The following is a 57671-nucleotide window of genomic DNA, read 5'->3' on the forward strand; positions in this document are numbered from 1 at the left end:
TGCGGGTATGCGGCAGGGCGAGCTTGTTGAAGAGCACGGTCTGCAGCTGTTTGACGGAGGCGAGGTTGAGGGGTTCTTCGCCGTCGTCAGTTTCGACGGTGTCGCCGATGATGGCGCGTGCGGCGTCCTGTGACTGGGCAGCACGTGCCGAGAAGGTGTCGTGCAGTTCGGTCAGGAGTGCGTCAGAGACGGCGATGCCTGCCTGTTCCATGTCTGCGAGGACGTAGAGCAACGGCAGTTCGATTTCTTCGTAGACTTTCAGCTGGCCGTGCTCTTCCATTTCGAAGTGCAGCAGGCGCGCGAGTTCGTGGATGATGCGGCTGATTTGCGTGAAGTAGCGCAGGTTTTCGACGGGTTCGGCTTCGCCAGGCAGGCTGAAGAGGGAGGGTGCTGCCTCTTCTTCGGGCTGGAAGACGAGCTGCGCGTAGGGGTCCTTGGGGATCCAGAGGTAGCGTTCGGCGAGGTCTTCCATGCGTTCGGAGAAGAGCTTACGGGTTGCGGTGGGGATGAAGCCGCACATATAGGAGGACAGTGCGGGGTCTTCGACGGCGCCGGCGAGTTCGTAGCCGTAGGCGCGCAGGAGTTTGCGCTGGTTTTTGAGGTCCATGACGATTTTGCGGGCTGCTTCGTCGGAGAGCCAGGCGGCGAGGGCGGCGTCGAGTTCCGGGTCGATGGTGCGGGTGTCGATCCAGAGGCTGATGCTCTTGCTGGTGAGGAGCATGCCGAGCAGTTCGGGGTTTTCTTCGGCGGCGCGGATCTTGGTTTTGGTGACCTTGACGGCGGGTGCATCGCCGATGGCGGGGCGCGCTACGGGCAGGCTGGTGACCGGGTAGAGGGTCACGGCACCTTCGAGGCGTTCGGGTACGGCAATGGGCGCGCCCTGTTCGTCACTACCGTAGTTTTCTTCGGCTGCGGCGGCGCAGAAGGCGCGGAATGCCGCTGCGTCTGCGTTTTTGGTGGGTGCGCTGGTAGCAATGGGTGCGTAGACGGGGCCTGTGGGTGCCTTCTTGGTTGCACCCTCCTCCCCTGCTTCTGCGGCTGAACTTGTGGAGCCTGCGGCGCGCACGATGGGGCCGAGGGTGTCGGCTGCACGCTTGCGGATGGTGCGGAACTCTACTTCGTCGAAGAAGGTGTTGAGTGCATCCAGGTCGGGGGTGAATGCGGCGTCTTCGAGAGTGACGTTCAGGTCAAGGTCCTTGACAAGCTGGTTGAGACGGCGGTTGCGCACCACGTTGTCGATGTTTTCGCGTAGCGCCTCTCCCTTTTTGCCGCCAATTTTGTCGCTGTTTTCAATGATGGCATCGAGGGAACCGTATTCGCTGAGCCACTTGGCGGCGAAGCCGGGGCCCACGCCGGGCACGCCGGGCAGGTTGTCCGCCTGTTCGCCGGTGAGGGCGGCAAGGTCGGGGTACATGTGCGGGGGCACCTTGGTTTTCTTTTCGACGGCGGCGGGGTCCATGCGCTGAATACCTTTGGAGGGGCCGGTGGTGACCGGGTAGAGCAGGGTGACGTCGTCGGTGACAAGCTGGAAGATGTCGCGGTCGCCGGAGAGGATGAGGACCTGGTAGCCGGCTTCGGTGCCGCGGCAGGTGAGGGTTGCGACGATGTCGTCGGCTTCGTAGTTTTCGTAGGTGAGCGCGGGGATATTGAGCGCGCCAAGCATCTTTTTGATGAGGTCGATCTGGCCGTTGAAGGCTTCAGGGATGGCGTTGCGACCGCCCTTGTATTCGCCGTATTCGGCGGTGCGGAAGGTGCCGCCGGGCAGGTCGAAGGCTACGGCGATGTGGCTGGGCTGGTTGTCTTTGATGATGCTCAGCAGGGTGGAGAGGAAGGCGTGGACGGCTTCGGTGTGTTGGCCGTCGCTGCGCACGAAGATGTGCTGTCCGGTCTTTTCGGCCATGGTGTAGATACCGAAGAAGGAGCGTAGGGCGAGGGAGTGTCCGTCAATGAGCAGGAGGGTTTTGTTCTCTGTAGTCACCCCTCTAGTGTATCGAGTCTGAGTTTTCTCGGTGGCTAACTTCGTGACAGAGGGTTTCGTGATGGCTGGTTTTGTGATGGCGTCTGGTCAGTGTTGTGGGGGGGTGCCCGCGCCGTATTGGGTGCCGGTGCTGTGCCATATAGCGGAATAATGGGGTGTGTGGAAAGAGTTTTACCTCATATATAGGTACCGGTGGGGTGTGTTTGGTGAGTTTTCTTCCCAAAGATTGTGCCCCAAGCCACTGTGTAAGGTGGATAATAATACAGTTTCCGGATAATATATAACCTTATTATCGCCTCCAGCGTAGGAAACCCCCACACCCCGTGTATTCATAGGCAGAACTCTACCCAGAATTCACCGACAGGATTCACCGGACTGTGAGGGCGCCTCCCGCACTTAACACAACGAACCCTCATTGAGGAAACTATGAAGGTACTCAAAAAACTCCCCCTCCTCGCGTGGATTATTATCGCCATCGCATCGGGCGTGCTGATTGGCATGCTGACCCCCGGAATGATTAGCGGCATCAATGACGCCACCGGCGCAGCCATCCCCACTGACCTCATTGTGCAGATCTTCGTCTCCTTCTCCACCGTATTCAGCGCTTTCCTGAGCTTCGCGATTCCGCTGATTATTATCGGCTTCATCGTGCCCGGCATTGGTTCCCTCGCTCAGGGCGCCGGTAAGATGCTCGGTATCACCGTGGGTCTGGCGTACATCTCCAGCATTCTTGCTGGCTTCCTGGCACTGGCCTGCGCACTGCTGCTCTACCCCATCATTCTGCAGGGTCAGCAGCTGGCATCATTCGACAACCCGGAGAACGCACTGTCCAAGGGTTACATCTCCATCGAGCTAACCCCGATTATGGGGGTACTCAGCGCGCTGATTCTCTCCTTCATCCTGGGTCTGGGCATTACCGCGCTGAAGACCCGTGCGATGCTGAACCTCTTCGAGGACTTCCAGGTCATCGTTGAAAAGATGCTCGGCTACGTAATTATCCCCCTGCTGCCGGTGCACATTGTGGGCGTGTTCGCGAACATGACCCTCGCCGGTCAGGTAGCGAAGATTCTCTCGGTCTTCGGCCTCGTCTTTGTCATGGTGATTATCCTGCACTGGGTCACCCTGGCCCTGCAGTATTCGGTGGCTGGTGCAATTTCCCGCCGTAACCCCATCCAGATGCTCAAGACCATGCTCCCGGCATACTTCACCGCAATCGGTACCCAGTCTTCGGCTGCAACTATCCCGGTGACCGTGCGTTCAGCTAAGAAGGCTGGCATCTCTCCCCGCGTAGTGGACTTCGCTATCCCGCTGTGCGCAACCATCCACCTTTCCGGATCTATGATTACCATTACCTCCTGCTCGGTGGCAGTGCTGTTCATGACCGGTCAGCACCCTGATTTTGGTAGCCTGATCCCCATGATTCTGGTGCTTGGCGTGATGATGGTGGCCGCTCCCGGCGTTCCCGGCGGTGGCGTGATGACCGCAATCGGTCTGCTGCAGTCCATGCTTGGCTTTGACACCTCCATGATTGCTCTGATGATTGCCCTATACCTGGCTCAGGACTCCTTCGGTACCGCAACCAACGTGACCGGTGACGCAACCATCGCAGCCCTGACCGAGCGTATCTCCAAGGCAAGCGGCGTGAACCCCGATAAGGAAATCCGCGACGAAGACATCGAAAAGGCAGAAGCTATTTCCGCCTAATTCTCATCCGCTCACATAGCGTTTTTCAGCCCCGCCTCCCCGTTTAGGAGGCGGGGCTGAATCATACCCGGACGCTGACCAAGAAACCGACCGTTGCACCAAAGGCACCCTAACCGGGGAGTACACTGGAAGGCATGACTGAAAACAACACACAGCACGCACCCGTCCGCGCGGCAGCACCCACCACCCTCACCGCAGAAGAAATCAAGGCGCAGCTAATCGAAAGTGGCATCCCCGAACACTTGCACTCCTACTTCCCCCACGGCCTGGGCGAGCTCATCCCCGCCATGGGCATTAAGTTCCAGGAACTCACCGCAGAACGCACCGTCGCAACCATGCCCGTCGCCGGCAACACCCAGCCCATCGGTCTGCTGCACGGCGGCGCCAACGTGGTCCTTGCCGAAACCCTCGGTTCACTCTCAGCGGGCGTGCACGGTGGTGAAGACCTCGTAGCAGTCGGTGTAGACATCAACGCAACCCACGTGCGCCCGGCAGTCTCCGGCATGGTCACCGCCACCTGCACCGCCGTCAAGCTCGGACGCACCCTGTGCATCCACTCCATCGACATTGTGGATGAGCGCGGCCGCACCACCTGCACGGCACGTATCACCAACATGCTGATCCCCCGCCCCACTGCATAATCTCCCGCAGTATAATCTTCCGCAGCATGAAGTCCTACAGCCTCAGCAAGTAGCCTAAAATCGTAGAAGCACGGGGTACACAGCACCCCCACCAGAAGGTACGACCAGAAGGAGCACCATGGCCCGCGAGCGCACCCCCTATTTCAAGCGTTACCCGAAGATTGTGCGCGCCAAGCGCATTGTCCTGCCCATCGCGATCGGTGTGATGCTGGTGTGCCTGGTGACCGCAATTAATAACCCCGGTAGCTTCTGGTGGCTGGGCGTGATGCTCGGTACCGGCGGCATGCTCTGGGCTGGATCCCCCACGGACCGCCCGATTAGCGGCCACAACAATAACGAAGACGATTTGAGCCGCTACATGCGCTAAGCCTGTCCGACGCTGCGCCTCTTGTGGTACTGAGTTGCCTGCAGCACTGACATAGAAACGCTCCGACTGCTCTGGCAGGGTGTGAGCTTCAGAAGATAAAACGTTAACGCCCCGTCCTTAAGCTTCATTGTGAGGGATGGGGCGTTAGCGTGTCAGAAAAGGTGCAGGTCAGATGCTGACCAACCGAAGGCGCATACGGGCGATTCCTAGTCTTCGCCGTAGCGTACGTTCATACCTATACCGATGTGTACTGTGTATGTCTCGTATTTAGGAGAGCTGCTTGATGATGGTGTCAGAAACTTCACGCATGGACAGGCGGCGGTCCATGGAGGTCTTCTGAATCCAACGGAATGCTTCCGGCTCGGTCAGGTTCATCTTAGTGATGAGCAGCGACTTTGCACGGTCAACCAGCTTACGGGTCTCGAACTGGTCGCGGATGGTGCCAACTTCCATCTCGAGGGCGCGAATTTGCTCGTAGCGGCTGATTGCCACCTCGATTGCGGGAACCAGGTCATTCGGGGAGAACGGCTTGACAACGTACGCCATAGCGCCTGCCTCAACGGCACGGTCAACGAGTTCCTTCTGGCTGAATGCGGTCAGCAGAACGACGGGAGCAATCTGTTCCTTCGCGATTTCTTCAGCTGCGGTGATGCCGTCCATAATCGGCATCTTCACATCCATGAGGACCAGGTCCGGGCGGTGCTTCTGCGCTAGCTCGACAGCGGTCTTGCCGTTGTCAGTCTCAGCGACTACATCGAAACCCTGGTCCTTCAGAATTTCGACGATGTCGAGGCGAATCAATGCCTCATCTTCTGCCACGACGACAGTGCGGGCCGGGCCCTGCTCCTCCGCCTGATTTTGAGTGGTCAGCTCTGACATAACTCTTCTCCTTTATCAAATTTCAATCATTTAAAGTCTACAGGACGGATTAAACGTTCAGCCACTTTCTCCCCCTATCCCCAGCGTGTTATATGCGTCCCATGTGCATGTTGAAAAAGTTTTCTGACGTCATTTTGGAACCCGTTCAACAGACTTTGCATCATAATGCACATTTGTTCTGTATTGCTCATACCTGTGAAAACAAAACCGCACAACATAGACACGTCACGCAGCGAAATTAACAGCCACAACCCAGGTCGTAGGCGTTATCGCCAGGCCAATTTGCGGGGTCGGGAAGGTAGGTTCCATCCAGGTACCGCAGCGCGGGTTCCAGGGGCGCGGGAGCATCCGCCGAGAGGTCGGGGCGGCGCTGCTTCAACCCAGCTGTTCACGGTAGCTTCGTCAGCAATGCCGGTAGCCTCAGCCAGCTGGGTGTGGGAAAGGCTGTACGGTGTAACGAGCTGGGCAAGGCCGTCGCACGCGCCGTTGGAGCATAGGTAGGCGCCAGTAGTTGGGGTCGGGAAGAGTTCCAAGGAGGTTGGTGGCTGCCATGGTAACTCCTTCGCTGAACTTCGGGGTGAATTGGGTTGTATGGTGTGCGATGATCGGGGCCGTCTGAGGGGTGTTTCATCTTCTAGTTTCAGAATATCCCTCAGAATACCCCAGAGTCTCGCCTCGTATACTGCCCGCCATCATTACACGCCCGTTAACCGCGAAAAGCCACACGTGTTTTGAGAAGCCACGTCTTTGGTGGCTTCTCAAAACACATGTGGCTTCTCGGCGGAATATGAGGATGTTAGTCCAGCAGCGCGCCCACGAATGCTTCCGGGTCGAACGGCGCCAGGTCGTCCGGGCCTTCACCCAGGCCGATGAGCTTGACGGGAACGCCGAGCTCCTCCTGGATAGCGACCACGATGCCGCCCTTTGCGGTGCCGTCGAGCTTGGTCAGCACGATACCGGTGACGTCCACGATATCGCCGAAGACCTTCGCCTGAACCATACCGTTCTGGCCGGTGGTCGCGTCAATAACGAGCAGAACCTCGGTGACCGGCGCTTCCTTCTCGATAACGCGCTTGATCTTGCCGAGCTGATCCATTAGACCGGACTTGTTCTGCAGGCGGCCCGCGGTGTCCACGAGCACGGTGTCAATTCCCTGCTCCTTGCCAGCCTTCACGGCATCAAACGCGACGGATGCGGGGTCGGCGCCTTCCTTCTCGGAACGCACGGTCTTCACGCCCACGCGGTCACCCCAGGTGGTCAGCTGCTCAGACGCGGCTGCACGGAACGTATCCGCAGCACCCAGAATCAGGGACTGACCATCAGCAACCATCACGCGCGCAATCTTGCCGACGGTCGTGGTCTTACCCACGCCGTTCACGCCAACGACCAGCACCACGCCGGGGTTGCCGTCACTGCCGGCGGTCTTCAGTTCGCGGTCCATGTCGGGGCGAACAATCTTCACAAGCTCTTCGCGGAGCATCTTCTTCACGGCGGCGGGGTTGCTCGTACCCTCAACGCGCACACGCTGCTGCAGCGCCTCCACTAGGCGGGTGGTCGGCTCAGAACCGAGGTCGGCGAGCAGCAGGGTTTCTTCAACCTCGTCCCAGACATCCTGGTCGATGCGGTCGCGGGAGAGCAGAGCCAGCAGGCCCTGGCCGAGCATGTTGTTGGAGCGTGCCAGACGGGCACGCAGGCGCACCAGGCGCCCCGCGGACGGGTCGGGCATATCAAGTTCAATAGCGCGAGGTGCCAGGCTTTTAGGTTCTTCCGCCGAACCGCCAGAGGCTTCTGCCGCTTCCTGACGCAAAGACTGCAGATTCGCGGTCTTCTTGGGTCGGCGCAGAATGGCGAAAACTACGCCGGCGATAACCAGTACACCCAGCACGATTGCGCAGATTATTATCATCTTTTCATTCACACTACTAGCTTACCGGTTTGGGCGGTTTGACTGGTCGAGGCGACGCGCATGCCCGGCTGTCGGCGAGTAGACTGGACACTGTTAAGTTTTTTAGCCGAATACATGATGGGCAGTTGCGGGTGGGGCCCGCGGCTGCCGTAAGGCACCGCACTATTTCGAGGACGAGCATGAGGAACCCTGCCAAAACACCGCCTGTTTTTGACCCGCGCACGATTGACCCGAACCGCGTGCCAACCGGTTTGAAGGTTCTGATTGCTGCGTCGTTCATGATTGCGGTGGGTTTGGTTTGGTGGCGCCGGTGCTGCCAAATTATGCGCAGAATTTTAATGCCACGGTCGCTATGGCGACGATGGTGGTTTCTGCGTTGGCTATTACGCGCCTGATTTTTGCGCCGTCGGCGGGTCAGATGATTACCCGTTGGGGTGAACGTCCGGTGTACACGATTGGCATGCTGATTGTGTCGGTGACGTCGTTTATGATTGCGTTCGCCTGGGATTATTGGGTGCTGCTGGGTTCGCGTGCGGTGGCGGGTATCGGCTCGGTTATGTTCACGGTCTCTGCGATGGGTCTGCTGGTGCGCCTGTCCCCGGCGCATATGCGTGGCCGTATTTCGGGCTATTATGCGACGGCGTTCCTGCTGGGTAACCTGCTGGGCCCGGTTATTGCGAGCGCGCTGGCACCCTTTGGTATGCGTGCGCCGTTCATTGTGTATGGTTTTTCGCTGTTGGCGGCGGGCCTGATTGTGTGGTTCTTGATGCCTTCGCAGGCGGCTCTGGAGGCGGAGCGCGACGCCATTATGGAGGCGGCGGCGCTGGCTGAGGGTAAGGGCGCCGGGTCGTTGCCGTCAGCGGCACCTTCCCCTACTTCTGAGTCGGCTGATGAGTTGCTGACGGATTCACCTGCTGGTGCATCCGGTAAGAGCGCTAAGCCTGAGTCTTCTTCGGGTGAGAGCGATCTGCCGGCGATGACGGTTCGTGACGCGTTGAAGTTCTCAAATTACCGTTCTGCGCTGGTTTCAAATTGGGCGATTGGCTGGTCGGTGTTTGGTGTGCAGTCGTCGATTATTCCGTTGGCGGCGGCGTACTTGGCGACTGGCGGCGATATGTCGAATTCAGTGGCGGGTACTCTATTGGCTTCTTTGGCGATGGCGACGAACTCGTTGGGTAATGCGTTGACGCAGACGTTCTCGGGTCGTTTTTCCGATCGTTTTGGTCGCCGTGTGATGGCGTTTTCGGGTCTGCTGTTGGCGGGTTCTGCGGTGACGTTTATGGGGTTCGCGCCGGTGGCGTGGGTGTTTGTGTCGTTGACGGGGTGCTTGGGTATTGGTGCGGCATTTATGGGCCCGTCGATTCAGGCTGCGGTGTCTGATGTGATTGGTACTCGCCGCAGTGGTGGTCAGGTGTTGGCAGTGTATCAGATGTTTAGTGATTTCGGTATGATTTTGGGCCCGCTGGTGGCTGGGTTGATTGCGGATGCGTGGGGCTTTGTTCCGGCATTCATCATCAGTGGTTTGCTGCTTGTGGCGGCAGCCTTCACGTGGGCGCCGTTCCGTAAGGCGCGCTGGCCGAAGGATATCGCGGACGCGGACTATACGGGCCGCTAAGAGCTCTCTAATAGGTGAAAAGCCGGTGCCCGGTTCCTGTTGCGTGACAAGAACCGAGCACCGGCTTTATGCAGCTATTTTTGATTTTAGGGCAGCAGCCAGACGGGGCCAATCACGTCCGGGCCGCCCCAGAGCAGACGCATCCACAGGGCGGAGCCGAGCAGACCCACCAGTACCAGCAGGAGGCGGTACATGCGGCTCTTCGGCAGGTACGCGGCGATTAGTAGCGACAGGGGGAACAGCGGCAGCAGAATACGTACGGTGGATGACGTCGGGAGCCAGAAGATGAACAGGTATCCGGCGTAGCAGGCGGTCCACAGCCGCAGGGCGGGGTGTAGCAGGGTGCGGGTGAATTTCTGCGACATCCACCAGTAGAAGCTCAGGATGAGGAGCACCAGGGCGGCCCACATGATGATGGCGGGTACGGAGCCCACGTAGTAGAGGTTGAATTGGTGGACCCACTGGGCGAAGTACTGGTGGCCGTCTTCGACCTTGCGGAAGCTCCAGCCGAGTTCTGTGGCGAGGTAGGCGTCCATGCGTCCGGTGCGCAGAGCCGCGTGCAGGGGGTGTACGAAGGCGAAACTGCAGACCAGTAGGGCACCGAGGAGCTGGACGAAGCGTCCGCGGAACGCGGCCCACGCATCCGACAGGACAGACTGCGAGGAGTCATCGGAGCGGCGGGCAAGATAGTCAGAAACGGTGCACCAGAACCACCATAGGCCTATGAACGCGCCGAGTGGTACACCCAGCGGGCGGGACAGTGCCGTCAGAAGTGCCACAGGAAGGAGCAGAATGTAGCGGCCACACACCACACACCACACACTCAGGGCAAGGAGCAGAGTGGAAAGAGCCTCGGCGTAACCGGTGACGAAGATGGGGCTTGCCGGGCTGAACGCGTACACGGCGAGCGCCCACAGGGCGATGCGGTTTCGGCTTTCGTCGCCAACGAGTGGGCGGGTGTCGAAGGTGCCGCGGTCACGCCAGTTCAGGGAGCCGATGAAGAGGCGGTAGAGCACAACGGCCAAGGCGAGGCCGGCGGCGAGGCTGACTCCGACTGCGGCAAGGTGGTACTCGATACCGAAAATGTCAGCGACTTTGCCGCTGATCATTGAGTGGAGGGGCATGAAGGCCCAGGAGTTGAAGGATACGGACCCGTCGGCGCGCAGGGGTAGTTCGGTGGGGTACCACTCTTTGTAGATGTCCCGGTACCAGCCGGCGTCCCAGATGTTGAGGTAGGAGAGGAAACCGTTGTGGTTTTTGTTTTCGTGGCTGAGGGGGTTTCGCTGGTCTTCTGCGAGCGAGTATGCGAAGGTGCCGAGGTGGGTTGCGCAGGCTAGCGCCCAGATGATGAGGGCGGGGACCCAGGTGCGCCAGGCAGCCAGCTTCTGGGGGTTGGCGGCGGGTTCGGTGTTACTCATCTTGGTTTTTGTGGAGGGGCGCTGCGCTTCGAGGGCAGGCACGGGGCCGGTGGAGGAGCTGGATGAGAGGTCGCGTTCGATGAAGGACACAGGTTTTCCTGGGGATTGAGCCATAAGTATTCTCGCGAGTGTAGTGTGGACGCATGATGGACATTGCGGCGCCGTATCAGTTGAATCGTGTCTATTAGATACGGCGGGTGCTGCCCAGTCCAAAGCGGATGGTGCAGTTTGGTGAACTATCCTTGGGTAGACTATCAACGAACTGACTGCGCCTCAATATGAACGTGCTATTCCTGCTAATTATGACGAAAGAGATGCGTGAAGCCGGTGCTTGCTGCGAAGCAGGCACCGGCTTTTCACGTACCAGGCTTATGTTCAAGAAATAGATAAAGAATCCGACAGGATAAATAACCCCAGAATCGGGTGAGTTGACGGCATCACCCAACCCCAGACCAAGCCATCTATATATCCCCAGCCCAAGGCAAGCTAACCCGAGAAGGAAACCACGCACCAAGCATATATTTCAACCAGTCCGAGGCAAGCCGCCAATCGGAGAAGGTAACCATGTACCAACCCCTATCTCACCCAACCCGAGGGATAGGCGGCCTAGAGGGCGTACCTGACACGCGAAGCGGGGGCTCCGTCCTCGAAGCGCCCCCAGGCGCTGAAGAGGGGGCACTCCTCCGCGAGCGTTGTCCGGTATGCCATCTCAAACAACTAACCCACAGGCTAGCGGGTCACAGGCACCTTGGAGAATTCACGCACGGTACCTTCCGGGTCGCCGGAGCGTACCAGCGCTTCACCGATGAGTACGGCATCAGCGCCAGCGCCGGCGTAGGCGCGCACGTCCTCGATGCTGGCGACACCGGATTCGGCGACCTTGATGACGGAGTTGGGCAGGTGCGCTGCGAGGGATGCGTAGTGCTCGTTGTTGACTTCGAGGGTCTTGAGGTTACGCACGTTGATGCCCACAATCTTGGCGCCGATGCGCTGGGCGACTTCGATTTCTTCGGGGGTGTGGGTTTCGACGAGGGCATTCATGCCGAGCGATTCGGTGAGTTCGAGGAACTCGCACAGGGTCTGCTCGTCGAGGGCTGCGACAATGAGCAGCACCAGGTCGGCGCCGTGTGCGCGTGCCTCCCAGATCTGGTATTCGTCGACGGTGAAGTCCTTGCGCAGCACGGGGATGTTCACGGCGGCGCGGACTGCGTCAAGGTCGGCGAGGGAGCCGTTGAATCGGCGCTGTTCGGTGAGCACGGAAATTGCTGCGGCGCCCCCTGCTTCGTAGCGTGCGGCGAGCGCGGCGGGGTCCGGGATTTCGCCGAGTGCACCCTTGGAGGGTGAGGAGCGCTTCACCTCAGAAATAATGCGTGCGGTGGTGCCGTTGCCGCCGCCGGGTACTTCGCCGCGTAGGGAGTCGAGTGCATCGCGGGCGGGTGCGGCTGCGAGGGCGCGCTTCTTTATTTCCTCAAGGGGAACCTGCTGTACACGGGCGGCGAGGTCTTCGCGGACGCCGACAATGATCTCGTCGAGAACGGTGCTCATGGTGTCTCCTTGGGTTACTTGGTGGCGTTGACGGCTGCGTCTGCGTCCAGCGGTGCCAGGCCGGAGGCGGTCAGCACGGCGCGCAGCGGGGCGGCGGACTTGTTGACGGTTTCGAGGGTTTCGGAGTCCGGGTTGGAGTCCATGACGAGGCCTGCACCTGCCTGTACGTAGGCGGTGCCTTCCTTGAGTACGGCGGTGCGGATGGCGATTGCCATGTCCATGTTGCCGGCGAAGTCAAAGTAGCCGCACACGCCGCCGTAGACGCCGCGGCGGGTGGGTTCATATTCGTCGATGAGCTGCATGGCGCGCGGCTTGGGCGCGCCGGAAAGGGTGCCCGCCGGGAAGGCGACACGTAGCACATCATAGGCACTGAACTGCGGGTCGAGTTCGGCGCTAACGGCGGATGAAATGTGCATGATGTGGCTGAAACGCTCAATGATCATGAACTGGTCGACGGACACAGTGCCGGGCTTGGCGATGCGCGAGAGGTCGTTGCGTGCCAGGTCGACGAGCATAAGGTGTTCAGAGCGTTCCTTCTGGTCGGCGAGCAGTTCCTCGGCGAGCGCGAGGTCCTCTTCGCGGGTTGCGCCGCGCGGGCGGGAACCGGCGATGGGGTGGGTGCTGGCGATGCCGTCCTTGAGGGTGACGAGCGCCTCCGGGGAGGATCCGACAATATGGAAGGGGGTGCCGTTGCTGTCTTCGAAGTTGAAGAGGTACATGTACGGCGAGGGGTTGGACTGGCGCAGTACACGGTACACGTCGAGGGCCTTGGCGTTGGTTTCGGCTTCGAATCGGCGTGAGAGCACGATTTGGAAGACGTCGCCGTCGATGATGTTTTTCTTGGAGCGGTCGATGGCATCTTTAAAGCCCTGTTCGCTCCAGGTGAGGGTGACGTCTTCGCGGACCTTACGGTCTACGTCTGCCACGCCGGAGAGAATGGAGGTGGTGGCTGCGGCGCCGCGCTGTAGGCGGCGGAGCATGCTGTGCAGGCGCGCGACGGCATCTTCGTAGGCGCCGTCGACGTTTTCGCTGGTGCCGTTGAAGTTGATGGCGTTGGCGACGAGTAGGACGGTGCCGTCCTTATTGTCGTGGATTGCCATGTCGGAGACCATGTTGAGTGCAAATTCGGGTAGGTTCACGTCATCAGCAGGCGGGAAGGGTAGGTGCTCCCAGTGGCGGACGACGTCCCAGCCGAGGTAGCCGACCAATCCGGAGGTGAGCGGCGGCAGGGTCGGGTCGGGTTCGGTGTAGAGCATCTGCAGGGTCTTGGCGATGGCTTCTACGGGGTCGCCGTCGACGGGTGCGCCAGCGGGGGTGCGTCCCTGCCAGTGGACTGCGCCGTCGACGGTGGTCAGAGTGGAGCGGGAGGACGCGCCGATGAAGGAGTAGCGGTCCCAGGCTGCGGATTCGCCTTCTGCAGAGATTTTGGCGGATTCGAGCAGGAAGGTACCGTGGGCTGCTTCGACCGGTTCGCCCTGGTCGTTTTGGAGTACGAGGGCTCGGTAGATGCCGATGGGGGTGAGTGAGTCGGCGAGGATTTTGATGTGTACGGGAATGACGCGGGTGCTGGCTGCGCGGGCGCGGAATTCTTCGAGGCTGGGGGTGATAGTGCCCAAATCCTGCATTGCTGTACTCCTTGGTGTTGGGGTGGGAGCGCGTCGGTGCGCTGTGTCCCTTAGCTGCCGCGCGGGGGTTTACCGTATGTGCCGGCGTGTATCTTTCTGGTGCATACATGCCAGATTCATAGACGCCCGATTATGCCTGATAAAGCCCGGTAAGCCCGGTGCGCGGGTTGTTTCAGTTTAACCGGTGCTGCAACCCAGTTTCACGGTGAAGAGTCAATAGGTCTCTTCGTGAAACTGAGCCGCGTATCGTTCAGTGGTGTTAGTTGCTGAACTGCTTGAGGGTTGCTGCGGTCTGCAGTGCCGCTGCGGTTGCCTCGTAGCCCTTATCTTCGTTAGAACCTTCCAGGCCTGCACGGTCGAGTGCCTGCTGCTCGTTGTCGCAGGTGAGCACGCCGAAGCCGATGGGGCGGCCGGTCAGCACGGACACGTCGGTCAGGCCGTTGGTTGCGCCCTGGCAGACGTAGTCGAAGTGGGGGGTGCCGCCGCGGATCACCACGCCGAGCGCGACGATTGCGTCAAACTTCTCAGCGAGGCGGGTTGCTGCGACGGGCAGTTCGAAGGTACCGGGAACGCGCACGAGGGTCGGCTCGAGGCCTGCGTCGCGTGCTGCACGCTGCGCACCGTCGATGAGGCCGTCCATGACCTGGGTGTGCCAGCTTGCCGCTACGATTGCGAGCTTGAAGCCCTTGTAGTCTTCGGGGTTGAGGGTGATATCTGCTGCGCCTACGCCGCTCATTGTGTTCTCCTTGTGGGTTGTGGGTTTTTGAAAAGTTTAGTGTGCAGGGGTTACACGGGCTATCTGCAGGGTTTCTACTCTGTGCGCTATGCGCTTTTGAGCATGTGGCGCATGCGCTCACGCTTGGTCTGCAGGTAGTGTGCGTTCTCGACTCGAGCGGGAATTTCGTCCGGGATGAGTTCGGTAACCTGCAGGCCGAGGCTTTCGAGCGCCTCCCGCTTGGCGGGGTTGTTGGTCACGAGCCTCAGCTCGTTCACACCGAGTTCCTGCAGGATCAGTGCCGCCTGCGAGTAGTCGCGCATGTCGCCGTCCAGGCCGAGCACCAGGTTCGCGTCGAGGGTGTCGAGTCCGGCATCCTGCAGCGCGTAGGCACGGAGCTTGTTGACCAGGCCGATGCCGCGTCCTTCGTGGTTGCGCACGTAGATCAGGTACCCGCCGGTGCGGTTGAGGATGCGCAGGCCGTTCTCCAGCTGGGGGCCGCAATCGCATCGGAAGGAACCGAAAATGTCACCGGTGGCGCATTCAGAATGGACACGTACTGCGGGCGCTCCCCCATCCTCAGCAGGTACGGGGTCACCATCAGGGTCGAGGGCACGGGCACTGAGGTGCTCGGCACCATCTGCAAATCGCCAGGCGCGCAAACCGAACAGACCCTGGGGGGTGGGTACGGCGACCTCTTCGGTGCTTTCGACCAGCAGCGGGCTGGGGCTGGGCACCATGTCGAGGGGGCTGACTCGATAGCCTTCAGCGAGCTGGGAGGCGATGCTCAGGAATTTGGCGCTGAGCTCTTCAGCCTGCGCCTCAACCGGCTCGACCAGGATGACCGGATCTGCCAAGGTACCCGCTACGGAGGTGCCCGGCGTTGCCTGGGTGTTAGGGTTTTCGCTCATGCGTTCTCCTACGCTTTAGCTACGTACTTGATGAGGTCTTCGATAGAGATCATGGGTAGGTTGTGCTCGGTGGCGAAGGCGCGCAGGGCGTCGAAACGCATCATGGAACCGTCGTCGTGCACGACCTCGGCGATAACACCCACACCGGACAGGCCCGCCACGCGGGAGAGTTCCACTGCGGCTTCAGTGTGGCCGGGACGCTCCGCCACGCCGCCGTCAACGGCGCGCAGCGGGAAGATGTGGCCCGGGCGGGTGATGTCAGCCGGGGTGGAGGAAGTATCCGCGAGGATCTGCACGGTGCGTGCGCGATCTGCCGCGGAGATGCCGGTGCTCACGCCGGATGCCGCATCGCAAGAGACGGTGTATGCGGTGCCCTTGGGGTCCTCGTTGTTGGCAACCATGGGCGGCAGGTTCATCTCGTCGGCACGCTTATTGCTCAGGGGCGCGCAGACCACGCCGGAGGTGTAGCGGATCATGAAGCCCATCAGCTCGGGGGTTGCGTGCTCGGCAGCGAAGATGATGTCGCCTTCGTTTTCGCGGTCTTCATCGTCGACGACGACTACGGCGCGACCTGCGGCGATAGCGTCCACTGCGGTCTGCACGCTGTCAAGGACGGTTGCGGCGTCGGCGCGGCGCGGCGCAACCTGCTCACCGGAGTGTGCAGGGCCGGTCTGCGGTACGCCAGCGAACGCGGTCAGACGTTGCACGTACTTAGCGAGCGCATCGGTCTCAAGGTTCACGCTGTCGCCGACCTTGAGAGCGCCGAGGTTGGTTGCCTTCAGAGTTTCGGGAATCAGGCCAACCTCGAACCACGCGGGGGTTTCGCCGGGCTCAGATACTGCGGTAACGGTCAGAGACACTCCAGAAACAGCGATGGATCCCTTCTCAGCGAGCAGGGGTGCCAGGTCGGCGGGCAAGTTGAAGCGCAGGGTACTCCATGCCTCGTGCGCAGTAACGGATGCGAGGGTGCCCACCGCATCCACGTGACCCTGCACGACGTGACCGTCGAAGCGGCCACCGGCGGGCAGGCAGCGCTCCAGGTTGACGGTGTCACCCGGGTTCAGGTTGCCGAGGTTGGTGCGGCGCAGCGTCTCGCCCATGGCGTAGGCGCGGAACTGGCCGGGCTGTAGCTGGTCGAGGTCGATAGCGGTGAGGCATACACCGTTGACGGCGAGGGATCCGCCGTGTTCGAGGTCGGCGACGACATCTCCGGCGTTGAGGGTCAGGTAGGCTGCGTCGCTACCTTCGATGGGAGTGATGGATTCTACGGTGCCGAGGGCGCCAATGATTCCGGTAAACATGTGTGCTTTCCTTTTCTCGCCGTGTCCGCCGGGGCGTCGTCGTTGAGGGCGACGGGCGGCGATGGTTTGTTCGTCGGTATAACTATACGTATTTTTCGAATATTCCCCGTGACGGGGAGGTTTTGTGCCAGCATGCGAACCAGCCGGTATGAATCAGCTGGCATGAACTAGCCAGCGCCAACTATTCGGGCGCAGGCGGAGGTTCTCCTTGAGGTACTACTCCCCCGCCCGCGCTCAACCCAGGCGGATGCTAGTCCAGCCGCGACTAGTCCAGCCTCGGTTCGGGCGCGTGGCAGGCATCCAGCTTCGCCGGGGTGCGCCGCTACCCGGAGTCCTGCGCAGTTCCGCGAGGTGCCGGCACCAGGTGCGTTGCGGTGTCATTGCCGAGCACGCGCACCGCCGGGAACATGCCCAGGTCATCCAGCTTCATGCGCAGTGCCTGCGCCAGGGTGTCCACGAACAGACGGTACACGGCGCTCTTACCTTGCCCCATGATCATGGGAGCGCGGTACCAGACCATCTCGTCGATGAGGTCTTCACCGGCGAAGAGGCCGACCATGCCGGGGCCGCCCTCAATCATGAGGTGCCGTACCCCGCGGGCGTACAGCTCGTCGAGCAGTTCGCGAGGATCGTGGGTGAAGACCTGCAGGAAGTTCTGCGGGTCCGCCTCCACGCCTTCGGGCGGGTTGAGACCGCGCACACGGTAGTTCTCGGCAATCTCGGTCTTGCCCATAACCACGCGCAGCGGCTGCTTCTTGAAGCGTTCCCCGTTGGCGTCGCGCGCATCCAGGGTCGGGTCGTCCATGAGAGTTGTTCGGGTGCCGATCATGACGGCGTCGGAGCGGTGACGAATCAGATGCCCATCAATGCGCGCTGCGGGGCCGGTAATCCACTTGCTCGTGCCGTCAGCTGCCGCAATAAACCCATCCAGGGTGGAGGCGCTCTTTGCGGTGATGAAAGGGCGGCGTTCGGCGGCGGCAATAAACCAGCGCTCATTCAGCAGGTAGGATGCGTTCGCGAATTCCTCCATGGCGTGCACGGTGACGCCCTGCGAGCGCAGGTAGGCGGCGCCTCCCGCTGCATTTTCGGTGTCGTCGCTGTAGGCGTAGTAGAGTTCGCTGATACCCGCCTCGGCGACGACGTGGGAGCAGGGGCCGGTGCGTCCGGTATGGTTGCAGGGCTCAAGACTCACGTACATACGGGCGCTGGTAAGGTCAGTTCCCGCAGCACGGGCGGCGGCGAGAGCGTCGGCTTCGGCGTGCGGGGTGCCTGCACCTCGGTGGTAGCCCACGTGCAGCACGTGCCCGTGCGCGTCGGTGATAACGGCGCCGACAAGCGGGTTCGCGCCGCGAATACCTTGGCGGGCGGCTTCAAGCGCCAGGGTCATAGCGTCTGCGTGGCTGAGCGTCTGCTCGGGGCCGGGCAGCTGGAGAGTGCGTGCGGCGGCCAGCCCGGCGAGGTGCCCGTACTCCGCGGCGGAGTAGTCCAAATCGTTGTGCGGCAAAGATACACTCGGGGCAACAGTTGCGGGCTGGTGTGCGCTCGCCAGCACCTGCAGCGAGGGGTTCTGCGGCATCTTAAGCACGACCCTTCTGTACATCGGTTACCTCAACGGCCACGTCGGGGAACTGGGTCTGCACCTGGGTCTTCTGCGCCTCCAGGTTGCGGGTGCGCCACCAGACGAAGAAGCCAATCAGGGTGAAGCATCCGTAGAACACGTACATGAAGGAGGTTGCGTAGTAGCCTGCGTTCCACAGTAGCGGCACACCGACCAGGTCAACGGCAACCCAGATGAGCCAGAATTCAACCCAACCGCGCGCCATACCGTAAGTGGCGAGCAGTGAGCCGGTGAAGATCCAGGCGTCGGACCAGACCGGTTCGTAGGAGCCGAGGGCGCGGAAGATGGGGGTGAGCAGCAGAGTACCTGCAACCATAGCGACGACCAGGCCTGTGCGTTCGGTGTTGGTAGCCCACTTGGGGATTACCGCGACACCTTCGGAGGCGTCACCGCCGGAGGCGCGGGTTACGCGCCAGCGGTGCCAGCCCCAGATGGACACGGCAATAAACATGACCTGTCGGCCTGCCTGGCCGAGCATGGTCACGGGGTGCGGGCTGCCGACGAGGGCGCCCAGGAAGACGGTGAGGAGCAGTAGGTTACCGAGAATGCCGACGGGCCACGCCCATACTTTGCGTCGCATGCCACCGAGCGCCGATGCCAAGCCGAATGCGTTTCCGAGAACTTCGCGCACGAGGAGAGACTGGTCCCCCACGTGAATTTGTGCGTCGAAGAGCCACCGCACAATGTCCATTGTTTCTTTCCTCTCTGAGTTGGACCGTGTGTCGGATGCGCTGTGTGCGCATCTGCGGCGGCTCCGGGGAGAGGAACAGAAAAAGGCGCGGCTAACGCGGGCTTCTTAGGGAGTGCCCGGTATCCGTGCTGAGGCGGGAGCGGCGAATCAGCCTACCATGGCTGAAATCAGTGACTGCGGTCGAGGGGAATAATGTACCGGCACCTACGAAAGGTGCCTCTCCCCCGTCATACAGAAAACCGCTGTGCCCTTGGGCAACGGTTTTCTCAAGTATTTTTCTCGAGCAACAGTTTTCTCAAATAACTGCTTCGGTGCACCCTACACGCTACCTCGAGGTTTCTCGGGAGGCTCGGCGGAGTGCGCTCCTGCCTTTTTCTGCTCGTGCTACCTTCCATCCAGACTGTACTGTCGGCACCGGATTTTCACCGGTTCGGCCTCTCTTGCAAGCGGGCGTCTCTAGCGGAGTCTTGGCGTCCTGCGCGGATGCGAAGATTCGTATGATTCTTTGCCTGCCTGCGAGAGTGGTTCGCGGGCTGTGACCGCCGGTTCGGAATTTCACCGACCCCGGAGCACGATGTTGATACTGATTATGCCACAGCGCACGCCGGGGTTTTAATTTGTTTTCTCTGGGATAACTTCCGTGACAAGATGACGTTTTGTGACCACGTTCCGAGTACGTTTTCAAGACCCATCAGCTTGCTTCTATCGACAGTCACCTGTGGAGTCATTTAGGAGTTCTGTTCTTCAACTTTTCGGGGATGATTTATCACGGTTTCATAACGGTGGAGAGTGCTAAACAGGCCAAAGAGTTACAGCGGTTTCCAGCGGATTACCCAGAGCATATTGAACACCCATCACTACCTTTACGACAAGGAATTATAAAATAAGGTTAAATTATTGGTTTAAGGATTAGTTCAGGGGCGGTTTAAGGTTATTCTTATCTACAGGAGCGCCCATCACCGATAAACCGGTTCCGTTGGGAACGACATGATTCGGACCATCCGAGCACTCACATCAACCCCTTAAGCTTCTGCCATTTGAAGCTAGAAAAGCGGAACCGGCGGGGGAGCTCTTCCGATAAACTTCCAGAAGAACGCACAGCGTCCACCTTTCTATGGGGCTCTGTGTGTGTCAACCGGTCATAAACTCCCATTCTTCTGTCGTCGCCTACCGCGGTCCGCGATGGGAGTTACGGGAACCTTACGGGATGGTTGATCCCGTGCGCTCTGCATTGTCTTGTGGAGTGTGGTGTGTTTGGTGGCGTATTCGCAGTACAGGAGCGAATACGCCACCCGTTTTTAACGTGTAAAACCCTGCCTACCCACACTCAGGAGAGCTGCACACGAAACTCAGCCCCACACCGACCTCATATGCCCCGGACTGAGGCAAACTACCCCGAGAAGCTACCCCTTTATATCTTTCCCCGAGGGGCAGGCGACCTAGAGTGTGTACCGGACACGCGAGGTGGGGGCACTCCCCCGCGAGCGGTGTACGGTACAACTTCTCAAACAACTAACCCGCAGGTAAAACTTCATACGCAAACAGGGGCGCCTACGATAGACATCTATCGCAGGCGCCCCTGTTTATTGCCAAGCCTCCAGAGGGTGCCTCTCGGGAATACGACGGGACTCCATCTTCAAGGCGGCTGGGTTATTGATGATTAGGGGCGCCGCAGAGATGGCACTCCCCCGCTAGCATTTCCGACGTGCCCTTTCTATGAGGCTGTCGAAGAGTTTTAGCCCTCTACTGAGCGGAACGCTACAACAGCATTGTGACCGCCGAAACCGAAGGAGTTCGACAGTGCCACGATGTCGCCGGCGGGTAGCTCGCGAGCCTCGGTCACCACATCCAGGTCAATCTGGGGGTCCTTGTTGTCCAGGTTGATGGTGCAGGGTGCGATGCGGTGGTGCAGAGCCAGGACGGTCAGCACAGCCTCAAGGGCACCCGCGCCGCCGAGCAGGTGGCCGGTCATGGACTTGGTTGCGGAGACGGCGATGTTCTTGGTGTGCTCACCGAAGGTTTCGTGCATTGCGGTTGCTTCAGGCAGGTCACCGGCAGGGGTGCTGGTGGCGTGCGCGTTGATATGCACGACGGTCTTCGGGTCAATGTTGCCATCTTCGAGGGCTTCACGCAGTGCGCGGGTTGCGCCGAGTGCTGCGGGGTCCGGTGCGGTGATGTGGTAGGAGTCGGCGGATACGCCGGTGCCTGCTAGTTCCGCGTAGACGCGTGCGCCGCGTGCCTTGGCATGCTCTTCAGATTCGAGGATGAGTGCTGCTGCACCTTCACCCATGACGAAGCCATCGCGGTCAACGTCGTAGGGGCGGGATGCCTTTTCGGGTTCGTTGTTGCGGGAGGAGAGTGCCTGCATCTTGGCGAATGCTGCCATGGGTAGCGGGTGGATAGCTGCTTCAGCGCCACCAACGATGACCACGTCAGCCTTGCCGCTACGAATCATTTCAGCACCCAGCTGCATGGCCTCGGTGGAGGATGCACATGCGGAGACGACGGTCTGCGCTGCGGCACGTGCCTTGAGGTTCATGGAGACTGCTGCAGCGTTACCGTTGGGCATGAGCATCGGAACAGTCATGGGTAGGACGCGGCGGGGACCCTTCTCACGGAGGGTGTCCCATGCGTCGAGGAGGGTCCACACGCCACCAATGCCGGTGCCGAAGGCTACGCCGGTGCGCTCGGGGTCAACTTCTTCTGCAGAGTCGGCGTCGGGGCCGGTGAATCCTGCGTCTTCCCATGCTTCGCGTGCGGCGATGAGGGCGAGCTGACCCGAGGGATCCAGGCGCTTTGCTTCTACCTTGGTGAGGCGGCCGGATTCGAGGGCGGGCACGGCGAGCTGGCCTGCAATGTATACGGGCAGGTCGTATTCCTTGACCCAGGGGTAATCAAGGGTAGATACACCAGATACGCCCTTGGTTGCGTTTTCCCAGGTGGTGGGGACGTCGCCGCCAATGGGGGTGGTCGCGCCGAGGCCGGTCACCAGCACTTTTCGAGACATTGTGGCACTTTCTCTTCGGTGGTCGATTTGGTGGTTTATCCGGTGGTGTGTGGATAAAAACCTGTAGGTCCCGGGGGGGGTATACGTGTGTGTTCCGCGTGGGGTCCGCACTGCGGGTTCCTCGCTGTATTCCCGGGGTGTATTGGGTTAGTTGGGTAAACAGCGATGCGGCGCGGGCCGGTGAGAGCCCGCGCCGCATCGTTATTGGTGATAGCTTAGGCAGCGTTCGCGATGAACTCGACTGCGTCGCCAACGGTCTTGAGGTTCTTGACCTCTTCGTCCGGGATGGTCACCTCGAACTTCTCCTCAGCGTTCACGACGATGGTCATCATCGAGATGGAGTCGATGTCCAGGTCCTCGGTGAAGGACTTGTCTAGCTGAACGTCCTCAACCTCAACGCCGGTCTCTTCGTTAACGATTTCTGCCAGACCTGCGAGGATCTCTTCCTTGTTAGCCATTCAGGGGCTCCTTTGTTGTTCGATGGTCATCGCACCCGCCGGTTGGGGGTACGTGTGCATTACCGAGTTTATCGTGTCTACGTGGTGTACGCATGCGGAAACTCGGAGTTTAGGGGATGCTTTCCCGCTTTATTTTCTTTCTCGTGCACCGGTGTGGTGCCGGTTATGAGGGGCGGTGAGCATCGGGCTCTTGTGGTTTTCCTTAGGGAAGGACGACTACCTGAGCTGCGAATGCCAGGCCGGCACCGAAACCAATCTGCAGGGCGAACTTGCCGGAGAGTTCCGGGTTCTCCTTAAGCAGGCGATGTGCGGCGAGGGGGACCGATGCGGCGGAGGTGTTACCAGCATCAACGATATCGCGTGCCACTGCCACCGTGTCGGGAAGCTTGAGGGTCTTGACCATCTGGTCAATGATGCGGGCGTTTGCCTGGTGCGGGATGAGCGCGCCAAGCTCGTCGGGGGTGATGCCGGCGGTTTCGAGTGCCTGCTTGGCGACCTTTGCCATTTCCCATACTGCCCAGCGGAAGACGGAAGGGCCGTCCTGTCGCAGGGTGGGCCAGATCTTTTCGCCTTCCTGTACGGGGTTTGCTACGAAGTCGCGGTTGCGAATGTCTAGCATCGAGCGGTCCATGCCAACGGTGCCCCAGCGGGAGCCGTCCGAACCCCATACAGTGGGAGCGATACCGGGTTCGTCGGAAACGCCCACGACTGCTGCGCCTGCGCCGTCGCCGAGCAGGAAGGAGATGGTGCGTTCGGTGTTGTCAATGAAGTCGGAGAGCTTCTCAACGCCGATGACCAGCACGTGCTTTGCGGTGCCTGCGCGGACGAGGGCGTCTGCCTGGGCGATGCCGTAGCAGAAACCTGCACACGCTGCGGAGATATCGTATGCGGGGCACTTGGAGCCGATTGCATCGGCGACCAGGGTTGCCAGGGAGGGGGTTGCGTAGGGGTGCGAGATGGTCGAGATGATGACCGCCTCAATGTCCTCACCGGCTACACCGGATGCCGCCAGGGCGTCCTTGGCGGCACCGATGGCGAGGTCAGTTACGGACTGGTTTTCGCTGGCGCGGTGGCGAGTTGCGATACCAGTGCGCTGCTTGATCCACTCGTCGGAGGAGTCGATTGCCTCAACGATGTCATCGTTGGGGACGATGACCTCACCGCGGGCTGCGCCGTAACCGAGGATGCGGGAGTAGCGGTTGATTTCGTACTGCTTGAGGGTAGTCACGTATTCAATCCTTAGTGCTGATGCTCGCAAGACACTGTGTGCCTCGCATGTCTAAAGTGCATGTCTAGTGTGAAGGGTTCCTAGCGCAGGGAGAGCTGGGTTCTCTCCTCTGGCGTTTAGCCCTTCAGTGAGGCGAGGTCCTCCGGAGCGTTGATGGAGGTGCCGGGCACGCCGCGCATCGCGCGCTTTGCCAGCCCGACCAGGGTGCCTGCGGGGGCGACCTCGATAATGCTGGCGACTTCACGTTCAAGCAGGGTTGCCATGCACAAATCCCAGCGCACGGGGCTGGTCACCTGGGAGACGAGGGTCTTGACGAACTCTTCACCGGATGCCACTGCGGAACCATCGCGGTTGGTCAGTAGCGCGGAGGTCGGGTCGGATACCTGCAGGGCTACGGCGAACTCTTCCAGTGCGGGCACGGCGGGTGCCATTGCCTCGGTGTGGAATGCGCCAGCGACCTTCAGAGGGATGACGCGTGCGCGTGCGGGCGGGTTCGCGGCGAATGCTTCAATGGCGGGGATGGGGCCTGCGGCTACGATCTGGCCGCCGCCGTTGGAGTTTGCTGCGACGAGGCCTGCTGCGTCGATGGCTTCGCGGACGTTTTCTTCAACGCCTCCGAGTACTGCAGCCATGCCGGTCGGGGAGGCGGCTGCCGCCTCCGCCATGCCGTTGGCGCGCACGCGCACGAAACGCATTGCGTCTTCGTCGCTGAGTACGCCTGCAAGTGCCGTTGCTGTGATTTCGCCGACGGAGTGGCCCGCGATGATGAGCTCTTCACCGTCGAGTTCGTGCAGTGCGAGGCGACCGGTGACGATGCCTGCAGCCACGATGAGGGGCTGGGCGATTGCGGTGTCCTTGATGGTTTCTTCTTCGGCTTCAGTACCGTAGTGAATTAGGTCGATGCCTGCCGCTTCGGAGAGTCGTTCCAGGTGCTCACGCACACCTTCAATCTCGAGCCAGGGGCTCAGGAAGCCTTTCTTCTGAGAACCCTGTCCGGGGCAAACGAGTGCGCGCATGCGGTGCGACCTTTCTAGTTTTTAATACTCGTACGCGGTGCCTCCGTAGAGACGGATACCACGGTTAGTCTGTTACCTATGCTACCTTGTTCAGCGGCTTTGCATAAACATCGCTGTGCAGAAAGTTTAGGGTGCACAGGATATCCAGATAGACATTGAACAGTGTATAGCTTAGATTGAATTCACCCATTCGTACAACCCGCACGGGCAAGATTCAAATAGAGAGACAGCTAACTTTCGGGTTCCACCCCTATGCTCGCGGATGCGCCCGAGCATACGTCTCCGCCAGACGCTTCATCGACACGTGCGTGTAAATCTGCGTGGTCGCCAACGACGAATGCCCCAATAGCTCCTGCACCGAACGAATATCGGCACCACCATCAACCAGATGAGTCGCCGCCGAATGACGCAAAACGTGCGCACCCGAGGCGGTTGTGTTCTCCACCGTGCGCAGCAAGCGGGTCAGATCCTCACGAATCTGACGGGCATTCGCACGCCCACCCCGAGGGCCAATAAACAGAGCCGTCACGCCCTGAGCGCCCTCCGGAATCCACTGCGGACGACCATACGAAACCCAACGATTCAACGCCTTGAGCGCCGGGGTACCCAACGGCACCACTCGCTCCTTATTGCCCTTACCCAGCACGCGCACCGTCTTATTTGCCCGGTCCACACTTTGCAAATCCAGGCCGGTCAGCTCAGAGATACGCATGCCCGAGGCGTACAGCACCTCAACCACAGCTTCCAGGCGCAGCAGGCGCGCATCACGAGGATCCTGCACCCGGCGCTCCTGCAGAGTAGTCAGTAACTGGTTCATCTGCTCCTGGCTCAGCACCGGCGGCAGGTGATTCTCCCGCTTGGGGGTGCGCATACCGCGCGTGGGATTGGCGTGCACCAGTTCCTCATCCTGAGCCCAGGTGAAGAACGTACGCAGGGTCGAGCCGCGGCGAGCCACCGTAGAACGAGCCGCCTGCCGCAGATGTAGCGAACCCAACCACTCACGAATCAGGGACGCATCAATACTCTCCAGATGCCGCACACCGCGGCGCGCCATATATCCGAAAAAGCCCTCCAAATCCGAAATATAGGAACGAATCGTCTCTTCAGAACGGTGCTTCTCATAACGCAGAAAACGCTCAAAACGGTCCAGGACGGGGCGGAATACTTCGCCAGAAACGCCCAGCGCTGATTCAGGTAAGGCGGAGCCAGGCAGGGCTGAATCCAGGCGTTCGCCGTGCCTCTGTGGGTTATCTGCGGCGAGGCTGCGGGTATAGGTCACCGGCAGGGTCGCAGAGGGAGCATCATCCCGGTTCTCATCCCGGTATTCTTCCGGGTTCTCGTTCCGGTTTTCAGCCCAGTTTTCGTGCTGGCGGGCGGGAGTCATGCGTCCCTCCTTTCGTGGTTCCGGCTCCTGGGTCTAGCGGCATTGATGTTTCTCGACGTTGTATTTCTATTCCCCACGCATCTGTCGATAGGGCGGCGGGGTAGGCTCCGCACCAGTACGCGCAGGCCTACCCCAATTGTAGAGAGGTCCAGTCTCCTCTACATGCCGCCCTGTCATGACCGGCTCTCACAACCCGCTACTGCCTCAGGTGTTCAGTAGGGGTGTTCAGGGGGCTCTTCTACGCTGCAACAGCCGGGCGGACCTTTCTCCAGCTTGTTCCGCTACTCTCCGCTAGGCCGCAGCGCTCCAGGTGGAACAGATCAGCCATCACGTCGCGAGCACTCAACCCAAGGGCTGCGGCAATCTCGTCCACGCCACGGTAGGAGCGCGGGCTCAAGTCATCCCAGACCCTGCCCTGCCGTTCGGTCAGCTCATCCAGCGTGCTAGAGGAGGCAGCCTGATCCCACTCGCTCTCGTGCTCGGTGCCCAGCTCGAAACCCGCGGCGGCATCGTATTCGAGAATGTCGGCGGCCTCGGTAAGTGTTTGCGCTAGTCCATCACGTAGCAGACGGTTCGTGCCCACCGAATTCGGCGAGTTAATCTGGCCCGGAACCGCCCAGAGAGTACGCCCAATCTCCATTGCGTGACGAGCCGTATTCAGCGCACCGGAACGCCAACGTGCCTCCACCACAATGGTATGCCGCGCTAACGCCGCAATCAGCCGGTTACGCTCCAGAAAACGCCACCGCGTGGGGGTATTACCCACGCTCACCTCGCTCATGATGAGCCCTCGGTCAATAATCATGTTCAGCGCATCCGAGTTCTGCGCCGGGTACAGCCGGTCCAACCCACCCGCCATGAAAGCGATGGTCGGCAGGTCGCTACCCTGCTGGGTCAGCGCCGCCCGATGCGCCGCAATATCAATGCCCATCGCACCGCCAGAAATCACCGTGTACCCGTGGCGCGCCAGCTCAGCGGCGAGGTGGGTCGTCGCCTCCGTACCGTAGATGCTCGGGTCACGCGAACCGACCAGCGCCACGCTCGGGGTAGAGGCCAAATCCAGCAGGTGCCGCGAATCGCCTCGGCACCACAGCCCGTATGGTCGAGCAGGCCCCAAATCGTTCAGCTGCGGCGGCCACAGCGGATCAGCAGGAGTGACCAGCCACGCCCCGCAGGTTGCCGCCATATGCGCCTCCGCGTTCAGGGTGCGTTCCATGCGGCGGTTCCAGCGCAGGCGGCGGGTCGCGAGCAACTTGCCGAACTTATCGCGGCTCATCTGATGCTCACCCGGCGTGTAGTAGCCATTCGCGCTGGAGAACAGGGCGGACTCTCCTGCCGCAGGCGCACCCACCGAGTGCAGAAATTCGCTGAGCTGTTCGTCCGGTTCGCCGTTCTCCCAGGTGTACTCATCCGGGATATGCCCGGTCAACAGGTAGTGCAGGGTCAGCGGCGCACCCAGGCTGGCGAGGGATTCGACTACGAGCTCATCGGCGGGCTCCGCGTAGCGCATCAGTTGAGCGGTGCAGCAGCGGATGTACTCACGACACGCCGCCTCAAGCTCCGGCGCGCTGAGGGCGGGATTGAACAGGGGCTCAGGAGTGAACAGATGTACAGGATCAGAGCCGCTGGAGGCTGTGCCCACCGCCGGTTCGGGGCGCTCGCTCTGTAGCCCCTCACCCTGTAGCTCCTCTCCCGGCTGTTCCTCCCGGCTCAGTTTCTGCTGATTCATCTCTTCCAGATACACCGGGTTCAGGCAGGAGGCGAGGAATCCCGGCAACCGCGCCCCGTTGTATGGGCTCGGCGAAGGCTCCTGCCCCAGCGACAGGATATGAGCCGCCCTCTCACGCACCAGGGCGTGCACATCCAGAGTGCGACCGGGCAGGCGGATTTGCAGTACCTCCTGTACAAAATCCTCAGCCGCGCTCTCTTCTGGCGCTTGCTCTTCCAGTGCTGTTTCTCTCAGCCCATAATCTTTCAATTCGGTATCTTCAACTCGTTTTCTCAGTTTCTTCTCACTCATGACGTTCTTCTCCTCTCGTGGGTGATTCCTTCTATAAACCAGCACGCTATGTCAACTGTCTCTATTTCAGCTGCCCCTGCTGCCGCAGGAAAAGCGCCACATCCAGATGCTCCCGGCTCGGGTAGGCGGCACCTTCCAAATCAGCGAGGGTCCAGGCGATACGCAACACCCGGTCATAGCCGCGAGCCGTCAGCGTTCCTCGATCCACGGCGGCGTTCAGCTCGCCGGTGAGCTTCGCATCCAGACGCAGCGGACCTCGCAAAATTTTGCCGTTCATCTCCGCATTCGTTTTCAACCCGTACGGTTCCAGGCGCTCCCGCTGAGCCTGCCTCGCCGCCATAACGCGCTCGCGAATCTGCGCCGAGCTCTCATTCACCTGACCGCCCGCAAGCTCCGTGGACGACACCTTCGGAACCGTCACATTCACGTCAATACGGTCCACCAGCGGGCCGGACAGCCGCCCAAAATAGGCGCGACGCTCACGCGGAGCACACGTGCACTCCGTACCGGTACCCACGTTCATGCCACAGGGGCACGGGTTCGCCGCCAGAATCAGCTGAAAACGCGCCGGATACGTCGCCGATGCACTCGAACGGTCCAGAGTCACGGTCCCCGACTCCAGGGGTTGACGGAGCGAATCGAGCACCGTGCGTTTAAACTCCGGCGCCTCATCGAGAAAGAGCACGCCGCGGTGCGCTTTAGACACGCAGCCTGGGCGGGGAATGCCGCTGCCGCCACCCAAAATCGCTGGCGCGGAGGCGCTATGATGCGGCGCCTCAAACGGCGGCTGACGCACCAGCTCGCTCAGGTGCTCCCCCGCCGAGCAGAGGGAACGAATCGCGGTCACCTCCATCGCGGCATCGTTGTCGAGGGTCGGCAGGATGCTCGGCAGGCGCTCCGCCAGCATGGTTTTACCCGAACCAGGCGGTCCGCAGCATATGGTGACCACCCGCAGCGGCAATTTCCAGGGCGAAACGGCCCTGTGACTGACCGGCGACATCGCTCATATCCGAGGGAATTTCAGCCGGTTTCACTACCGGTACGCTCGCCTCAGTCTGCGGGGCGGGCGGGTAGGTCAGCTTCTGACTCTCCGCGCCGAGAGCGGCAAAAACCTCTGCCAAGCAGCGGAAACCGCTCACCTGCGCGCCGGGGATGAGCGCCGCCTCCTCAGCATTTTCGGCGGGCACAATCACGCGGTGGTGTCCGGCATCCACGGCAGCTTTGACTGCCGGCAGGATGCCCGGCACGGGGCGTAGCGTTCCGTCCAGTCCCAGCTCACCCAAAAAAACGCTATCGCCGCTGGGGTGCAGTTTCTTCTCCGCCTGTAGCGCCGCAACCACAATGGCTAGATCAAACGCAGAGCCGCGCTTGGGTAGGGTCGCCGGGGTCAGGTTCACGGTGAGTCGGTGCTGAGTGAGGGTGATGCCGGTATTCTTCGCGGCGGAGCGTACACGCTCTTTCGACTCGTTAAGGGCGGTATCGGGCAGGCCCAGTAGCACGAAGCCGGGCAGGCCCTGTGAAATATCAGCCTCGACGTCAACAATGTGCCCACGCAAGCCCACGAGCGCCACGGAATAGGTGCGTGCGAATCCCATTACGCCACCGCCTTCAGATGCTCGAAGGTGAAGGTTTCGCAGGATCCAGTCACCGCAATTGCGTCAATGCGAAAGCGCGGAAAATCCAGGTTCTCGCGCAGCCTGCACCAAAGAATCGCCAGCGAGCGCGTGCGGCGCGCCTTATCGCGGTCAATAGACGCGAACGGGTGCCCAAAATCTTCGCTGCTGCGGGTCTTGACCTCAATAAAAACCAGTTCGTCCTCGGGGTCAATGGCGATCAGGTCGAGCTCACCGCGGATTTGTTCGTATTCCAGTCCGGCAGGCGGGCGCCAATTCCTCTCCAGAATCCGGTAGCCATTCGTCTCCAGGATGCGGGCGGTCAGTTCCTCGCCCCATCTACCGACGCTGTGGGCGCGGGGTGGGGTTCGGTGGATTCGGAGTCTGTTGGGTGCGTTTTGGGTTGTGGCGTGGGCTGTTATTCGGGCTGTTGTCATGGGTCTCTCCCGGTAGATAGCGGTAGTGCTTCTACTGTGCCCGCCGCGCGCGTGCCCGAACGTGGTTAACGAAAAACTGTGGATAACCTCAGTTCTCAGAAGGAATTAGAGGTTATCCACAGCTATTTATTTGAAATTTTGGGGCATATTTTTCAAAAACGCCGCTCGGGTGCCAATTCACCGCGTCATATTCGCGTAGTTTCATCGCGCGGTTTCATCACCTAAGTTCTGCCGCCCAGCAGCTCGGCACTGGTGCGCTTACCTCCGGCAAGGCGGTGAATCAGGCCTGAGCTAGGCGTTAAAGTCCGGCATTTCCGGCACGGTGAACTCCTGGTTGGGCAGGCGCTCCTCCACGTTCACATCACGCACCGAGTATGCGTGCACCTTCTTCACAAAGCGGTTGGAGCGGAATACATCCCACACCCACACGTCGCTCATGCTCACCTCAAAGTAGAGGGTGCCGTCCTGCACCTGCGGGGTGACGTCCACCTGGTTTGCCAGGTAGAAGCGTCGGTCGGTTTCTACCGCGTAGCTAAAGAGCGACATGACGTCTTTGTATTCGCGGTAGAGCGCCATTTGGGCGTCGGTCTCGTAGTTTTCGAGGTCTTCTGCGCTCATTACTCTTCCTTTCCTGGGCTTTCTTAGTACTGATTCAGCGGTGGCACGTTAGGCTTTCGCCAGCTTCCGAGGCGCGGTCTTCAGGAACGCCACGCGCCCTAGCCGCGCTGTGTCGCGGCGGCCTTAATCTGCTCGGCGGTCGCCGGAAGCGACCATGACAGTCGATGCTGCGGGCTGGGGCCCTGCACGCTAATCGCCTCGCGGTGAGCGGCGGATCCGTAGCCCTTGTTGTTTGCCCAGCCGTACCCCGGGTAGCAGGCATCCAGCTGGACCATCAGCTCGTCACGTTCCACCTTCGCAACCACCGATGCGGCGGCAATGGAGGCGCATTTGTAGTCGCCCTTAATGACCATGGTCACCGGCATCTGCGCGGGCTCACCTGTGCCCTCCCATGCCTGGGCGAGCAGTGCGTTATAGTGTGCCTGCGCCGGGTCCGGTGCCAGCGCACTGAACAGGTCCTCCTGCGGAGGGGTAAACCAGTCGTGCTTACCATCCAGCAGGGCGGCGTCGGCACGGTATCCGCGGCGCGCCAGCTCAGCGAGCGCACGCTGAGCGGCAAGTCTCAGCGAGAGGGTCATGCCGAGCCGGTCAATATCTGCCGGTTCCACGTGGCCGACTGCCACGGCGCACCACTGGCGGATTTCGGGAACCATGGATTCGCGGCGTGCCGGTGAGAGTGCTTTGGAGTCGATTAGCCCGCCCACTTCGAGGGTGGCGTCCGGGGTGAGGATTGCGACGCCCACGGTGACCGGGCCCGCCATGGAGCCGCGGCCCACCTCGTCGATTCCGGCAACCGTGCGGGTGCCGGAGGCGAAGAGCTGCTGCTCGTATTCGAGGTCGGCGGCAGGCGGTGTTGTCTTCGCAGGCTTAGATTGAGCGGGTTTCCTTGCACTCTTCTGAGCGCTCACCATCATTCCCAAGCTCGCTTACTCGCTCGGGGTGGAGGTCGGCTCGGGAATCGAGGAGAACACTGAGCTCTGATCCTGTAGCAGACCGAAGTGGTTCAGCGGCCACGCCACCACGAATACGTTACCCTGCACGTCGTCCTTGGAGATGAACGCGGTGCCGTCGCTAATGTGGTAGCGGGAGTCGGCGGAGTTGCTGCGGTGGTCACCCATCACGAAGTACTTGCCGGCGGGCACGGTCACCTTGAAGGGGATCTCCGAGGGCTGGTTGCCGGGGTACAGGTACGGTTCGGTAATTTCTACACCATTGACCTTGACCTTGCCGTTTCCGTCGCTTTCGACCACGTCACCGGGGGTACCAATAACACGCTTGACTAGGTAGTTCGATGAGGTATCCGGCAGAATACCCATGAAGGACAGGCCGTCCTTGAGCGGGTTGCTGGATTTTTGGGTGGAGGGAATCCAACCCTGAGAGTCCTTGAAGACAATGACGTCGCCGCGCTTGGGATTGCTAAAGTAGGAGCCCGCCACGTTAATGAACACGCGGTCGTTCACCTGCAGGGTCTGCTCCATGGAGCCGGAGGGAATGTAGAAGCCACGCAGCAGGAAGGTCTTGACCAGGAATGCGATGACCAGCGCGTAGAGGATGACAGTGCCGCCCTCGCGTGCCTGTACCCAGAGCCATTCGCCGAGTCGGCCTTCTTCCTGCGCCTGGGAGTAGGTCAGCTCTGCTTGTTCGGCGCGCTTTGCCTTGCGGCGTTCCTTGGGGGTCATTTCGGAGAAGTCCTTGGTAGTTTCCACATCTGCGGTAGTCTCCTCATCGCCGGTTTCTTCACGCTCGGTATTCTTCACCGCGGCGTTCTTCTTCGCTTCCTTCACGGAGGAAGAAGTCACGGCGGCGCTTGCCTCGGCGCTAGCTACCAGCTCACGAGTGCTCTCGGTATTACATTCGGTCGCCCCGGTAGCGTCCGCATTCTCTGCGGCGCTCTGCTCAGTAGCTGCATTCTCAGCTGTGGCCTTCTCAGCGGCGAGACGTGTGAAGTATTCTTCCATTTCTCGGCGCTCGCGGCGGCTTTGAGGCTGGTATCCCTCAGGGAAGGGGCTGGTGTTCGCAGTGTTCTTGTCGTCTGCCATGCTGGAGTGAGCCTTTCGTTTGAGAGATACCTAGCTCGGGTGAAACGGTACCTAGCTATTGTATCGAGAGTGCTTGCGCTCTTGGGCTTTTATTTTCTGAGAGCGGCAAGGTTCTCAGAATATGCAAAAACCGCTCCTTGCTCGCGGAATGCGGTTGGGGAGCGGTTTGCAACAGAATTCTGTATCTATAAAGATTAGAACTCGCGCTTCTCGCGGATACGAGCAGCCTTACCGTGGCGGTCGCGCATGTAGTACAGCTTTGCACGACGGACGTCACCGCGGGTCACAACCTCAATCTTCTCGATGGAGGGAGAGTGAACGGGGAAGGTACGCTCAACACCAACGCCGAAGGAAACCTTGCGGACGGTGAAGGTCTCGCGAACGCCTGCACCCTGGCGGCCAACGACGAAGCCCTTGAAGACCTGGATACGGTGGTTCTTACCTTCAACGATTTTAACGTGAACGTTCAGGGTGTCACCGGGGCCGAATGCGGGGATGTCGTCACGGAGGGACTTCTTGTCGAGGAAGTCAAGAGTCTGCATAGTTGTAGATCTCCAGAGCCATCTGCCGCAGGTCAAATAGACTCAGATTGCTCTGCCCCACTGCGGGACAGAAAACTTTATGCTTCGGACAGGATTGGTGCCCGAAGGTTGACATCGTTGGTCGCTCTTCCCCCTGCGGCAGGGGCGTGCCCGATGTCAACACAATGCTCCATTATCCCAATGCACCCGCGTTTATGCAAGCATCCGGGGAACACTTTTAGAAGGGGGGTTCGTCACTCTGCACTCCCCCACCCTCGGATGCGCCGTTCTGCACAGGAGCATACTGTTGCGTGTACTGAGGCGCCTCCTGCAATGGTGCACCCGAGTGCGGCGTACCCTGCTGCGTCGTGTCCTGCTGAGGTACCCCCTGCATGGAACCCTCGTTGACCGTGCGCTTCTCCACGGTGCGGGCGAAGGTGCTCGTACCGTAGTTCAGGTCGTGACCGATACCGAGGGCATCCACTTCTACCGTGGTGCCCTGCGTGCCGTCTTCACGGTTCCAGCGGCTAATACGCTGGCGGCCACTCACGACCAACGGTTGCCCTTTCTCAATGGAGGTGGCGATGTTCTGGGCGAGGCGGCGGTAGGCTTTCACGGTGTACCAGTTGGTGGTGCCTTCTTTCCAGGTGCCGGTAGCGTCTTGCCAACGCGGGGTGCTGGCGAGGCGAAAGTTCACGACGGGCACCCCATTGGGCAGGGTGCTCAGTGTCGGGTCGGAAGCGGTGAATCCACGGATCAGGATGGTGTCGCTCATGGTTTCTCCTTAGAAACTAGTGGGTGGGTTCCTCCACCCTGCCAGCATTGACCCGACTCTGCACCTGGCGGTTACCGCTTCTGTGGATAACCTCACGTTTTACGGTTTTGGGTACCGCCTGTGGATAGAGTTTTTGAATTTTTCACCCCGTTTTTCAAAATCTACCCGCAGGCAGTGCACTCCCCACAGAAATATGACGACTACTCCCCATCCGGCATCACGCCCGCGGCCCCCAAAGCTACTTCCACAAAACCCCACCCCATCCGGCATCATGATAGGCATTTCAGCGTCGGGGCGGCTATTTTTTGCCCTCACGTTAACTATTTCTATCCCACGCGCTCTATCCTTGATGATGCGGTGCACTCAGCCGCATCCCGATCTACCCCCGGAGTTTCCGTGAGCAAAAAGCCCATCAACAGCAACGACCTGCCCACACTACAGGATCTTCAGCGGATTCAACGCAACCTGCCCAAGCTGCCCGACTCGATGGACCCGCAGAAAAAGCGTCTCATTTACGGTCTGCTCGCTGTGTTTGCCGTTATCTTGCTGATTATTGGCCTAGTCTACGTGAGTAAGAACGGTGTGGACGGCATGCTCGGTTCGGAGGCGACGACCTCCGCCACCGATGAGGGAGAAACCACCGTTGCCACAGAAACCCTCGCCGAGGTCAAGAACCCGTACAAGGCGGTTGATCTCGCGACCGCGCTCGCACCGGATCTGGCGACCGCGAAGAGCGAGCTGGTATCCCTGCAGGTGAAGGAACGCGCGTCGAAGGCTGGCTACTCTCGTGAACAGTTCGGCCCCGCTTGGGATGACGTTGACGGTAACAAGTGCAACACTCGCGACGACATTCTGCGCCGCGATCTGACCAACCTTCGTTTCAAGGTCAGGACCCACGCATGCACCGTAATTAGCGGCACTCTGAATGACCCGTACACCGGCAAGACCATTGAGTTCAAGCGCGGCAAGAAGACCTCCGCAGCCGTGCAGATTGATCATGTGGTGGCTCTTTCGAACGCGTGGCAGACCGGTGCGCAGGATCTGACCGCAGAGCAGCGCCGCCAACTGGCGAACGACCCAGAAAACCTGCTCGCTGCAGACGGCCCGGCAAACCAGCAGAAGTCCGATGCAGACGCCTCCGATTGGCTGCCGAGCAACACCGCCTACCGCTGCACCTACGTGGCACGCCAGGTGCACGTGAAGGCGAAGTACAAACTGTGGGTCACCGCGGAGGAAAAGAAGGTTATGGAGCGCGTCCTTAACTCCTGCAAGGGCACCAACCCAACCAAGAAGTAATCCCAGCCAAGAAATAGCCTCCCGGCACCTCGCGGCACACCAACGCAAAAACTATAAAGAAAACCGCCCCGCACCCTGAGTTTAGGGTGCGGGGCGGTTTCTGCATGTGGCGCCCCAGGAGGGAATCGAACCCCCGACCAAGAGATTAGAAGGCTCCTGCTCTATCCTCTGAGCTACTGAGGCCTTCCTCTAGGGTACATGAGAATTTATGCTTCTCCTGCACCGCGCCTCTCACGCGGGGGCCGGTCCACTGGGCAGCGCATCCGGCTGGCCCGACATCCGGTAAGCACGACCGGGATTTACACCGGGAGTTCGCGCTGGGAATTCACGCTAGGAGCCTATCTTGGCGGCTTCCCGTTCTGCCTTTTTCACCTCGCGGCGGCGGGTACGACGGCTTGATGCGCCGGGGAACAGCTGCCACCACAGGCGGATGGCGGTGCGGCGAATCTGCGTGGGGTGCAGGCTCACGTACACCAGGCGGCGGGTTGCCGGGTCGAGGGCCACCAGGTAGATGATGTAGCCCAGGCAGATGACGGTCGCGATGAGTCGGCCCATGTCCTGGTTGAAGTCACGCAGGTAGGGCGATACGTTCAGCTGGTCGCTCACACCGTACGCCATGAAGAACAGCGTGGTGATGAAGTACCACATGAGCTGGAAGTGCGAGCGCAGACCGGTTGCGGCGAGCATCGGGATTGCCCAGAGCAGGTACCAGGGCTGAATCATGGGGCTGCACAGGAGCATGAACAGGATTGCGAGGCCGGCATGGCGGACGATGTTGCGGTCGCGTCCAACGAATGCCATTGCCATAGCGCCGAGCATGCCGATGCCCTTGCCGACGGTCTCGATGAGCTTGCGTATGACCTCGAAGGCGTCGCCCTGAACGAACAGGGAGGCGGCGCCGATGACCAGGCCGAAGGGGGTGTACCAGATGTACTGGCCGCCGGTGGTAGACAGTGCCCTAATCCAGCCGAATTCCAGTCCGGTTACCCAGCCCATGAGCGTCATTTCAGCAAGCAGTAGCACGCCGGAGAGGGCCCAGAAGATGAACTTGCGCGGCCAGGAGGCGTTCTTACCCGCCCAGAGCAGACCCACGAAGGGCAGCACCACGAGGGCAAGCGGCTTGACAGCAACGCCGAGGGCTACGAAGGTCACGCCGAGTGGGCCGCCCCACCAGGTGTCGCGGTAGCGCTTGGCGTAGTAGAGGCCGCCGAGCATGAACATGGTCATGAGCGAGTCGTTGTGGCCGCTGGCGATGAACGATGCGATGAACAGCGGGTTCGGGCCGATCTGCCAGAGGGCGCGGACCTGATTGAAGCCGTGTGCCTTAGCGAGTTTTGCCACGTAGAAGAGGATGCCGATGACCGCGAACACGGAAAGCAGGCGGAAGTAGAAGAGGGAGAGGTCGATGTTCTCCCCCGCCAGGTGCACAATCCACTCTTCGAGCTTGAGTGAGACCGGTCCGTACGGGGGTGGAGATTCCGCCCACATGGGGTCCGCACCGTTCTGCATGAAGTTCGAGATCTCGGAGACACCGTGCTTGTACGGGTTGAGGCCGTGCGCCATGACCATGCCCTGCCCGTAGTAGGAGAACATGTCGCGGCTGTAGATGGTGAAGGCGAAGACCTGCGGCAGAGACCAGCTGGTGATGACGGCAATCATCCAACGCATGGTGTTGGGTTCGTTCCAGTCACCCATTTTCTGGTAGATGCGCAGCCATTCACGGCACATAATCATGGCGCCGAGGGCGAGCATAATAATGCCGGTAATGACCCATGCGGCTTCGAATCGGATGGCGCGGATAATGTCGTAGCGCCAGAAGTTAGAGCTGTCGGCGAGCCAACCGACGGCGTAGGAGCCGAGGGTGACCATGATGGAGCCGATAGTGCCGATAATCAGCGTACGCAGACGATGATTATTGACGTAGTCCAAGAGTTTGGGTGAGAGAGGTGCGTCGTGTGCGCTGGGGGTGGTGAGCCGGTGTGCTAGCTCCTTTAGTGCGCGCATAACTCCCTTTCTGTCTGCATCGTCCTTCTGGCTTTTATCATACCGGAGCCCTTGGATGCACTTGTGAGAATCACTGTTATGAAGAAGCTTGTGAACATACCTCAGGGGCACGCAGAGTGGCGCAGTTCTCCCTCGATGCTGCCGTTTGTGCATCCTCTTGCGCCCTCTTGCACCCTTTTGTGATGTGCTATCCACCGGGTCGGCGGTGTTTGGGGGTAGAGTGGGAGGGTGAGTATTTCTAGTGAACGTATTGTATGGATTGACTGTGAGATGACCGGCTTGGACGTGGAGAATGATGCTCTCGTCGAGGTGGGCGTTCTGGTCACGGATGCCAATTTGAATATTCTGGGTTCCGGTGTTGAGTTCGTCATTAAGCCCGGTGACGAGTCTCCTGCCGGCGCGCTGGAGAGCATGAATGACTTTGTGCGTTCGATGCATGAGGCCTCGGGTCTACTGCCCGATATTGAGCACGGTGTGTCAATGGATTACGCGCAGGAGCAGGTGCTTCGCTACATCAAGAAGTATGTTCCGGTGGCGGGCAAGGCGCAGCTGGGCGGCAACTCGGTGGGCATGGATAAGCGTTTCCTGGAGCGTTACATGCCCAAGGTCATGGCGCACCTGCACTACCGTGTAATTGATGTGTCGACCATTAAGGAGCTGGCGTCGCGCTGGTACCCGGCGGCTCGTCACAGCGCCCCGGCGAAGACCGGTAACCATCGCGCACTGGGTGATATCAAGGACTCGATTGATGAGTTGAAGTATTACCGCCGCACTATTTTTGTGCCGCAGGGCCCGGATGCGATTGCTTCGGCGCAGATTGCGCGTGAGGTGGAGACTGAGCGAGCCACACGTGAGGCGGCTGAGTGCGAGGCTGAGGCGTCCGTTTCTGAGGCATCCAAGGCGTAAGCACGGACTGTAACAAGCATCACGGCTTTTTGATTTGGCAGGTTTCTGAATCTCCTGTACAGTAGTATCCGTTGCGTATCGCAAGGGAAACCAAGCGAAGCACATGGTGGTCGTAGCTCAGTTGGCAGAGCGCCTGGTTGTGGTCCAGGAGGTCGCGGGTTCAACCCCCGTCGATCACCCCGACGGAAAGGGTCGTTATGGTTATCCGTAACGGCCCTTTCGTTTACCCTCGATTCGGTTTGCCCGCACACGGTGTACCGGAACAGAGCTTTTACACCCGCACTTTAAACTAGCGAGCGGGAACAGGGCGCACCACATCTTCACGAGGTAATTCTTCACGAGGTAGGCGCATCCGGTAAGTTCCCACCCAACAGTTCCCGTTCAACACAAGCAAAGGATGATTCCGTGGCTATTCGCCCCATCGTTATTCACGGCAACCCCGTTCTGCACCGCCCAGCGGCACCCGTCACCGAGTTTAATGATGAGCTCAAGGAGCTCGTGGCTGACATGTACGAGACTATGGACGCATCCAACGGTGTGGGTCTAGCAGCACCGCAGATTGGTGTGGGCCTGCGCATCTTCACCTACAAGATGGAGAATGAGGACGGCGTTCCCCCGCGCGGCTGCATCATCAACCCGGTACTGACCTTGGGTAAGATTTCTACCGCTGACCCAGACCCCTACGAGGAGGAAGAGGGTTGCCTGTCCTTCCCCGGTTACGGCTTCCCCCTCAAGCGTGCCGAGTGGGTGACCGTGAACGGTCTTGACGAGCACGGCAACCCCGTCCAGTTTGAGGCAACCGGGTGGTTTGCACGCTGCATGCAGCATGAAACCGATCACCTGGACGGCAAGCTGTACGTGAACCGCCTGAACAAGAAGTGGACCGGCAAGATGAAGAAGGTCGTGAAGAAGGAAGGCTGGACCGTCGACGGTAACTCCTGGATGCCCGGCGTAGACCCGGATCCGTTTGGTCACTAATCACGAGCACTTCTGGAGGTCAGAGACCTTTGGAGAAGTTTTAAACGAAGACCGCGAATGCGCTTGAGCGTGCATTCGCGGTCTTCGTTTTCGATCAGTCGATGATGTTTTTCATCAGTCAACAGTAACGTGAAACGGGTCATCCTATGAGCCGGGTTCTGTCTAAAACGCCGCCCGAAGGGGCATTTCGAGGCAATCATCTATCTAGGACGTACGTTGCCGTACGTCTCAAGCAGCCTACCCGAATACGCACCCCACCTCCATGAAGGAAGCTAACGGGGATCGGGCGCACTACCCTACCATGGCGTATTCTGTTTGACCTTGCTCCGAATGGGGTTTACCTAGCCGGGCGCGTCACCGCGCCCGCTGGTGGTCTCTTACACCACCCTTTCACCCTTACCGCGGCGAACCGCGGCGGTTTACTTTCTGTGGCACTAGCCTGCGGGTTACCCCGAGTGGATGTTATCCACCATCCTGTGCTGTGGAGCCCGGACTTTCCTCGAAACACGTATGCCTCGCGATTGCCCGGACGGCCCGTTTCACCCAACCCATTATACGCACAACCTTGGAGGTGGCTATGTCCCGGGCTCCCTCACGGGTACACAGGGGCGTGTTGGGGGCACACCGGCGTCTCGCGGGTACACTGGAGAGATGCTGATTCTTCTTCCCCCCTCCGAAGGTAAAACCTCCGCCCCCACTGGTAACGCACCCGTATGCTTTGCTGACCTCTCGTTCCCTGAGCTTACGGCTGAGCGTGAGAGCGTTCTGGAGGAGCTGGCGCAGGTAAGCGCCAGCGTAGACGCTCTGGCGGAGCTCAAGGTGGGTTCCTCTCTCAAAGCAGAGGTGGAACGCAATACGCGCCTGCTGACCGAACCAGCACAGCCCGCGATCCGCACCTACACTGGCGTGCTCTTTGAAGCACTGGATTATGCAAGCTTCTCCCCCGCCGAACGCGATGCCGCGCACTGGTCGCTACTAATTTCTTCGGCGCTGTGGGGTATTCTGCGCCCCGAGGACGCGATCCCCGCCTACCGCCTGTCGATGGGCGTAAAGCTGGGTTCGGTGGGTGCGCTTGCCTCCTTCTGGAAGGGCGCGTTAGGTACCGCTCTGGAGGCGACCGCGAAGGACCAGCTGATTCTGGATTGCCGTTCTGCAGCCTACGCGAAGTCGTGGGTGACTTCCCCGTCACAGACTCTGGCGGTTCGTGTGGAGCGTGTGGCGGCTGATGGGTCGCGTAAGGTCGTCTCGCATATGGCGAAGCATTACCGTGGCCTGTTTGCGCGCTACCTGATTCAGTCGGGTTTGGCGGCTCGTCCTATTGGTGGTTCCACAGCGGGTATTGCCGAATTTTTGGAGGCGGTCAGCGAGGACTGGTCGGTGGAGTGCACTCTGCCGACGGCGCGTAAGGCGGGTGTTGTGACTCTGCTAGTGCATGAGCAGTAGGTTGCCCAATTATTTGTTTTCGCTTATTTTTTACATCATATTGAAGATTTTGTAACTATTTTCTAGGGGCTTAAGCCTGTATCGCCCCCCTGTAAAACCACTTTCCCACATTTGCGGCGCTTTCGATGCTCAGCACATGGTGAGTTATGGTGAGCTGGTGACTCTGATCGGCGCATTCCAGGCTCGCGCTACGTAAGGTCGTTTAGACCGCTCGCGTTCGCGGGGTGACACCCCCCCAGAAGTAATGCCCTGCCTTTACGTTCCTTTGAGAATCCTTGATGAAAGATTCCTGTCGGACGCGTACAGGCCGGGCTTTACTGTGTCTATTTCTTGGCTCTTGGCAGCTCTTCAGCCGCTACTTTGAGCGTTTACTGTTCAGTCAGGCTGGTCCATGCGACGGCGGGTTCGGTGCTTGCCGAGTGCGCCTCCTGACCGGTTGCCACGCCAGTGGAGACGGTGAAGTCCCACGGGTCGGTGTTCAGCGTGGACAGCTTCGTTTCGATGGTGAAGCCGCGCTCAGCGAGCAGGGCGCGCAGGCGGTTTGCCGCCGACTGCAACCAGAGGGATTCGCTGGCTGCGTGGGAGCAATCAATCAGAGCGATGTTGCTGCCGTCGACTCGTGCGGTTTCACGGAATTCACTGGCGGGGTGGTGGCGCAGGTCGGCGGTGATGTACACCTGCGCGTCGGTGGCGCGCACGGCGCCGAAGAGAGAGTCACCGGCACCGCCGCAGAGGGCGACGCGGCGGATTGGCTGGTCGGCGCGTCCGGCGATGCGCAGGCCACCGGCGGTTGCGGGTAGCACCGCAGCGAGGCGTTCTGCCAGTTCCTTGAGGGTGATTTCTTCGGGTAGGGTGCCAAGGCGACCGGTGCCTACCGTGTGTTCCTGTTCGTCGAGTACCTGGGTTTGTGCTTCGGTAAGCGGTTCACAATCAATCAGGCCGATAGCCTCACAGAGTGCTTCATTCACGCCTTCAACGGCGGCATCTGCGTTGGTGTGCGCGCCAAGCAGGCCGCATCCGCCCTCGATGAGGGTGTGCAGAATGTTGCCCTTGTAGTCGCTGTCGGGGATGAACTTTGCGCCGCGCAGCAGCAGCGGATGGTGGGTGATGAGTAGCTGCGCGCCTTCAGCTACGGCTTCTTCGGCGGTGGCGGTGAGGGCGTCTACTGCGAAGAGGACAGTGCTCACTTTAGCAGCGCCACGTCCGGCGACGAGGCCGGATGCGTCCCATCCGGCAGCGAGCTGCGGCGGGAAGAGCGTGTGGAAGGCGTCGATGACTTCTGCAAGGGTGGGGGTTTCTAGTTTTTCAGTCATACCTCTATTGTGGCAGGTGGCGGTTTACGCCGAAGCATGTGTCTGCTTAGGAATATTCTGTGGCTCTTCGGTGTTCTTTAGGTAGTGTGGATTTCTAAGTGTTAGTTCGAGGCTCACTATTTGAGGAGGAATCATGACTGATGTTGTACTTGCTGGCGGCTGTTTCTGGTGCCTGGATGCGGTGTACCGCCAGTTCTGCGGGGTTGAGGTGAGCGTCTGCGGCTACACGGGCGGCGATATTCCCGACCCTGATTATCGTTCGGTGTGTTCGGGCACGACCGGGCATCAGGAGGCGGTAAAGCTCAGTTTTGACCCGCAGGTGATTGACCTGGATACGGTGTTGGATATTTTCTTCACGAGTCACGATCCGACGAGCTGGGATCGTCAGGGCGCGGATACCGGTTCGCAGTACCGTTCGGTGCTTTTCTACGCGGATGAGCAGCAGCGTGAGGCGTTTGAGCGTGCGGTGGCGCGTGCTCAGCAGCTGTATCCCTCCCCCATTGTTACGGAGATTAAGCCCCTGGGCGTGTTCTATGAGGCTGAGGAGTATCACCAGAATTATTACGCGTTGAATCCGGCGCAAGGTTATTGTGCGTTTGTGGTGAGCCCGAAGGTGGCTCAGGCACGCCGTAATTTTGCGCATCTGCTCCGTTAGCCGGTGCTTCCGGATCAGTCGAGGTGTATTCTGTTGTTCACCCTGTAGCTGTCTTTTATTGTGTGGCAGCTACGGGGTGTCTTCGTATGCGCCCAGCTATTTGTTGTTCATCTGCGTTTTGGGGTTGTTATAAGGTACGCCGGGTATGATGGGGGTGTCAACTCACTCAATTTCCTTTGTTGACTTCCTATGAAAGGCTGATTATGACGAGCCCTTCCCTCACTTCTGCTGGTATGTCCCGCCGCGTGGCACTGGGTGCGACCGGTGCCGGTGTGCTGGCTGCCTTGACTGCGTGCGCTAGCGATATCCGCCCGCTGGCTGAAGGTTCGGCGTCTAGCTCCGCTTCCGCGAGTGCTTCCGGAAACGCTTCGGCTACTGCTTCCGCATCTGCTTCTTCGGACAAGTCCTATAAGGGCTTTGTGAAGTTCGATAACTTCGAGAAGAACGAGGAATACGTTCCCGCCACTGCCGAAAAGAAGGCGCAGAACGTGCCCAAGCCTCTAGTTCCGGCAAACATGAACGAAGATAACGTTGATGGCATGTATGCGTTCATTGGCTACTGGCTGGCGAGCTTTAACTATGCGTTGATGACCGGCGATACTGAGCCGATGAAGAAGGCTGACCCTGCAGATGTGTATGCGAAGAGTCTGCAGGAACTTACGCTCATGTACGAGAGCGATCTGGGCTGGATCTACGGTACGGATACCCCGGTTACTCTTGAGCTCATTAGTGGTTCTCCACAGAAGGCGTCCGGTAAGGGTACCCGTCGTTACACCTGGCCGGCATACATGAACTACAGCGCCGATGCGAAGATTCATCGTGAGGATACGTCTGACCAGCCCTTTATGACCGCTTCTAGCCCGAATGGCAAGCTAATGAAGGTTGCCGTGGAGTACAAGGACGGTAAGTGGATTATGCTCACCGGCGACGAAGATTCTCCTTCGTCGGCTTCCGGTTCTTCCTCTAGCTCTTCTGCTGTCTAAGACTCTCATCCTACTGAGTTAAGACATAACAGCTTGAGGTAGGCTTCTCCCCCGCCTGCGGTAATGCACCGTGGGCGGGGTTTCTTTGTGCCGAATCTCTGCCGTAACTCTGCGGAGTCTCAGGGAACACCCAGGGGAAAACCCTACGGATATTCGGGGTAGGAGGAGTGGCGCTTGGGTGTGCTTAACGTATATACATTGACGTACTGATAAGTCTTTACAGGGCGTTTACGTCTGCTCTGGTACACGGCGTCGTTATTTGTTCTGTATTGGATCCAACGAAGAGCTTCTGATGACTATCTTCTTCACTCGACGTACTCTTCTGGAGTTGGTGCGACCGGTATTCATGCGGCTCTGACTGCGTGCGCAAGCAATATTCGCCCGCTGGATGATCCGAGCGTAGTTGACCCGCTGCTCCCCCACAAGGGCGAATTGAAGTTCAATAGCTACAAGTCCACCGGAACGTACCGCCCCGCAAGCTCCACGAAGAAAGCAGAAAACCCGCCCATGCCCGCCCCTCCCGATGGCATGGAGCGTAAGACGAGGTCAGGTATGTACCTTGCTATAGGCTACTGGGTCGCATCCCTGAATTATATGGTGATCACCGGTGACGCTAAACCGCTCAAGGTCGTGAACCTGGACACCATCTACGTGCAGAAAATGGAAGCATACGTAGAGTTATACGCAAAGGATGAGGAGTGGATATACGGCACCGAGACGCCACTCATAGCTGATCTGTCCGAGGAGACCCCACAGAAGGTTGACGAACAACAGTACCGCTGGCTGGGTGTTGGCCGTTACAGCAAGGAAGCAAAAATCCACTATACAGATAGTGGGGAACTCACCATGGCCTCATTGAGTAGCAGCCCCCGGTGATTTTATGAATTTTTCTTTATCTTGAAGTATCAGGATGGTGCCTGGACGGTTAGAAATGAACCAGCCAAACTTACAACATGCTCACCCACTTCAAGCGTGAGCAGATCCGGCGCCTCCGTTTAGGACCTCGGTCATATCGCAGTCGTATGAGAAGCCTTGGGCCCCGTGTTTTTCGTCATCTACCGCCACTTTTACCGCGATGGAGGCACACACAACATTGGGCTGACCGCTCCCCTGCGATACCCTGGAATTAGTTCATTTCCGCCACATACTTTATTCATCTCAGAAAGAGCCCCATGTCTACCATGTACACTCGCCGCACCGCCCTGACCGCTCTAGGTCTGGGCACCGCAGCGCTTCTTGCCGCATGCTCCTCGAAGTCCTCCGAATCTTCGGCGACCACGAGCGCATCCGCTACAGAGTCTTCGACCGCGAGCGCTACCGCATCCGTCTCTCCCACTGCGGAGGTAACCACCACCGTTGAGGCTGGTCCCAGCATGAAGGGTGAGGTCGTTCTTGCTGACTACTCCTCCACCGGCACTTTTGAGCCCGGCACCAAGGAACACAAGGCTGTCAACGTTGCGATTCCGGTAGAGCCGGCGAAGCTGCGTGAGAACAGTGTTGAGGGTCTACACGCGTTCATTGCGTACTGGCAGGCTACCCTGAACTACCTGCTGCTGACCGGTGACGGTGCACGCTTCACGAACATTGACCATACCGGCGACTACTCAACCGTGGCTGAGTTCTTCCAGAGCATGTACGCTTCGGAGAGCGGCTGGGTTATCGGTTCGGAGCGTCCGGTGATTCTGTCGTTGACTACTGACCGCCCGACTAAGGACACCCGCACCGGCTACTACTCTTGGGCAACTGAGATGGTGATTGATAGTGCTGAGGGGGCTGGTGTGTACAGCAAGACCAATGATCGTGTACAGCCGCTGACCGAGGTGTTCAAGTACCCGGGTAAGCCGGTAACTGGCCAGATTGTGGCGCACTACCAGGACGGCACTTGGCGTATGGTGCGTCGTGCTCCGGGTACTGCTTCTGCTTCACCGGTTCCGTCACTGAGCCCGAGCGCTTCTGCTGAGGATGCTGAGCCTGCGGAGGCGACTCCTGCAGGTTCTGCTGAGGCGTCGGCACAGTAGGTTCTGGATCCTCTATACCGCCGAGAAGCCGCATGTGTTTGAAACACATGCGGCTTCTCGCTTTTATTCTTTTGAGAGGTCACGGCGGCACCATAGAATCTAAGAGATATTCCCGCCGATACAGACATAAATAAAAAGCCTTGACTCCGAAGAATCAAGGCTTTTTCCTAGTGGTGACCCCAACCGGATTTGAACCGGTGTTGCCGCCGTGAGAGGGCGGAGTACTAGGCCGCTATACGATGGGGCCGTGAGATTTAAATCTCTTTTACCAGGCCTCCCTGGCAACACATATAACTTTACAGAGGTTCTCGAAAACAACCAAATCGAAGAGCAGTGAATTGAGTCACATATTTTACATTGAGTGCAAAACCCACCGCATGGGCCCTTTTCCAGCTATGCCAGGTGCTCCCCCGACATCTATCCAGCACCTCCACCGCACTTACCTCCGCACCCGCGGTCGGGTAATGTCGACGGCACCCTCAGCAAAGTTCAGGGGAGGGGTCAATCAGCACTGCGGTAGCCTGCTTCGGGTAGCCCTGGAAAGGAATCTTAGCGGGGTTAATGGTCGCGGTGGAGGTGAACTCACCCTCGGAAACCTCAGCGTAGAACTTCACGATGGAGTTCGGAACTAGCTTCTGCTGCGAAGAGGGAACAGCCTTGCCGTTATAGTCAATGGTCGCCTTAGAAGTGTAGGTGTCGGCCAGGGAGCCGTCGCCAGTCTTCGCGTTCAGCACGTAGGGTACAGCCGCGGTGGTGTTGGCAATGTCCTGCTTATCCACTGCAATGACAGAGCCGTCTTCGGTGATGGTCAGGTCGTTAGCCTTACCGCCGTTCATCTGAACCTCCCCGATCACACGGTCGGTCTTCGCATCAAAGATAGCAATCTTGCCAGTACCGAAGTCAGTCACGTACACCAGGTCGCGTGCCTCATCGTTCTCCATAGACAGCGCCTGGGTGCCGAACTTGACGAACTTCTTAAACTCACCGGTGCTCAGGTCATAGACGGAGATACCGGAGTTCACGCCGTCCACCCCCTGGGAAGAGACGTAAATTTCGTTCTCGGAGTGGTCAATAGTGACATCAGAGGGGCGAACCTCAACAGTGGAATCCTCGGCGCGGGTCCGGATAACCTGCTCGGTCTTAAACGTATGGGTGTTAATGACGAAGACCTTGCCGCCGGTGCGCTCAGGCACGTACAGCTTGTCACCATCAACGGTCATGTTCATACCAACGTAGCGGGTGCCACCATTGGGCGCGCCTTCGAGCTGCAGCTTGGTGACCTCGTAGGTCTTCATATCGATAGCGGACACGTAGTAGCGACCGGTGACGAACACCTTGCCGGAGTTGTGATCCACCAGCACGGAGCGGGGGTGCTCAATCCAGTTAGGGTCACTCTCGGCAATGCCGTGGTTAGTCCAAATCAGCTCCATGGTGTTCTGATCGAACACAGACAGGGAGTTGTCGGTGGTATTAGTAACCCACACGGTGCCGATCACGTCATCAACAGTGATGCCGTACGCAGAAATGTAGCCAAATTCGCCGTTCTTATCCAGCTCGAAAGGAACCACTGCCACTTCTTCAATCTGAAGAGTGTCTGCATTGACACGAGCAATCGTGGAGGCGAGGTCATCGCGTGCACCCACGCCGACCATCCAGATCTTGTTGATCTCCTTAGAGTAGGCAACCTGGTACTGACCGGGCAGACCCTGGGTAATCTGGGCAATGGATGCGGATGTGTCAACAACGCGGCTCAGCGCTGTGGTAGAAGGAGACGATGCGCTGATCTGGTGTGCGGTGTTCGGTGCTGCGAAGGAGCCGACGGCGAGCCCTTTCAATGCTTTAACCGAGGAGGGAGTGAGGTTCAATGTGTATCCTTCAAATATATAACGGAAGTGCTCACATGCCACAGGCGAATGCTAACAAGACACCAGTGAATATGCGGTGACATATTCGACGGCATGAAAAGCAGATGTGTAGTAATACATAAATTTACTTACCTTCTCATCCTCAGTGTTCTACTCATAAAATAATAAGCAACGACATGTGCATGTTTTGTGTTTTTATAAATGACCCCCAAATTCGCCTTCAGCATCATGCGAAGGTTGATTCGTTTCCAGGGTTTTCCTTGACCTTGCGGGCGAAAACCCTGGAAACTAGGGGTATTGTGATGCTCTCATATTTACATATTAATTTAAAATTTTAGGTGAGGCGCGCCAGCAACATTCACCATGAGCCGCACATTTTTCGACATTCAAAACCTATATTTTTATAGCCATGTGCATATATATAAATATGCTTTCACACCATCCATCCAGCATTAGCCCAAGCAGATACACAAAAGGCGGGTACCCCCTCCCCCAGATTCAAAGAATCCAAAAGAGAAAATACCCGCCTTCTCACGCGTTACATCGAATCGAGCATTTAAGCCCGAAAGCTAAACGCCACGCTTATGCCTTGCGACGGCGCATCACCAGAGCAGCACCCGCGATCAGAGCCACCGAAGCGAAAGCAACCAGCGGCAGCACAGCGTTAGCACCGGTGTTCGCCAAAGCACCACGCGAAGAGCCAGCCTGCGAGGAACCAGCATCGCTCTTAGCGACCGAGGAACCGCCATTCTTCACCGCCGAACCGGACTTATCAGCCTTCACAGCATCCGGAGCAGGCTTGGAGTCCGAGTTGGAATCAGACTTGGAGTCCTGTGCACCGGTCTTAGCGTCAGACTTCGAATCAGACTGAGATGCCTGATCCTTGGAGGTCTGGTCCTTAGCCTCTGCGGTGTTCTCGGACTTAGCGTCAGACTTCTTATCCTCAACCTTCGGATCAGCTGGCTTCGACTCCTCAGCCTTCACGCCGGTCACCGTCGGGTAACCCGCAAACTCGAGCGAAGTCGGGGTGATGGTCGCCGGAGCTGCGCTCGCGTCGGTGTCCTTCACACCAACCTTGAACTTCAGAATCGAGTTAGCCTTCAGCTGCTGAACCGATGCGGGAACGTCGTTACCCTGGCGATCCTTATAAGGCAAGGAGGTGTACTCGCTGGCGGTGGTGATCTCGCCGGTGGTGCCGTTGAGCACGTAGGGCAGGGTCACCTTATCGTCGCGGTCCTTCTTGTCGACAACCAGCACGGAGCCGTCCTTGAGCAGGGTCACGTCGTTCGCAGCTGCACCGTTCATCTCAACCTCGCCGATGACCTCGTCAGCGCGACCGTCGAAGACAGCTACCTTACCGGTGCCAAAGTCAGTCACGTACACCAGGTCGCGATCCTCGTCATGCTCCAGGGCGAGCGCCTGGGTGCCGTACTTGACGAACTTCTTGAACTCACCGGTGTTAAGGTCGTACACGGAGATACCGGAGTTGACACCCTTCACGCCCTGGGAGGAGACGTAGATTTCGCCCAGGGAGTAGTCCACAGCAACGTCGGAGGGGCGAACCTCAACGGTGGAGTCCTCACCCTGAGTCTGGATGGTCTTCTCAACCTTGAAGGTCTTAGTATCCACAACGAAGAGCTTGCCGCCGGTGCGCTCGGGCACGTACAGCTTGCCGCCATCGAGGAACAGGTTCATGCTCACGTAGCGGGTGCCGCCGTCGGGTGCGCCCTCGAGCTGAATCTTCTCAACCTGCTTGGTCTTCAGGTCAATCGCGGAGACGAAGAAGCGACCGGTCACAAATGCCTTGCCGGACTCGTGGTCAACCAAAACGGAACGGGGGTGCTCAATCCAGTTCGGGTCGCCTTCCTTCGCGCCCTCGTTGGTCCAGATGAGCTTGAGGGTCTGCTGGTCGTACACTGCCACGGAGTTGTCGATGGTGTTGGTAACCCAGACGGTGCCATCCACGTCATCAACGGTCACGCCGTACGCGGAGGTGTAACCGTACTGACCCTTATCGTTCTTCTTCACGGGCAGCTCGGCGAATGCCTCAGTCTTCAGGGTGTCTGCATCCACGCGTGCCAGGGAGGAAGCGAGGCCGCCGCGCGCACCCACGGTGGGTACGAACAGCTTGTGGTTCTTCTTGGAGTAGCCAACCTGGAACTGGCCGGGCAGGCCCTGAATGATGTTCGCAACGCTACCGTTTGCATCCACGGTGCGGTGTGCCTCGGTGGAGGGGGTGGTTGCGTTGTTGTCGGCCGCCTTGGTCTTGGTGGCGGTTGCCGGGTAGCCCTGGAACTCGCGGGTTTCGGGGGTGACCTGCTTGACCTGAGAGTTGTCGCCTGCGGTTGCGGTGACCTTGAACTTCAGGATGGAGTTCGCCTGAATGTCGGTGGTCTTTGCGGGTACGTCGTTGCCCTGGCGGTCCTTGCCGGGCTTGCTGGTGACCTGGCTGGAGGTGCTGACGGTGCCGGTGGTGCCGTCGAGGACGTAGGGCACGGTTGCGGTTGCGTCAGCCTGCTTGTCCACAGCGACAACGGAACCGTTGGGCAGTACGACCAGGTCGTTTGCCTTGCCGCCGTTCATGGCGACCTCGGCAATCAGCTTGTCTGCTGCGCCGCCGTCAATCACGCCCACCTTGCCGGTGCCAAAGTCAGAGACGTACACCAAGTCGTTGGCCTCATCATTATCGAGCGAGAGCGCCTGGGTGCCGAAGGGGATGAACTTCTTGAACTCGTGGGTGGTCGCATCGTACACGGATACACCGGAGTTCTCGCCCTTCACGCCCTGGGAGGAGACGTAAATTTCGTTCTGGGAGTGGTCAATCGCGATGTCGGAGGGGCGAACCTCACCCTCAGCGTTGCCCTTGGTGTCGAAGCTGGTCTCCACCTTGAAGGTCTTGGTGTCGATGACGAAAATCTTGCCGCCGGTACGCTCGGGAACGTACAGCTTACCACCGTCCACCAGAATGTTCATGCTGATGTAGCGGGTACCGCCATCGGGTGCGCCCTCAAGCTGAATCTTCTCGACCTTCTTGGTCTTCAGATCGATAGCCGAGACAAAGAAGCGACCGGTCACGAAAGCCTTACCCGACTCGTGATCGACACGCACCTCGCGGGGGTGCTCGATCCAGTTCGGGTCGTCCTTGCTCAGACCCGCATTGGTCCACAGCTGCTTCATGGTCGCCTGATCGTATACGGCAACGGAGTTATCGCGGGTGCTGGTCACCCACACGGTACCTTCCTCGTCATCGACGGTGATACCGTACGCACCCTCGTAGGAGTAGCCCGAGTCCCCCTTGATAATGGGCAGCTCGGCAACTGCCTCAATCTTCAGGGAGTTTGCGTCAATGCGAGCGATAGTGGAAACGTGCTCGTCGCGGTCTGCAGTGCCAGCAACCCAAATCTTGTTGGTCTTCTTGGAGTATGCGACCTGGAACTGACCGGGCAGGCCCTGGGTGATTTTTGCCATCGCCTTGTCGGTGATGGTGCGAGCGTCGCTGCTCTGGCTTGCTGCCCGGGTGGATTCTGCCGCGAACGATGCGGGGATGGTGGCAACGCCGGAAATTGCCAGTGCCAGCGATCCAACGGCGAGGCCCTTGAATGCCTTGCTTGATGCGAGCTTCATATGTATGTCCTTTTTTTCGTGGGTGTGTGTAAAGGTGCGTCTCTCCGCCACCGACAGGTGGTGAGGTGCCGCGATTTTCCTACTCTTTGCTATGGGTTTCGTGGGCCCACGAGGAAGGAAACTAGTCTTCACACAGTATTAAGTAAGGCAAACTTTAACTTACCTTCTAGGTAATACTTACTTAGCGCACAGGATTTTGCAAGATTTTAGGCATATATAACGCAAAATTTCATATGCCAGGCACAGCCTGTCACTAAAACTCCCCGAGGTGCGGCAATACGGGGCATGGCAAAAACCCCCGCCTCCAGCAAAAGCCAGAAGACGGGGGTCCACGCACCCCAACACACGGTGCCGGGGGTGACACGGTGCCGAGGTGACTAAAAATTAGGAGACATACGAGAAGTCAGTGAACAGCAGGTTCTGCAGCATGTAACGGCGAATGAAACGATCTAGCTCCTCATGAGAAACCGGTGCGGTCGGGTCAATCTTGTCACCACCAGTGAGCGGCTCAGTGATCTTACGGTCACAAGCCCAGTGCAACGCATTCGCGGTCTGGCGGCCTGCCGCATCTGCGAAGGGTGCAATATCCGAGTTTTCGTTCACGCCAGCGTGACCAGCAGCGTGGTTCAGCAGAGCAATAAGCTCCTCACGGGTCACAGGGCGGTCCGACTCAAACGCGCCAGTCTACGGGTTCGGTATCAGCCACTTCTTCTGGTTCGCCATACGGATGTCCTCAGCGAACGGGTGGCTATCCGGAACATCCTCGAAAGAAGTCTTCAGTATCTTGGTCTCAGCCACCGGGATGCGCACAGCAATCTGATGGGCGATTTCCTGACCTCACGGGTCGGAGCAAATATCCAGCTACAGGGCATGATCAACACCTTCACCCTGCATCAGCTCGATGGGGAACTGGTCGCTACTGCTGAAGCTGTCAGCGTCATCGTCAAATTCGGGGGTGAGCGGCCAGGAGCGCAGGGTTTCGAAAGAGTCGTTACGAATGTAGCCGTGGCGTACGGTCAGAGTGGTGCCTTCGCCAAGGAATTCGCGCAGACCGTGTGCAGTGTAGTTCACGGTCATACCGGTTTCAGTGATGGTGGCACGCTGAATAACGAGGCGTCGGCCTTTAGTTTCCTCGGTTGCCGGGGCAAGGTTTGCCGGAAGTTGGTATGGGGTCTAGAAGGGCACAGGGTTTTCTTTGTATCAAGATGCGGAGTCAGTGGGTTTCTGATGTTTTATGTGTGACACGCCGGTTCAAATCCTTTTCAAAGAGTTATTGTTATTGGTACCCTATCACTGTTTCTATATCCTCAACAAAGGAGTTACCCATGGAGGCCAAAGAATTCTCATACGAGAAGGCTCTCCTCTTTTTCGCCAAGTCTAAGTACGCCGACCTTTTCGGCGTAGCACTGGTTATCGCCATCGCAATCGCCTCAGGATACCTGAGCACCAACCTCGCCAAATACGTCGACTGGGGCCCGATCACTAACTTCATTCCCCTCGGCGTGATTTCCGTGATTAACGTGGGTATTTCAATGATGTCTACCCGCCTGACCGGCCGCCTCTCAAACGTCGGCAACGTACTCGGCATTATTAACACGGCGCTGTCTGGCGCGATTGACTACATTCTGGGCAACAAGGCGGCAATCATCACCTACCCAGTGACCTTTATCGTGTACACCTTCGCGATTCGTAGGTGGCAGAACTCCGAACGCGGCAAGGCGTTGGAACCGCCGACCGGCGCGAAGGGCCAGCTGATTATTGGCGGTATTGTGGTAGGTTCGTTCGCGTTCTCCCTGATTGCGAACTATGTCGGTTACGGCGGCAAGACCTCGTTCCTGTTCTGGATCACGACCGTAGTGTTTGGGCTGTCCCTGTCAGCAAACATTCTGAACGCGCTCAAGCTCACGATGCAGTGGCAATTCTGGTTCCTGTACAACACCGTGCAGTGCATAAAGGCGCTGACTCAGGGCAACTTCGCGAACGTCGGCAAATACATTTTCTACATCATCAACAGCGTGGCAGCACTGCTGCTGTGGACCCGAAATGGTACTGCGACCAAGGGTACCGTGGCGGTGGCGTAAGGGGTGGTTCCCTAGTTTTCTAGGGCTGCCCTTTCTACCAGCTAATGGATGAGGAGGCCCCTCGACCTGCAGTTTACTGCTGCGGGTCGAGGGGCTTTACCTGTGCCCCGCGAGTGCGGGGAATACGTTGAGCCTCTTTCATTATTGCCCTTAATATAGGACTCATCCCCACTCACGCAGGGCACACGCGAAGCGAGAGAGCTCCCTTCGCGCCGCTGGGGGCTCATCCCCGCTCGCGCGGGGAACACGGTGAGGGTTTGCGGGTGCGTCGTGTGAATGATGATGGGAAGGTGGAGCTGTTTAGTGTGCAGCGTGGATAATTGTGGTGATGTGGATTAGAAGGGTTTGGCCCCGGAGCAGCGTAGGTGCTGTTCCGGGGCCAAACCTTTTTTTTGGGGGGGGGTAGTTGAGGTCGTAGTTGCTGGTGCGTTCGGGGGTGGGTCGCTTGTCGGCTAGAACCTGCGGGTCGGCGGCGGGGTCGTTGGGTTCGGAGAGTACCCAGTCGGAGCCGTCGGTGCTGGTGAAGGTGCCGCCGTAGCGGGGGAAGGCTTCGCGGTTGTAGACGCAGTAGGCGTTATAAGTGCGTTCCGTGCCGGCTACCGGGTTGATGACGATATCGGTCAGCGTCGGGTTATCGGTGGTGAGGTTGCGCAGGTCGGTGTCCTTGAGTCCTTCGAGTACGTCGGAGGTGACGTAGGGTTCAATATTTTTGAGGAACGTCTCTTTGCTGGCGGAGGCGCTAGCCCATGCCTTGCAGAACTTGGTGACGGACGTTGCAGGGGCGGTGTAGAGCGGCTGGCCGTTCACCTTCGTGCCGCCAATAATGGTGCTGGACGCTTGCGGGGTGGGGCTGCTCGGGGTGGTGGTGGGCGCCTGGTTGTAGATGACGCTGCCGGTGGGGGTGGGGGGCGCTCGCCGGTTTGGGGTCGGTTTTGTTGGTGAGGATGTAGCCGATGATGAGCAGGGCGAGGACTGCTGCGATGGCTAGCGCGGTGGCGAGTTTGCGGGTGGCGTTGTTGGTGGTGGGTGTCTGGTTTTGGGAGGTGGTGGGGGTGCGCATGGTGGTTTCCTTTCGTTATTTGACGTTAATGTAGGGCTCATCCCCGCTCGCGCGGGGAACACACTAGCGCTGCCGATTAGAGGAATGAGGCTCTCAAGGCTCATCCCCGCTCGCGCGGGGAACACCGTGATTCATCACTGGGGCAACGATGGCCAGTCGGCTCATCCCCGCTCGCGCGGGGAACACCGGAAGGAGATATCTACCGGGATGCCGGTTTCCGGCTCATCCCCGCTCGCGCGGGGAACACTGGAAAATCGCATGAGCCCACCGGGCGTAATACGGCTCATCCCCGCTCGCGCGGGGAACACAAAGGCTCTGCGTGTAGAACAAGCAGCTGAGACGGCTCATCCCCGCTCGCGCGGGGAACACCTTGAGGTGGTGCTTTCGCATGGTTTCGCGCCAGGCTCATCCCCGCTCGCGCGGGGAACACCCTTCTTCGATTCGTTCCATGATTACGCCGCCAGGCTCATCCCCGCTCGCGCGGGGAACACATGACTGAATTTCAGTGCTCACGGTTTTGTTCCGGCTCATCCCCGCTCGCGCGGGGAACACTCGGGCCACATCAACGAATATATGACCAGCGGCGGCTCATCCCCGCTCGCGCGGGGAACACAGATCGCATCCTCCCTGGGTGCCGATTCGCTCGGCCTCATCCCCGCTCGCGCGGGGAACACAGGCGGAGCGTGTCAATATATGCGCTTACAGGCGGCTCATCCCCGCTCGCGCGGGGAACACTGACGGCGGCCTGCTGCGCGGTCACGCTTAGCCGGCTCATCCCCGCTCGCGCGGGGAACACGCCAGAAGATCTACCGCCCAACCAGCATTGTCCGGCTCATCCCCGCTCGCGCGGGGAACACGCCAGCGTTACCGCAGCCTTCATCTCCGGACTCGGCTCATCCCCGCTCGCGCGGGGAACACAAGACCTTGCAGCCGAAATGGTGGCCGGTGGCCGGCTCATCCCCGCTCGCGCGGGGAACACCATGCGAGCACTGCCGCCGCGTCGGCCCTCAGCGGCTCATCCCCGCTCGCGCGGGGAACACGCGGATACACCCGCCGCCCCGGTGAACGTGACCGGCTCATCCCCGCTCGCGCGGGGAACACAGCAGCGTCTCCACCTAATACAGAGGTGTGTTCGGCTCATCCCCGCTCGCGCGGGGAACACGACCTGTCGAGTCATACGCATAATTACGCCGCCGGCTCATCCCCGCTCGCGCGGGGAACACCCGTATTGGTGTTCGCTCTTGAAGTCGCCTTTCGGCTCATCCCCGCTCGCGCGGGGAACACAATCACGATAGGAACCCGTGCATCATTGCACTAGGCTCATCCCCGCTCGCGCGGGGAACACCTGGTTAGCGAGTCCATGACGGCGCGGGTGAGCGGCTCATCCCCGCTCGCGCGGGGAACACACGGACCCCGGCTACAACTTCCCCTGGGATTACGGCTCATCCCCGCTCGCGCGGGGAACACGGGATGTTGAGAGAATATCGGTGGATGCGACCCGGCTCATCCCCGCTCGCGCGGGGAACACGTTCATGCGCCGCCATACGCTGGTGCCGCCTGCGGCTCATCCCCGCTCGCGCGGGGAACACGTCTTTGGTGCCCGCACCTGGTGTGCGAGGCGCGGCTCATCCCCGCTCGCGCGGGGAACACATACCCATTCTCTGAGAGGAAATAGAGAATGTCGGCTCATCCCCGCTCGCGCGGGGAACACACCTCATCAACCCCATCGATTCTGATTCGGAGCGGCTCATCCCCGCTCGCGCGGGGAACACGACAACCAGCGTTTCGAGAAGGTCTGCGAGTTCGGCTCATCCCCGCTCGCGCGGGGAACACTTCCTGATTGAGCGCGATCTGCTTGCCGTGCACGGCTCATCCCCGCTCGCGCGGGGAACACTTCGTCAGCGTTCGCGCCGCAGCGTCACACAGCGGCTCATCCCCGCTCGCGCGGGGAACACCTTCCGCAACGCAGAGGAATACTACGGCATCACGGCTCATCCCCGCTCGCGCGGGGAACACTCCGAGTCCACGGCGTAAATGAGGGTGAACCGCGGCTCATCCCCGCTCGCGCGGGGAACACGTAGAAAAACTTCACGTTTAGGGGTTTGCCTGCGGCTCATCCCCGCTCGCGCGGGGAACACCCGCCGGGTTCCAGCGCGTGCATGATGCGGTACGGCTCATCCCCGCTCGCGCGGGGAACACTGGATGTGAACGCCTGGGTTTTCGCCGTATTCCGGCTCATCCCCGCTCGCGCGGGGAACACCGCCATAACCACAATGCAGAAGAGATTCACGACGGCTCATCCCCGCTCGCGCGGGGAACACGACAGCGGAGCGGGCGCGTTATCAATACCAGCTGGCTCATCCCCGCTCGCGCGGGGAACACTTTTTCTTCGCGTTCCTCAAACCATTTTTGAGCTGGCTCATCCCCGCTCGCGCGGGGAACACGTAAGGCGGTGCCGCGCCTGTGGACGCGGCCGCTGGCTCATCCCCGCTCGCGCGGGGAACACGCGCGTACCTCGTCCTCATGTGCGCTAAATGAAGGCTCATCCCCGCTCGCGCGGGGAACACTTGCGAGGAGCTGATCTTGGGTCAGAGTGCTCAGGCTCATCCCCGCTCGCGCGGGGAACACGCCATGCATTCCTGCCTATTCACGGCGCACCCCGGCTCATCCCCGCTCGCGCGGGGAACACGCCGTACATGTTGTGAGTGGGGAAATAGATACCGGCTCATCCCCGCTCGCGCGGGGAACACCCGGGTTTCGTAAATCGTGGGGGTGGTGATGTCGGCTCATCCCCGCTCGCGCGGGGAACACTACGGGGGTGTTGCGCTTCTTGCACTCACGGACGGCTCATCCCCGCTCGCGCGGGGAACACTGTACAACACCAAAGCGAATGGGGTGAAGCAGCGGCTCATCCCCGCTCGCGCGGGGAACACACTTGCTGACATGGGGATTTACCCCCTACATCAGCAAAATAGAATCACTTTGGAGCCAGAGCCTGCATCCAGAATACACGATAAGCAGCCGCTACTAACCCCTGCGAGCACGGCGATACTTACTCGCCTTACTCCACCCAGATTTCGGCACCGTTTTACGAACCACCGGACGATAAATCAGCTTCACACCCTCAAAATCCACAGGCTCCCAATCCGCATTATTCACCCGAAACTCAAGCCGCTGCTCATTATCCGCCGGAAACACCATCGTTGCCTTACCAGCACCACCCGACTCCAACACACGGGCCCACAACTTCTCACGAATCCTGGCGCTCACACGACCAACAAACACACCAGGATTAATCTCCAAAAGCCACTTCGTCAAATCACCACGAAGACTCACCGGACAAGCAGACAACACAATCACAATCATGACTCATCTCCAGAGAAATTCACACGCGCCGTAGTACCTCCCGTGTGCT

The 57671-nt window shown here is 59.5% G+C and carries 46 protein-coding genes, 3 tRNA genes, 1 other RNA gene, 1 pseudogene, 1 CRISPR repeat array and 1 riboswitch (2 of these 53 cut by a window edge); of the genes and pseudogenes, 14 read left to right on the forward strand and 37 right to left on the reverse strand.

The genetic code is table 11. The features are described 5' to 3' along the window. A protein-coding gene (polA, locus tag ACUXHH_RS04960; RefSeq protein ID WP_458390943.1) for a DNA polymerase I crosses the window boundary here: on the reverse strand, window positions 1-1978 show its 5' portion. Its footprint begins 1022 nt before the window's first position; 1978 of the gene's 3000 nt are visible here — the first part of the coding sequence; the start codon lies at window positions 1976-1978; its stop codon lies off the left edge, out of view. Between the two features lie 426 nt (window positions 1979-2404). On the opposite strand from polA, the gene ACUXHH_RS04965 reads away from it, so the two are divergent. From ACUXHH_RS04965 to ACUXHH_RS04975, 3 genes are all read left to right on the forward strand, one after another. Further along, entirely contained in the window at window positions 2405-3682 is a 1278-nt protein-coding gene (locus ACUXHH_RS04965) for a dicarboxylate/amino acid:cation symporter (RefSeq protein WP_279755042.1), read from the forward strand. Between the two features lie 134 nt (window positions 3683-3816). Next, complete coding sequence (locus ACUXHH_RS04970; protein WP_458390944.1) at window positions 3817-4323, forward strand: PaaI family thioesterase; 507 nt, start codon at window positions 3817-3819, stop codon at window positions 4321-4323. Between the two features lie 118 nt (window positions 4324-4441). Next, a complete protein-coding gene (locus tag ACUXHH_RS04975) occupies window positions 4442-4690 on the forward strand; it encodes a hypothetical protein (protein ID WP_279755044.1) in 249 nt (82 codons plus the stop codon). Window positions 4691-4957: 267 nt separating this feature from the next. Here the strand turns inward: ACUXHH_RS04975 and ACUXHH_RS04980 are convergent, their stop codons facing one another. The 3 genes from ACUXHH_RS04980 to ftsY all read right to left on the reverse strand — a co-directional run bounded on the left by ACUXHH_RS04980 (window position 4958) and on the right by ftsY (window position 7475). Continuing rightward, window positions 4958-5569, reverse strand: a complete 612-nt coding sequence (locus ACUXHH_RS04980) for an ANTAR domain-containing response regulator (RefSeq protein ID WP_458390945.1) — start codon at window positions 5567-5569, stop codon at window positions 4958-4960. Window positions 5570-5807: 238 nt separating this feature from the next. Beyond that, window positions 5808-5948: a hypothetical protein gene (locus ACUXHH_RS04985; protein ID WP_279740685.1), complete on the reverse strand. Its 141-nt coding sequence runs from the start codon at window positions 5946-5948 to the stop codon at window positions 5808-5810. A gap of 417 nt (window positions 5949-6365) precedes the next feature. Next, a complete protein-coding gene (gene ftsY, locus ACUXHH_RS04990) occupies window positions 6366-7475 on the reverse strand; it encodes a signal recognition particle-docking protein FtsY (protein ID WP_458390946.1) in 1110 nt (369 codons plus the stop codon). Window positions 7476-7785: 310 nt separating this feature from the next. Between ftsY and ACUXHH_RS04995 the strand changes: the two genes are divergently transcribed. Then, window positions 7786-9090: an MFS transporter gene (locus tag ACUXHH_RS04995; RefSeq protein ID WP_458391031.1), complete on the forward strand. Its 1305-nt coding sequence runs from the start codon at window positions 7786-7788 to the stop codon at window positions 9088-9090. Between the two features lie 86 nt (window positions 9091-9176). Here the strand turns inward: ACUXHH_RS04995 and ACUXHH_RS05000 are convergent, their stop codons facing one another. The 21 genes and pseudogenes from ACUXHH_RS05000 to ACUXHH_RS05100 all read right to left on the reverse strand — a co-directional run bounded on the left by ACUXHH_RS05000 (window position 9177) and on the right by ACUXHH_RS05100 (window position 34030). After that, window positions 9177-10598: a hypothetical protein gene (locus ACUXHH_RS05000; RefSeq protein WP_458390947.1), complete on the reverse strand. Its 1422-nt coding sequence runs from the start codon at window positions 10596-10598 to the stop codon at window positions 9177-9179. A gap of 639 nt (window positions 10599-11237) precedes the next feature. Then, window positions 11238-12053: an indole-3-glycerol phosphate synthase TrpC gene (gene trpC / locus ACUXHH_RS05005; RefSeq protein WP_458390948.1), complete on the reverse strand. Its 816-nt coding sequence runs from the start codon at window positions 12051-12053 to the stop codon at window positions 11238-11240. Between the two features lie 14 nt (window positions 12054-12067). Further along, window positions 12068-13678, reverse strand: coding sequence for an anthranilate synthase component I (locus tag ACUXHH_RS05010; RefSeq protein ID WP_279755048.1), 1611 nt, complete (start codon window positions 13676-13678; stop codon window positions 12068-12070). Window positions 13679-13937: 259 nt separating this feature from the next. Beyond that, complete coding sequence (gene ribH, locus ACUXHH_RS05015; protein WP_279790444.1) at window positions 13938-14414, reverse strand: 6,7-dimethyl-8-ribityllumazine synthase; 477 nt, start codon at window positions 14412-14414, stop codon at window positions 13938-13940. 86 nt (window positions 14415-14500) lie between these two features. After that, window positions 14501-15304 carry a GTP cyclohydrolase II gene (locus ACUXHH_RS05020; protein WP_279755049.1) on the reverse strand — a complete coding sequence of 268 codons (804 nt, stop codon included), beginning with the start codon at window positions 15302-15304 and terminating at the stop codon, window positions 14501-14503. Window positions 15305-15312: 8 nt separating this feature from the next. After that, the gene (gene ribB / locus ACUXHH_RS05025) at window positions 15313-16605 is read right to left on the reverse strand and encodes a 3,4-dihydroxy-2-butanone-4-phosphate synthase (RefSeq protein ID WP_279755050.1); all 1293 of its coding nucleotides are present in this window, start codon (window positions 16603-16605) and stop codon (window positions 15313-15315) included. Window positions 16606-16927: 322 nt separating this feature from the next. After that, window positions 16928-18181, reverse strand: coding sequence for a bifunctional diaminohydroxyphosphoribosylaminopyrimidine deaminase/5-amino-6-(5-phosphoribosylamino)uracil reductase RibD (ribD, locus tag ACUXHH_RS05030; RefSeq protein WP_458391032.1), 1254 nt, complete (start codon window positions 18179-18181; stop codon window positions 16928-16930). 1 nt (window position 18182) lies between these two features. Further along, complete coding sequence (gene pnuC, locus ACUXHH_RS05035) at window positions 18183-18914, reverse strand: nicotinamide riboside transporter PnuC (RefSeq protein WP_279740670.1); 732 nt, start codon at window positions 18912-18914, stop codon at window positions 18183-18185. A 377-nt stretch (window positions 18915-19291) separates the two neighbouring features. Beyond that, window positions 19292-19491, reverse strand: a riboswitch (FMN riboswitch). Window positions 19492-20649: 1158 nt separating this feature from the next. Then, the gene (gene fabF / locus ACUXHH_RS05040; protein ID WP_279740668.1) at window positions 20650-21921 is read right to left on the reverse strand and encodes a beta-ketoacyl-ACP synthase II; all 1272 of its coding nucleotides are present in this window, start codon (window positions 21919-21921) and stop codon (window positions 20650-20652) included. A 215-nt stretch (window positions 21922-22136) separates the two neighbouring features. Further along, window positions 22137-22379 (reverse strand): acyl carrier protein, encoded by a 243-nt coding sequence (locus tag ACUXHH_RS05045; RefSeq protein ID WP_005507475.1) that lies wholly within the window; start codon window positions 22377-22379, stop codon window positions 22137-22139. 202 nt (window positions 22380-22581) lie between these two features. Beyond that, window positions 22582-23607, reverse strand: a complete 1026-nt coding sequence (locus tag ACUXHH_RS05050; protein WP_279755052.1) for a beta-ketoacyl-ACP synthase III — start codon at window positions 23605-23607, stop codon at window positions 22582-22584. A gap of 116 nt (window positions 23608-23723) precedes the next feature. Then, window positions 23724-24623 (reverse strand): ACP S-malonyltransferase, encoded by a 900-nt coding sequence (locus tag ACUXHH_RS05055; RefSeq protein ID WP_458390949.1) that lies wholly within the window; start codon window positions 24621-24623, stop codon window positions 23724-23726. Window positions 24624-24873: 250 nt separating this feature from the next. Beyond that, window positions 24874-26007, reverse strand: coding sequence for a tyrosine recombinase XerC (locus ACUXHH_RS05060; RefSeq protein WP_458390950.1), 1134 nt, complete (start codon window positions 26005-26007; stop codon window positions 24874-24876). Window positions 26008-26245: 238 nt separating this feature from the next. Continuing rightward, window positions 26246-28027: a DNA-processing protein DprA gene (dprA, locus tag ACUXHH_RS05065; protein WP_279790455.1), complete on the reverse strand. Its 1782-nt coding sequence runs from the start codon at window positions 28025-28027 to the stop codon at window positions 26246-26248. Between the two features lie 61 nt (window positions 28028-28088). After that, window positions 28089-29622 (reverse strand): annotated as a pseudogene (locus ACUXHH_RS05070) (YifB family Mg chelatase-like AAA ATPase). Further along, entirely contained in the window at window positions 29622-30077 is a 456-nt protein-coding gene (locus ACUXHH_RS05075) for a YraN family protein (protein ID WP_279740659.1), read from the reverse strand. Before ACUXHH_RS05075 ends, ACUXHH_RS05070 begins: the two are co-directional and overlap by 1 nt. Before the next feature lie 291 nt (window positions 30078-30368). Then, a complete protein-coding gene (locus ACUXHH_RS05080) occupies window positions 30369-30695 on the reverse strand; it encodes a DUF2469 domain-containing protein (RefSeq protein WP_279788610.1) in 327 nt (108 codons plus the stop codon). A 98-nt stretch (window positions 30696-30793) separates the two neighbouring features. Continuing rightward, complete coding sequence (locus tag ACUXHH_RS05085) at window positions 30794-31606, reverse strand: ribonuclease HII (RefSeq protein WP_458391033.1); 813 nt, start codon at window positions 31604-31606, stop codon at window positions 30794-30796. Window positions 31607-31621: 15 nt separating this feature from the next. After that, entirely contained in the window at window positions 31622-32734 is a 1113-nt protein-coding gene (lepB, locus tag ACUXHH_RS05090; RefSeq protein ID WP_279788613.1) for a signal peptidase I, read from the reverse strand. Between the two features lie 194 nt (window positions 32735-32928). Next, complete coding sequence (gene rplS / locus ACUXHH_RS05095) at window positions 32929-33276, reverse strand: 50S ribosomal protein L19 (protein WP_049337710.1); 348 nt, start codon at window positions 33274-33276, stop codon at window positions 32929-32931. A gap of 217 nt (window positions 33277-33493) precedes the next feature. Next, complete coding sequence (locus ACUXHH_RS05100; RefSeq protein ID WP_279755055.1) at window positions 33494-34030, reverse strand: single-stranded DNA-binding protein; 537 nt, start codon at window positions 34028-34030, stop codon at window positions 33494-33496. A 396-nt stretch (window positions 34031-34426) separates the two neighbouring features. Here ACUXHH_RS05100 and ACUXHH_RS05105 point away from each other — a divergent pair, with 396 nt between their 5' ends. After that, window positions 34427-35326 (forward strand): HNH endonuclease family protein, encoded by a 900-nt coding sequence (locus ACUXHH_RS05105; RefSeq protein ID WP_279740648.1) that lies wholly within the window; start codon window positions 34427-34429, stop codon window positions 35324-35326. A gap of 107 nt (window positions 35327-35433) precedes the next feature. Here the strand turns inward: ACUXHH_RS05105 and ACUXHH_RS05110 are convergent. Both ACUXHH_RS05110 and mptB read right to left on the reverse strand, forming a co-directional pair. Next, window positions 35434-35509: transfer RNA gene (locus ACUXHH_RS05110), tRNA-Arg, on the reverse strand. A gap of 147 nt (window positions 35510-35656) precedes the next feature. After that, the gene (gene mptB / locus ACUXHH_RS05115; RefSeq protein WP_279740646.1) at window positions 35657-37330 is read right to left on the reverse strand and encodes a polyprenol phosphomannose-dependent alpha 1,6 mannosyltransferase MptB; all 1674 of its coding nucleotides are present in this window, start codon (window positions 37328-37330) and stop codon (window positions 35657-35659) included. A gap of 228 nt (window positions 37331-37558) precedes the next feature. Between mptB and orn the strand changes: the two genes are divergently transcribed. The 3 genes from orn (at window position 37559) to def (ending at window position 39214) form a co-directional block, all read left to right on the forward strand. After that, entirely contained in the window at window positions 37559-38236 is a 678-nt protein-coding gene (gene orn / locus ACUXHH_RS05120) for an oligoribonuclease (RefSeq protein WP_458390951.1), read from the forward strand. A gap of 106 nt (window positions 38237-38342) precedes the next feature. Then, window positions 38343-38415, forward strand: a tRNA-His gene (locus ACUXHH_RS05125). 226 nt (window positions 38416-38641) lie between these two features. Continuing rightward, window positions 38642-39214 (forward strand): peptide deformylase, encoded by a 573-nt coding sequence (gene def / locus ACUXHH_RS05130; RefSeq protein WP_060823562.1) that lies wholly within the window; start codon window positions 38642-38644, stop codon window positions 39212-39214. A 131-nt stretch (window positions 39215-39345) separates the two neighbouring features. Here the strand turns inward: def and rnpB are convergent. Further along, window positions 39346-39751, reverse strand: an RNA gene (rnpB, locus tag ACUXHH_RS05135) — RNase P RNA component class A. Between the two features lie 114 nt (window positions 39752-39865). On the opposite strand from rnpB, the gene ACUXHH_RS05140 reads away from it, so the two are divergent. Further along, the gene (locus ACUXHH_RS05140) at window positions 39866-40657 is read left to right on the forward strand and encodes a YaaA family protein (RefSeq protein ID WP_314078249.1); all 792 of its coding nucleotides are present in this window, start codon (window positions 39866-39868) and stop codon (window positions 40655-40657) included. 368 nt (window positions 40658-41025) lie between these two features. On the opposite strand, the gene ACUXHH_RS05145 is transcribed toward ACUXHH_RS05140, so the two are convergent. Next, window positions 41026-41970 carry a Nif3-like dinuclear metal center hexameric protein gene (locus ACUXHH_RS05145; RefSeq protein ID WP_458390952.1) on the reverse strand — a complete coding sequence of 315 codons (945 nt, stop codon included), beginning with the start codon at window positions 41968-41970 and terminating at the stop codon, window positions 41026-41028. Window positions 41971-42103: 133 nt separating this feature from the next. Here ACUXHH_RS05145 and msrA point away from each other — a divergent pair, with 133 nt between their 5' ends. From msrA to ACUXHH_RS05165, 4 genes are all read left to right on the forward strand, one after another. After that, on the forward strand, window positions 42104-42625 hold the full coding sequence (gene msrA / locus ACUXHH_RS05150; RefSeq protein ID WP_458390953.1) for a peptide-methionine (S)-S-oxide reductase MsrA: 522 nt from the start codon (window positions 42104-42106) through the stop codon (window positions 42623-42625). Between the two features lie 203 nt (window positions 42626-42828). Then, window positions 42829-43608: a DUF6318 family protein gene (locus ACUXHH_RS05155; protein WP_458390954.1), complete on the forward strand. Its 780-nt coding sequence runs from the start codon at window positions 42829-42831 to the stop codon at window positions 43606-43608. Window positions 43609-44115: 507 nt separating this feature from the next. Next, on the forward strand, window positions 44116-44484 hold the full coding sequence (locus ACUXHH_RS05160) for a DUF6318 family protein (RefSeq protein ID WP_458390955.1): 369 nt from the start codon (window positions 44116-44118) through the stop codon (window positions 44482-44484). A gap of 296 nt (window positions 44485-44780) precedes the next feature. Beyond that, complete coding sequence (locus tag ACUXHH_RS05165) at window positions 44781-45626, forward strand: DUF6318 family protein (protein ID WP_458390956.1); 846 nt, start codon at window positions 44781-44783, stop codon at window positions 45624-45626. Window positions 45627-45797: 171 nt separating this feature from the next. Here the strand turns inward: ACUXHH_RS05165 and ACUXHH_RS05170 are convergent. The 5 genes from ACUXHH_RS05170 to ACUXHH_RS05190 all read right to left on the reverse strand — a co-directional run bounded on the left by ACUXHH_RS05170 (window position 45798) and on the right by ACUXHH_RS05190 (window position 52192). Beyond that, window positions 45798-45873 (reverse strand) — tRNA-Glu (locus ACUXHH_RS05170). A gap of 232 nt (window positions 45874-46105) precedes the next feature. Further along, on the reverse strand, window positions 46106-47491 hold the full coding sequence (locus ACUXHH_RS05175) for a YncE family protein (RefSeq protein ID WP_458390957.1): 1386 nt from the start codon (window positions 47489-47491) through the stop codon (window positions 46106-46108). Between the two features lie 582 nt (window positions 47492-48073). After that, window positions 48074-51115, reverse strand: a complete 3042-nt coding sequence (locus tag ACUXHH_RS05180) for a peptidase (protein ID WP_458390958.1) — start codon at window positions 51113-51115, stop codon at window positions 48074-48076. A gap of 384 nt (window positions 51116-51499) precedes the next feature. Then, window positions 51500-51772: a hypothetical protein gene (locus ACUXHH_RS05185; RefSeq protein ID WP_458390959.1), complete on the reverse strand. Its 273-nt coding sequence runs from the start codon at window positions 51770-51772 to the stop codon at window positions 51500-51502. A 204-nt stretch (window positions 51773-51976) separates the two neighbouring features. Then, entirely contained in the window at window positions 51977-52192 is a 216-nt protein-coding gene (locus tag ACUXHH_RS05190; protein WP_314078224.1) for a hypothetical protein, read from the reverse strand. A gap of 248 nt (window positions 52193-52440) precedes the next feature. On the opposite strand from ACUXHH_RS05190, the gene ACUXHH_RS05195 reads away from it, so the two are divergent. After that, on the forward strand, window positions 52441-53196 hold the full coding sequence (locus ACUXHH_RS05195) for a nicotinamide mononucleotide transporter (RefSeq protein ID WP_458390960.1): 756 nt from the start codon (window positions 52441-52443) through the stop codon (window positions 53194-53196). Between the two features lie 300 nt (window positions 53197-53496). Here ACUXHH_RS05195 and ACUXHH_RS05200 read toward each other — a convergent pair whose 3' ends face one another. From ACUXHH_RS05200 to cas1e, 3 genes are all read right to left on the reverse strand, one after another. After that, entirely contained in the window at window positions 53497-54003 is a 507-nt protein-coding gene (locus ACUXHH_RS05200) for a hypothetical protein (RefSeq protein WP_458390961.1), read from the reverse strand. A 286-nt stretch (window positions 54004-54289) separates the two neighbouring features. After that, a CRISPR array of direct repeats spans window positions 54290-57189; the repeat unit is 29 nt; unit sequence CGGCTCATCCCCGCTCGCGCGGGGAACAC. 94 nt (window positions 57190-57283) lie between these two features. After that, window positions 57284-57622, reverse strand: a complete 339-nt coding sequence (cas2e, locus tag ACUXHH_RS05205; RefSeq protein ID WP_458390962.1) for a type I-E CRISPR-associated endoribonuclease Cas2e — start codon at window positions 57620-57622, stop codon at window positions 57284-57286. Further along, window positions 57619-57671: the end of a type I-E CRISPR-associated endonuclease Cas1e gene (cas1e, locus tag ACUXHH_RS05210; RefSeq protein WP_458390963.1), read on the reverse strand. 889 nt of this gene lie beyond the right edge of the window; the window shows 53 of its 942 coding nt (coding positions 890-942); its start codon lies off the right edge, out of view; the stop codon is at window positions 57619-57621. Before cas1e ends, cas2e begins: the two co-directional genes overlap by 4 nt.

The organism is Rothia sp. 110740021-2, from assembly GCF_054263775.1.

Coding starts and splice junctions, on each gene's coding strand:
- ribH (WP_279790444.1), bottom strand. CDS start 14,414: ATGAGCGGCGTAGGCGCAGCAGATATCACCCTCAACCCCGAAGACTAC.
- ACUXHH_RS05140 (WP_314078249.1), top strand. CDS start 39,866: ATGCTGATTCTTCTTCCCCCCTCCGAAGGTAAAACCTCCGCCCCCACT.
- ribB (WP_279755050.1), bottom strand. CDS start 16,605: ATGTTTACCGGAATCATTGGCGCCCTCGGCACCGTAGAATCCATCACT.
- rplS (WP_049337710.1), bottom strand. CDS start 33,276: ATGCAGACTCTTGACTTCCTCGACAAGAAGTCCCTCCGTGACGACATC.
- cas2e (WP_458390962.1), bottom strand. CDS start 57,622: ATGATTGTGATTGTGTTGTCTGCTTGTCCGGTGAGTCTTCGTGGTGAT.
- ACUXHH_RS04980 (WP_458390945.1), bottom strand. CDS start 5,569: ATGTCAGAGCTGACCACTCAAAATCAGGCGGAGGAGCAGGGCCCGGCC.
- ACUXHH_RS05180 (WP_458390958.1), bottom strand. CDS start 51,115: ATGAAGCTCGCATCAAGCAAGGCATTCAAGGGCCTCGCCGTTGGATCG.
- ftsY (WP_458390946.1), bottom strand. CDS start 7,475: ATGATAATAATCTGCGCAATCGTGCTGGGTGTACTGGTTATCGCCGGC.
- dprA (WP_279790455.1), bottom strand. CDS start 28,027: ATGAGTGAGAAGAAACTGAGAAAACGAGTTGAAGATACCGAATTGAAA.
- ACUXHH_RS05085 (WP_458391033.1), bottom strand. CDS start 31,606: ATGGTGAGCGCTCAGAAGAGTGCAAGGAAACCCGCTCAATCTAAGCCT.
- ACUXHH_RS05165 (WP_458390956.1), top strand. CDS start 44,781: ATGTCTACCATGTACACTCGCCGCACCGCCCTGACCGCTCTAGGTCTG.
- trpC (WP_458390948.1), bottom strand. CDS start 12,053: ATGAGCACCGTTCTCGACGAGATCATTGTCGGCGTCCGCGAAGACCTC.
- ACUXHH_RS05145 (WP_458390952.1), bottom strand. CDS start 41,970: ATGACTGAAAAACTAGAAACCCCCACCCTTGCAGAAGTCATCGACGCC.
- ribD (WP_458391032.1), bottom strand. CDS start 18,181: ATGCCGCAGAACCCCTCGCTGCAGGTGCTGGCGAGCGCACACCAGCCC.
- pnuC (WP_279740670.1), bottom strand. CDS start 18,914: ATGGACATTGTGCGGTGGCTCTTCGACGCACAAATTCACGTGGGGGAC.
- ACUXHH_RS05045 (WP_005507475.1), bottom strand. CDS start 22,379: ATGGCTAACAAGGAAGAGATCCTCGCAGGTCTGGCAGAAATCGTTAAC.
- fabF (WP_279740668.1), bottom strand. CDS start 21,921: ATGTCTCGAAAAGTGCTGGTGACCGGCCTCGGCGCGACCACCCCCATT.
- msrA (WP_458390953.1), top strand. CDS start 42,104: ATGACTGATGTTGTACTTGCTGGCGGCTGTTTCTGGTGCCTGGATGCG.
- ACUXHH_RS05155 (WP_458390954.1), top strand. CDS start 42,829: ATGACGAGCCCTTCCCTCACTTCTGCTGGTATGTCCCGCCGCGTGGCA.
- ACUXHH_RS04970 (WP_458390944.1), top strand. CDS start 3,817: ATGACTGAAAACAACACACAGCACGCACCCGTCCGCGCGGCAGCACCC.
- ACUXHH_RS05100 (WP_279755055.1), bottom strand. CDS start 34,030: ATGAGCGACACCATCCTGATCCGTGGATTCACCGCTTCCGACCCGACA.
- ACUXHH_RS04975 (WP_279755044.1), top strand. CDS start 4,442: ATGGCCCGCGAGCGCACCCCCTATTTCAAGCGTTACCCGAAGATTGTG.
- ACUXHH_RS05055 (WP_458390949.1), bottom strand. CDS start 24,623: ATGCGCGCACTCGTTTGCCCCGGACAGGGTTCTCAGAAGAAAGGCTTC.
- ACUXHH_RS05010 (WP_279755048.1), bottom strand. CDS start 13,678: ATGCAGGATTTGGGCACTATCACCCCCAGCCTCGAAGAATTCCGCGCC.
- ACUXHH_RS05060 (WP_458390950.1), bottom strand. CDS start 26,007: ATGACTCCCGCCCGCCAGCACGAAAACTGGGCTGAAAACCGGAACGAG.
- lepB (WP_279788613.1), bottom strand. CDS start 32,734: ATGGCAGACGACAAGAACACTGCGAACACCAGCCCCTTCCCTGAGGGA.
- ACUXHH_RS05195 (WP_458390960.1), top strand. CDS start 52,441: ATGGAGGCCAAAGAATTCTCATACGAGAAGGCTCTCCTCTTTTTCGCC.
- ACUXHH_RS05075 (WP_279740659.1), bottom strand. CDS start 30,077: ATGACAACAGCCCGAATAACAGCCCACGCCACAACCCAAAACGCACCC.
- ACUXHH_RS05080 (WP_279788610.1), bottom strand. CDS start 30,695: ATGAGCGCAGAAGACCTCGAAAACTACGAGACCGACGCCCAAATGGCG.
- ACUXHH_RS05160 (WP_458390955.1), top strand. CDS start 44,116: ATGCCCGCCCCTCCCGATGGCATGGAGCGTAAGACGAGGTCAGGTATG.
- ACUXHH_RS05020 (WP_279755049.1), bottom strand. CDS start 15,304: ATGAGCGAAAACCCTAACACCCAGGCAACGCCGGGCACCTCCGTAGCG.
- ACUXHH_RS05190 (WP_314078224.1), bottom strand. CDS start 52,192: ATGACCGTGAACTACACTGCACACGGTCTGCGCGAATTCCTTGGCGAA.
- ACUXHH_RS04965 (WP_279755042.1), top strand. CDS start 2,405: ATGAAGGTACTCAAAAAACTCCCCCTCCTCGCGTGGATTATTATCGCC.
- mptB (WP_279740646.1), bottom strand. CDS start 37,330: ATGCGCGCACTAAAGGAGCTAGCACACCGGCTCACCACCCCCAGCGCA.